This is a genomic window from Mesorhizobium sp. M2E.F.Ca.ET.209.01.1.1 (assembly GCF_004010375.2).
Taxonomy (GTDB): domain Bacteria; phylum Pseudomonadota; class Alphaproteobacteria; order Rhizobiales; family Rhizobiaceae; genus Mesorhizobium.
Genome location: NZ_SADP02000006.1, coordinates 229,230 through 286,900, shown reverse-complemented (window position 1 = coordinate 286,900; position 57,671 = coordinate 229,230). Strand labels below are relative to the sequence as shown.

General features: G+C 60.0%; 49 protein-coding genes (2 of these 49 cut by a window edge). 25 read left to right on the top strand and 24 right to left on the bottom strand.

The genetic code is table 11. From position 1 onward, the window contains the following. From EN852_RS14550 to EN852_RS14530, 5 genes are all read right to left on the bottom strand, one after another. Positions 1-779 carry the 5' end (the start) of a M81 family metallopeptidase gene (locus EN852_RS14550; protein WP_189545946.1) on the bottom strand. Its footprint begins 796 nt before the window's first position, so only the first 779 of its 1,575 coding nucleotides appear in the window; it begins with the start codon at positions 777-779; its stop codon lies beyond the left edge, outside the window. A 47-nt stretch (positions 780-826) separates the two neighbouring features. Further along, positions 827-1,624: an ABC transporter permease gene (locus EN852_RS14545; RefSeq protein ID WP_246694295.1), complete on the bottom strand. Its 798-nt coding sequence runs from the start codon at positions 1,622-1,624 to the stop codon at positions 827-829. A gap of 46 nt (positions 1,625-1,670) precedes the next feature. Then, positions 1,671-2,558, bottom strand: a complete 888-nt coding sequence (locus EN852_RS14540; protein WP_127868226.1) for an ABC transporter permease — start codon at positions 2,556-2,558, stop codon at positions 1,671-1,673. 2 nt (positions 2,559-2,560) lie between these two features. After that, positions 2,561-3,664, bottom strand: coding sequence for an ABC transporter ATP-binding protein (locus EN852_RS14535; RefSeq protein ID WP_127868225.1), 1,104 nt, complete (start codon positions 3,662-3,664; stop codon positions 2,561-2,563). A 96-nt stretch (positions 3,665-3,760) separates the two neighbouring features. Next, positions 3,761-4,936: an ABC transporter substrate-binding protein gene (locus tag EN852_RS14530; RefSeq protein WP_127875698.1), complete on the bottom strand. Its 1,176-nt coding sequence runs from the start codon at positions 4,934-4,936 to the stop codon at positions 3,761-3,763. Between the two features lie 176 nt (positions 4,937-5,112). Here EN852_RS14530 and EN852_RS14525 point away from each other — a divergent pair, with 176 nt between their 5' ends. The 5 genes from EN852_RS14525 to EN852_RS14505 all read left to right on the top strand — a co-directional run bounded on the left by EN852_RS14525 (position 5,113) and on the right by EN852_RS14505 (position 11,283). After that, positions 5,113-5,841 (top strand): GntR family transcriptional regulator, encoded by a 729-nt coding sequence (locus EN852_RS14525; protein WP_127875851.1) that lies wholly within the window; start codon positions 5,113-5,115, stop codon positions 5,839-5,841. 94 nt (positions 5,842-5,935) lie between these two features. Then, entirely contained in the window at positions 5,936-7,303 is a 1,368-nt protein-coding gene (locus EN852_RS14520; protein WP_127875699.1) for an aspartate aminotransferase family protein, read from the top strand. After that, positions 7,303-9,042 carry an acetolactate synthase catalytic subunit gene (locus EN852_RS14515; protein ID WP_127875700.1) on the top strand — a complete coding sequence of 580 codons (1,740 nt, stop codon included), beginning with the start codon at positions 7,303-7,305 and terminating at the stop codon, positions 9,040-9,042. The genes EN852_RS14520 and EN852_RS14515 overlap by 1 nt, the downstream gene beginning before the upstream one ends. Beyond that, entirely contained in the window at positions 9,042-9,821 is a 780-nt protein-coding gene (gene fabG / locus EN852_RS14510) for a 3-oxoacyl-ACP reductase FabG (protein ID WP_127868221.1), read from the top strand. Before EN852_RS14515 ends, fabG begins: the two co-directional genes overlap by 1 nt. Before the next feature lie 46 nt (positions 9,822-9,867). Further along, on the top strand, positions 9,868-11,283 hold the full coding sequence (locus tag EN852_RS14505) for an amidohydrolase family protein (RefSeq protein ID WP_189545939.1): 1,416 nt from the start codon (positions 9,868-9,870) through the stop codon (positions 11,281-11,283). 309 nt (positions 11,284-11,592) lie between these two features. Here EN852_RS14505 and EN852_RS14500 read toward each other — a convergent pair whose 3' ends face one another. The 6 genes from EN852_RS14500 to EN852_RS14475 all read right to left on the bottom strand — a co-directional run bounded on the left by EN852_RS14500 (position 11,593) and on the right by EN852_RS14475 (position 21,588). Beyond that, complete coding sequence (locus tag EN852_RS14500; RefSeq protein ID WP_127868219.1) at positions 11,593-11,940, bottom strand: hypothetical protein; 348 nt, start codon at positions 11,938-11,940, stop codon at positions 11,593-11,595. 24 nt (positions 11,941-11,964) lie between these two features. Beyond that, positions 11,965-15,054 carry an efflux RND transporter permease subunit gene (locus EN852_RS14495; protein ID WP_127868218.1) on the bottom strand — a complete coding sequence of 1,030 codons (3,090 nt, stop codon included), beginning with the start codon at positions 15,052-15,054 and terminating at the stop codon, positions 11,965-11,967. Next, positions 15,051-16,124: an efflux RND transporter periplasmic adaptor subunit gene (locus tag EN852_RS14490; RefSeq protein ID WP_127868217.1), complete on the bottom strand. Its 1,074-nt coding sequence runs from the start codon at positions 16,122-16,124 to the stop codon at positions 15,051-15,053. The genes EN852_RS14495 and EN852_RS14490 overlap by 4 nt, the downstream gene beginning before the upstream one ends. Continuing rightward, positions 16,124-17,569, bottom strand: coding sequence for an efflux transporter outer membrane subunit (locus EN852_RS14485; protein ID WP_127868216.1), 1,446 nt, complete (start codon positions 17,567-17,569; stop codon positions 16,124-16,126). The genes EN852_RS14490 and EN852_RS14485 overlap by 1 nt, the downstream gene beginning before the upstream one ends. 321 nt (positions 17,570-17,890) lie before the next feature. Further along, positions 17,891-18,757 carry a MipA/OmpV family protein gene (locus EN852_RS14480; RefSeq protein WP_127875702.1) on the bottom strand — a complete coding sequence of 289 codons (867 nt, stop codon included), beginning with the start codon at positions 18,755-18,757 and terminating at the stop codon, positions 17,891-17,893. A gap of 167 nt (positions 18,758-18,924) precedes the next feature. Beyond that, positions 18,925-21,588: a glycosyltransferase family 39 protein gene (locus EN852_RS14475; protein WP_127875703.1), complete on the bottom strand. Its 2,664-nt coding sequence runs from the start codon at positions 21,586-21,588 to the stop codon at positions 18,925-18,927. A 222-nt stretch (positions 21,589-21,810) separates the two neighbouring features. Between EN852_RS14475 and EN852_RS14470 the strand changes: the two genes are divergently transcribed. The 5 genes from EN852_RS14470 (at position 21,811) to lpxD (ending at position 27,692) form a co-directional block, all read left to right on the top strand. Next, complete coding sequence (locus EN852_RS14470) at positions 21,811-22,554, top strand: response regulator transcription factor (protein WP_245519766.1); 744 nt, start codon at positions 21,811-21,813, stop codon at positions 22,552-22,554. After that, entirely contained in the window at positions 22,551-23,942 is a 1,392-nt protein-coding gene (locus EN852_RS14465) for a HAMP domain-containing sensor histidine kinase (RefSeq protein ID WP_127868212.1), read from the top strand. The genes EN852_RS14470 and EN852_RS14465 overlap by 4 nt, the downstream gene beginning before the upstream one ends. A gap of 148 nt (positions 23,943-24,090) precedes the next feature. After that, positions 24,091-25,323: a patatin-like phospholipase family protein gene (locus EN852_RS14460; protein WP_348632097.1), complete on the top strand. Its 1,233-nt coding sequence runs from the start codon at positions 24,091-24,093 to the stop codon at positions 25,321-25,323. A 171-nt stretch (positions 25,324-25,494) separates the two neighbouring features. After that, a complete protein-coding gene (locus EN852_RS14455) occupies positions 25,495-26,244 on the top strand; it encodes a DUF3313 domain-containing protein (RefSeq protein ID WP_245519765.1) in 750 nt (249 codons plus the stop codon). Positions 26,245-26,339: 95 nt separating this feature from the next. After that, positions 26,340-27,692 carry a UDP-3-O-(3-hydroxymyristoyl)glucosamine N-acyltransferase gene (gene lpxD, locus EN852_RS14450; protein WP_348643433.1) on the top strand — a complete coding sequence of 451 codons (1,353 nt, stop codon included), beginning with the start codon at positions 26,340-26,342 and terminating at the stop codon, positions 27,690-27,692. Here the strand turns inward: lpxD and EN852_RS14445 are convergent. Further along, the gene (locus EN852_RS14445; protein WP_127875704.1) at positions 27,689-28,834 is read right to left on the bottom strand and encodes a glycosyltransferase family 9 protein; all 1,146 of its coding nucleotides are present in this window, start codon (positions 28,832-28,834) and stop codon (positions 27,689-27,691) included. The two genes, lpxD and EN852_RS14445, sit on opposite strands and share 4 nt — an antisense overlap. A 570-nt stretch (positions 28,835-29,404) precedes the next feature. On the opposite strand from EN852_RS14445, the gene EN852_RS14440 reads away from it, so the two are divergent. The 4 genes from EN852_RS14440 (at position 29,405) to EN852_RS14425 (ending at position 33,639) form a co-directional block, all read left to right on the top strand. Further along, the gene (locus EN852_RS14440; protein WP_127868209.1) at positions 29,405-30,532 is read left to right on the top strand and encodes a porin; all 1,128 of its coding nucleotides are present in this window, start codon (positions 29,405-29,407) and stop codon (positions 30,530-30,532) included. Positions 30,533-30,870: 338 nt separating this feature from the next. Next, a complete protein-coding gene (locus EN852_RS14435; RefSeq protein WP_127875705.1) occupies positions 30,871-31,548 on the top strand; it encodes a hypothetical protein in 678 nt (225 codons plus the stop codon). Positions 31,549-31,884: 336 nt separating this feature from the next. Further along, positions 31,885-32,763 (top strand): SDR family oxidoreductase, encoded by an 879-nt coding sequence (locus EN852_RS14430; RefSeq protein WP_127875706.1) that lies wholly within the window; start codon positions 31,885-31,887, stop codon positions 32,761-32,763. 189 nt (positions 32,764-32,952) lie between these two features. Next, positions 32,953-33,639, top strand: coding sequence for an aspartyl/asparaginyl beta-hydroxylase domain-containing protein (locus EN852_RS14425; protein WP_127868206.1), 687 nt, complete (start codon positions 32,953-32,955; stop codon positions 33,637-33,639). A 149-nt stretch (positions 33,640-33,788) separates the two neighbouring features. On the opposite strand, the gene EN852_RS14420 is transcribed toward EN852_RS14425, so the two are convergent. The 6 genes from EN852_RS14420 to EN852_RS14395 form a co-directional block, all read right to left on the bottom strand. Beyond that, positions 33,789-35,198 (bottom strand): amidohydrolase family protein, encoded by a 1,410-nt coding sequence (locus EN852_RS14420; protein WP_127875707.1) that lies wholly within the window; start codon positions 35,196-35,198, stop codon positions 33,789-33,791. A 62-nt stretch (positions 35,199-35,260) separates the two neighbouring features. Continuing rightward, positions 35,261-35,749: a GNAT family N-acetyltransferase gene (locus EN852_RS14415; RefSeq protein ID WP_127875708.1), complete on the bottom strand. Its 489-nt coding sequence runs from the start codon at positions 35,747-35,749 to the stop codon at positions 35,261-35,263. Positions 35,750-35,805: 56 nt separating this feature from the next. Then, positions 35,806-36,723, bottom strand: a complete 918-nt coding sequence (locus EN852_RS14410) for a DMT family transporter (RefSeq protein ID WP_189401888.1) — start codon at positions 36,721-36,723, stop codon at positions 35,806-35,808. Positions 36,724-36,741: 18 nt separating this feature from the next. Beyond that, positions 36,742-38,079, bottom strand: a complete 1,338-nt coding sequence (locus EN852_RS14405) for an aspartate aminotransferase family protein (RefSeq protein ID WP_246694287.1) — start codon at positions 38,077-38,079, stop codon at positions 36,742-36,744. A gap of 103 nt (positions 38,080-38,182) precedes the next feature. Then, positions 38,183-39,442, bottom strand: a complete 1,260-nt coding sequence (locus EN852_RS14400; protein WP_127868202.1) for an aminotransferase class I/II-fold pyridoxal phosphate-dependent enzyme — start codon at positions 39,440-39,442, stop codon at positions 38,183-38,185. A 311-nt stretch (positions 39,443-39,753) separates the two neighbouring features. Then, positions 39,754-40,455: a response regulator transcription factor gene (locus tag EN852_RS14395; protein ID WP_127868201.1), complete on the bottom strand. Its 702-nt coding sequence runs from the start codon at positions 40,453-40,455 to the stop codon at positions 39,754-39,756. Positions 40,456-40,787: 332 nt separating this feature from the next. Between EN852_RS14395 and EN852_RS14390 the strand changes: the two genes are divergently transcribed. From EN852_RS14390 to nadC, 8 genes are all read left to right on the top strand, one after another. Then, positions 40,788-41,063, top strand: a complete 276-nt coding sequence (locus EN852_RS14390) for a hypothetical protein (protein ID WP_127868200.1) — start codon at positions 40,788-40,790, stop codon at positions 41,061-41,063. Positions 41,064-41,235: 172 nt separating this feature from the next. Then, positions 41,236-41,955 (top strand): LuxR family transcriptional regulator, encoded by a 720-nt coding sequence (locus EN852_RS14385; protein ID WP_127875709.1) that lies wholly within the window; start codon positions 41,236-41,238, stop codon positions 41,953-41,955. Between the two features lie 89 nt (positions 41,956-42,044). Beyond that, the gene (locus tag EN852_RS14380) at positions 42,045-42,617 is read left to right on the top strand and encodes an acyl-homoserine-lactone synthase (RefSeq protein WP_127868198.1); all 573 of its coding nucleotides are present in this window, start codon (positions 42,045-42,047) and stop codon (positions 42,615-42,617) included. A gap of 40 nt (positions 42,618-42,657) precedes the next feature. Beyond that, a complete protein-coding gene (locus tag EN852_RS14375) occupies positions 42,658-43,368 on the top strand; it encodes an autoinducer binding domain-containing protein (RefSeq protein ID WP_127868197.1) in 711 nt (236 codons plus the stop codon). A gap of 470 nt (positions 43,369-43,838) precedes the next feature. Continuing rightward, positions 43,839-44,810 (top strand): hypothetical protein, encoded by a 972-nt coding sequence (locus EN852_RS14370; RefSeq protein WP_127875710.1) that lies wholly within the window; start codon positions 43,839-43,841, stop codon positions 44,808-44,810. 66 nt (positions 44,811-44,876) lie between these two features. Beyond that, positions 44,877-45,851 carry a quinolinate synthase NadA gene (gene nadA, locus EN852_RS14365; protein ID WP_127875711.1) on the top strand — a complete coding sequence of 325 codons (975 nt, stop codon included), beginning with the start codon at positions 44,877-44,879 and terminating at the stop codon, positions 45,849-45,851. Continuing rightward, a complete protein-coding gene (locus EN852_RS14360) occupies positions 45,848-47,398 on the top strand; it encodes an L-aspartate oxidase (RefSeq protein ID WP_127875712.1) in 1,551 nt (516 codons plus the stop codon). The genes nadA and EN852_RS14360 overlap by 4 nt, the downstream gene beginning before the upstream one ends. Positions 47,399-47,400: 2 nt before the next feature. Then, positions 47,401-48,249 carry a carboxylating nicotinate-nucleotide diphosphorylase gene (gene nadC, locus EN852_RS14355; RefSeq protein ID WP_127875713.1) on the top strand — a complete coding sequence of 283 codons (849 nt, stop codon included), beginning with the start codon at positions 47,401-47,403 and terminating at the stop codon, positions 48,247-48,249. Positions 48,250-48,747: 498 nt separating this feature from the next. Here nadC and EN852_RS14350 read toward each other — a convergent pair whose 3' ends face one another. From EN852_RS14350 to EN852_RS14340, 3 genes are all read right to left on the bottom strand, one after another. Continuing rightward, entirely contained in the window at positions 48,748-49,458 is a 711-nt protein-coding gene (locus tag EN852_RS14350; protein ID WP_127405068.1) for an ABC transporter permease subunit, read from the bottom strand. Positions 49,459-49,535: 77 nt separating this feature from the next. After that, positions 49,536-50,432 carry an ABC transporter permease gene (locus tag EN852_RS14345; protein WP_127875714.1) on the bottom strand — a complete coding sequence of 299 codons (897 nt, stop codon included), beginning with the start codon at positions 50,430-50,432 and terminating at the stop codon, positions 49,536-49,538. Further along, positions 50,414-51,496: an ABC transporter ATP-binding protein gene (locus EN852_RS14340; protein WP_246694286.1), complete on the bottom strand. Its 1,083-nt coding sequence runs from the start codon at positions 51,494-51,496 to the stop codon at positions 50,414-50,416. The genes EN852_RS14345 and EN852_RS14340 overlap by 19 nt, the downstream gene beginning before the upstream one ends. A 588-nt stretch (positions 51,497-52,084) precedes the next feature. Between EN852_RS14340 and EN852_RS14335 the strand changes: the two genes are divergently transcribed. The 3 genes from EN852_RS14335 (at position 52,085) to EN852_RS14325 (ending at position 54,768) form a co-directional block, all read left to right on the top strand. Further along, positions 52,085-53,128 (top strand): extracellular solute-binding protein, encoded by a 1,044-nt coding sequence (locus EN852_RS14335; RefSeq protein ID WP_189545930.1) that lies wholly within the window; start codon positions 52,085-52,087, stop codon positions 53,126-53,128. A 40-nt stretch (positions 53,129-53,168) separates the two neighbouring features. Beyond that, positions 53,169-53,870, top strand: a complete 702-nt coding sequence (locus EN852_RS14330; protein WP_210238245.1) for an SGNH/GDSL hydrolase family protein — start codon at positions 53,169-53,171, stop codon at positions 53,868-53,870. A gap of 148 nt (positions 53,871-54,018) precedes the next feature. Continuing rightward, on the top strand, positions 54,019-54,768 hold the full coding sequence (locus EN852_RS14325) for a FadR/GntR family transcriptional regulator (RefSeq protein ID WP_127875717.1): 750 nt from the start codon (positions 54,019-54,021) through the stop codon (positions 54,766-54,768). A 9-nt stretch (positions 54,769-54,777) separates the two neighbouring features. Here EN852_RS14325 and EN852_RS14320 read toward each other — a convergent pair whose 3' ends face one another. The 3 genes from EN852_RS14320 to EN852_RS14310 form a co-directional block, all read right to left on the bottom strand. Then, positions 54,778-55,815 carry a pyridoxal-phosphate dependent enzyme gene (locus EN852_RS14320; protein WP_127875718.1) on the bottom strand — a complete coding sequence of 346 codons (1,038 nt, stop codon included), beginning with the start codon at positions 55,813-55,815 and terminating at the stop codon, positions 54,778-54,780. Between the two features lie 67 nt (positions 55,816-55,882). After that, the gene (locus EN852_RS14315; RefSeq protein WP_127875719.1) at positions 55,883-56,881 is read right to left on the bottom strand and encodes a Gfo/Idh/MocA family oxidoreductase; all 999 of its coding nucleotides are present in this window, start codon (positions 56,879-56,881) and stop codon (positions 55,883-55,885) included. Between the two features lie 349 nt (positions 56,882-57,230). Then, positions 57,231-57,671: the 3' end of an ABC transporter ATP-binding protein gene (locus EN852_RS14310; protein ID WP_127868185.1), read on the bottom strand. Its footprint extends 651 nt past the window's final position; only the last 441 of its 1,092 coding nucleotides appear in the window; its start codon lies beyond the right edge, outside the window; the stop codon is at positions 57,231-57,233.

Below are 57,671 nucleotides of genomic sequence, written 5' to 3'. Positions count from 1 at the left end.
CGGTCATCAGCGTAGGGATAGACATTGAACAGGGAGACGTCCCAGATTTCCGGATGCGCCGCGGCGAGCACCCGCGCACGGGCATGAAGTTCGGCAAGAGGGCCGCTACCGGTCTCGGCGGCTCCGGGCAAAATCATGGGCACCTTGGCCATGGTGAGGACCGGGTCGAGCGTTCCGTCCAGCACTGCCGCCAGGCATTCAACTACCCGCTCGCCGCATAAAATCACGTCGGAATGCGGGTTCTCCTTGCATGCGATGCAGATATCGACCGAACGAAGCATGGCCGGCGTAACATGGGCATGCAGGTCGAGACCGATGCCAATCGGGACATCCGGTCCAACAGCCTCGCGCAAGCGTACAAGAAGATCGCCGTCCGCATCCGGGAGCTCAGTCGTGGCCATGGCACCGTGCAATTCGAGCGCGATGGCGTCGTATCGCTCATGGCGAGCCAGGGCGATCAGCGCGTCCCGCATCTGAACATAAAAATCATGGTCAACTAGGCCGCCAGGGGGAGCAACGGCCGAGACGGCCGGCACCACCTGATAGCCAAAAGCGGTCGCCCGATTGACCATGCCACCAAGGGTCGTCCCGGACTGTCGCGCGTTAGCGAGCAACTCCTCACCCCGCTTGATTTCGAACGCTTCGCCAGAGGTGATCTGCGGGCTGAAACTGTGCGATTCATGAAACAGGCGCCCAACGAGGATGCGTCTGCGGGACGACGGCTTTTCGTCAAGCCGGCGCCGAGGTTCGGCTCCGCCTGATGGCACTGCTCCATGCACAAGATTTCTCCCTTTGTTGGCGCGTGGCGCTAGCCAGGACCCAAGCTTCATTCCCGCCGGCCATGGTCGCTCCGCCGCCGCGCAATCTCGATCGTGCTCATGAGCATCAGCGAGACCAGCGTCAGGACAGTCGAAACGGCGGCGATCACCGGCGTAAGATTGAAATCAATGTCCTCGAACATCTTGCGCGTGATCGTCTTGCCCTCGATGCCGGAGATGAAGAAGGCGACTGTCGCCTCATCGAACGAGGCCAAGAACGCGAAGACCGCGCCGGCGGCAACGCCGGGCCGGATGTTCGGCAGCACGATGTGAAAAAACGCCTGCAGGCGCGTGGCGCCGCAATTGAGTGCCGCAAGCTCGAGGTTCGGATCAAAGCGCTGCAGAGCGGCACTTACTGTGATCACCACGTAGGGCACCGCCAGCATCGAGTGGGCAATGACGAACCCGTAGAAGTTGCCCACCAGGCCGAGGGGGGCAAAGAAAAGATAGAGCGAGACGGCGATGACGATATGGGGGACGATAAGCGGAGCCAGCGTCAGCGCCTGGAGGTACTCTTTGGCAGGCAGTCGGCCTCGGATCAATGCAACAGCGGCAAGCGTGCCGATGACCGTGGCCGTGAACGTCGTCGCAACAGCGATACGAAAGCTGAACCAGGTCGCGGCCATCCAATCCGGGTCGCTGAAATACGCCTCGTACCACTTGAATGTGAGCCCCCGGGGCGGGAACTCAATGTAGGGTGAGGTGCCGACAGACATCGGGATGACGATGAGCGTCGGCAGCAGAAGGAAAAACAGGATCAACCCGATCGGCACCGCGGCAAGAAGTGCCGCCGTATTTCTGGCGATATGGCCTTTTTCTCGAACGGCTCGTTCAGCAAGAACCAGGTCAGCGTTAGCCAAGTTTGAACCCCTTGTTAAGCGCGAGCGCGCGCCGGAAAACAATGACGAGCAAAAGCGTGGCGGCGAGCAGAACCGCGGCAAGCGCTCCTGCGAATGGCCAGTCAAGGAGTTCCGTCGTCTGCTGACCGATCAGGGTCGACATCATGAGAGTGCCTGGTCCGCCGACGAGCGCCGGCGTGATGTAGAACCCAAGCGACAGAATGAAGGTGATGAGCACCCCTGCCGTCACGCCGGGAAGGCTGAGCGGCAACGTGACGCGAAAGAAAGCCTGGAGGCTGCCGGCGCCAAGATTGCGCGCCGCTCTCACAAAGTCATCGGGAATGTTGCGGACAACCGAATAGATCGGCAAAATCATGAAGGGTAGCAGGACCTGCGTCATCGCCGCGATCACGGCGCCCTGTGTATAGAGGAGCCGCAACGGCGTCCCTGTCAGCCCTGTCTCGATCAGCGCGTTGTTGACAACACCGTTTCGCTGGAGGAGCACTATCCAGGCGTAGGAGCGAACGAGGACGCTCGTCCACAAGGGGATGAGCACGCAGGCGGCAATCAGCATTGCTGTGCGCCCAGAGACGCGGGCCATCGCCATAGCCACCGGGTAGCCAAGCAGCAAGGCGAGAGCGGTAACGACGAAGGCGATCTCGAACGTGCGGCACAGAACAAGCAAGAATAGCGGCTCCTGCAGGATGCGCGCGTAGTTCGCAAACGTCGCTTCCGGTACGAAGACACTGCCCCAAAAGAGCTTTCCGACCGGGTAGAGGAAGCCCCCAACGAGAAGCAGGACAAGCGGGGTTACGAGAAGCAGCGACAGACCCGGCCCATATTCCTGCGCCGAAGTTGGGCGGCCCCCAAAAGGACTCCCCGCCAAGGGTTTGGCGCGCATCGTCACGGCCTCCGCTCCGGAAAGACCTGCACTGCCTGGCTTGGTATGGTCAGGCCGACGCGATCGCCTTCTTGCGGGTGCGCAATGCCATGATCCGTACTGGCCTGAACATGGACGAGCTCGCCTCCGGCAAGGCGTACCAGGAACGTCCGGAACGAGCCGACAAAGATCACGGCTTCAACGACGCCGTTGAGAGGCGGGCTATCGCTATCTTCTGGGCGCAAGATTCGTATCTGCTCCGGTCGCACGGCCACACGCATTTTGTCGCCAGGCCGGGGCGGCGAGGGCAGATTGGGTGGGCATTCTTTCAGGTGAATGAAGCCGCTTTGGCCAAGGCCGAATTCGAGACCGGTTCCGTTGCAGCTTTGACAGACAGCTTCCAGGAAGTTCGTCTTACCGACGAAATCGGCGACAAATGGCGTGGCGGGATTGTCATAGAGCTCGGTCGGTGAACCGATCTGCTCCAGCGAGCCGTTGCGCATGACCGCGATCCGGTCTGACATGGTGAGCGCCTCCTCCTGGTCGTGAGTCACATAAATGACGGTCACGCCCAACCGCTGCTGCAGGCGCTTTATCTCGATTTGCATCTGCTCACGCAGCTTCTTGTCGAGCGCGCCAAGTGGCTCGTCCATAAGGAGGACGGGCGGCTCGAACACCAAAGCGCGCGCCACCGCCACGCGCTGTTGTTGCCCGCCCGACAGCTCGGCCGGCAGACGTTTGCCAAAGTCTTGGAGTTGCACCAGCGCGAGGGCGTCGGTGACCCGACGCGCAATCTCGGCTTTCACAACTTTGCGCATACGCAGCGGAAAGGCGACGTTGTCCGCAACCGTCATGTGGGGAAACAGCGCGTATCGCTGAAACACCATACCGATATTGCGCCGGTTCGGCGCAACATAGGTCACGTCGCGATCGCCAATCCGGATCGCGCCTTCGCTTGGCATCTCGAAGCCGGCAATCATCATAAGGAGCGTCGTCTTGCCGGACCCTGACGGTCCCAGAAGCGAGAGGAACTCGCCGGAACGAACCTCGATGCCCACCTCCTTCACGGCGCGAACCGCGCCGTAACGCTTGCCTAGCCCCCGAACCGAAACGCTTGCTCCATCCACTGCTCGGCTACCTCCAAAAAAGTCGAAAGTTGAGGGACAACATTTCAGGATCGCCAAGCCTGATGGCTTTGGCAGCCCTGGCGTTCGGAAATCAGTTCAGCTCGCGATCCACATGCTCCAGCGCTGCAAAACCTTCTCGCGGTTTGCGGCAAGCCATTCGCGGTCGACACGAACGATGTTTGACCAGTTGGCGGGCTGCAGCACACTTGAGGCCTTGGCATCGGCCGGCAAGAAATCGAGGGCTCCGCGCTGAGCCGTCGAGCCGAAAGACTCCGCCGCGAATTCGGCATGCGCCTTCGGGCGCGTGTAGATGAAATCGAGCAGCGCAAGCGCGGCGTTTGGATGCTGAGCCGCTTTGGTCACAGCCCAAAATGCTGCATCCAGCGGCGCACCGTTCCAGCTGATGCCGAGCGGAATTCCCTCGCCGCGCAGCCGGAAGGCGCGGCCCGAAAACAGCATAGCCATCACCACTTCGCCCGTACGAAAGATCTGCTGGCTCTGGTCGCCGCTCTTCCACCATACCGTCACATGCGGCTTGATCTCGTCCAGCTTGCGAAAGGCGCGATCGATGTCCAGTGGGAACAGCGCATCTCGGCTGACGCCATCCGCCTCGAGCGCCGCAATTAATGCCCACCACGGATTGCCGATGTTGGGTAGCGCCCTCGGCCCAGGGAAGGCCTTCACGTTCCAAAAATCCGCCCAGCCGGCCGGCTGTGCCTGGCCTTCGGGAAAGCTGCGTTTGTCGAAGGCAAGAACGCCGCCTCCTATATCAAACATCACGCCCTCGCGCAGACATGAACCGTCGACACCCTGGCTGGCCACGTCCGGCAAGCCGGCGCAATCACCAAGATCACGAAGCAGGCTCGTGACGTCGGGGGTCAGCGAGTCGATCGAAAGGGTGATGACGTCCCATTCAACCTTTCCAACAGATGTCATGGCCTTCAGCTTGGCGAGCTTCTCGCCATAGCCACCGCCGGTCGGGACGACCTCTATGCCCGTGGCTTCGGTAAACGGGAGATAGAAGTGCTTCTTGACCAGGTCACCGTAGGCGCCGGTGCCGCCCGCGACCACGACTTGTCGCTCGCCCGCCTGGCGCGCGCGTTCGACGAGCCCTTCGAAGGGGGCCGCCATGACGAGCTCAGGCAAGGCCAGGCCAATGCCCGCCGCCGCCGCACCAGAGGCCAGGCCAAGCAGTTTGCGCCTGTTTATCAGCCCTTCCGCGACTCCCAATTTGTCCATCCGTTCATCCTCCCGGCTGCAGGTCGTCCGCACGCCTTTTTAAAATATGAAATTTGGTGTAACAAACGCTTCATATTTCTGTCAAGTCACCGAACACCATTTTGACCCTCTGGCGCGGGCCACAGGCCAAGACTAGGGTTCCAAACGTGTTTCACAGCGAGTCGGCGGGAGCATCTCCCGCGATCGCACGCAGGACAGGATGGTTGGCGATGTTTGCTGCGTCAAAAAAGGGCAAGGAAGCGCTTCCTGGCGATCTTGCCCCGATTGGGCGGCACAGCAGCCTCGGCGAGAGTGCCTACGCGGCTTTGAAGGACTCGCTTATTCGAGGGGCACTGCAGCCAGGCACCAAGCTTACGCTTCGTTCGGTCGCCCAAGTCCTCGAGGTCAGCACCACCCCGGCACGGGATGCCATCACACGGCTGATCGGGGAGGGAGGGCTGATCAATGCCGGCCCCAAAACGGTCATTGTGCCCTATCTCAGCCTTCCAGACCTCGATGAGATCACTGCAATTCGCCTGTCCCTGGAGGGCTTGGCGGCCGAGCAGTCGACCAACCACGTGACCGAGGCGGATATCCATGAACTGGAAGAGTTACAGCAGCGCATCAATCGTGGTCTGGACGAGGGCCGATACACGGATGTGCTCGATGCCAATAAGGATTTTCATTTCCTGATCTATCGCCGTTCCGGCATGCGCCGGCTTGTAACCATCATTGAATCATTGTGGCTTCGCATGGGCCCGGCGTTCAACGGCCTCTATCCGGAGTTCGCGCAGTCGCGCACTGGCGTTTCCAACCACTTGTGGGCTCTGCGTGGATTGCAGGACCGGGATCCCGCAGCGGTGCGAGCGGCAATCGAAAACGACATTCGCAGCGGCTACCGCCGCCTGTCGTCGCAACTCGGTGCCGCTGGCGATCAACAAGGAGAGCTGGTCACTTAAACTTTTTTGTTGCATCAAATATCAAAATCTGCTTCTCCTCCGCCGTGTCCTGAGGACGCGCCCTTTGATGTGGCGACCATGGAGGTGAGGTGTGATGCCTGTTTCGGCCAGTTTACAGACGTCTAAAGCAGCGGCCTTTCCGCCTGGGCCGCATTCGAGCGCTTTGTTTGAGCGCGCGCATGCCGTCTTCCCGGACGGAACGACGCGCGTCACGGTCGAACGCGACCCGGTTCCTCGCTACATTGCCCGCGCAGAGGGAGCGTATTTGACCGACGTCGACGGTAGGCGCTTCCTCGACCTCAACCTGAATTTCACCACGCTCATTCACGGGCACGCTTTCGAACCGGTGCGCGCGGCCGTCGAAAGCCAGATGAGGAGCGGCACCTGCTTTGCCAACCCAACGGAGGCGGAAGTCGAGCTCGCTTCCGTCCTATGCGCCCGCGTGCCTCGGCTGGAGCGGATCCGCTTCGTCAATACAGGCACTGAAGCCGTCATGTTCGCGATCAAGGCGGCCCGCGCGTTCACCGGACGATCACGCATCGCCAAGATCGAAGGCGCCTATCATGGAGCTTATGATTGGGTGGAAGTGGCTCAGGCAAGCGTCCCCGAAGACTGGGGCCTCCCGGACAGCCCGGCGGCGACGCCCTATTACCGCGGCATGCCGGCTGCGGTGCTGGATGATGTGGTGGTGCTGCGGTTCAACGATGCGGCTGGAACGCGCGAATTACTGAACCGGCGCGGTAGCGAAATCGCGGCCGTGGTTATCGATCCGATGCCGAGCCGGGCCGGGCTCATCGCCCCCGAACCGGAATTCGTTGCCGCTCTCCAGGAAACGGCCCGCGAGCATGGGATTCTCGTCATCAGCGACGAGGTCCTCAATTTTCGTCAGGACTATCACGGCGCCTCGGCACGCTATGGCCTCCAGCCGGACCTGTTTGCTTTGGGCAAGATTATTGGAGGCGGTTTTCCGATTGGAGCGGTCGGAGGTCTGGGCGAAATCATGAGCGTGTTCGACGGCAGCCGCGGCCGGCCATTGCTTCCGCAAGGCGGGACGTTTTCGGCGAATCCGATCTCCATGGTGGCAGGCCAGGCCGCGATGAAGGCCCTCGATGAAATCGCCTTTGCCCGGCTTGAACGGCTGGGTAACCAACTGCGGAACCGCTTGGAGGACATTATCGCACGTGCAAATGCGCCGCTTAGCATTACCGGGGCGGCTTCGCTCTTCCGCATCCACCCGAAGCCAACGCGTCCACGCGAGTTCCGGGAAGCGCATTGGAACCCGGCCGAAACCAAAGTCATGAAAGAGATGTCCCGCTTTTTCGCGGGAAACGGCATCGTTCTTCCACTTGGCGCAGCGGCCTGTCTTTCGACGACCATGGGGGAGGCGGAAATCGAGACGATCTCCGGCGTCTTTGAAGCATTCCTTTCTGAAAATTCCGCCCTCCTCGAGGAGATTGCGTGATGTCGGCATCTCGCGAAACCGTCGCCGAGCGTATCGCCCTTGCATTAAAGCGCCACGGCGTCGAGCTCATTTTTGCACAAAGCCTTCCCTCAGCCGTCGTTCTCGCATGCGAGGCGATCGGCATTCGACAGATCGCCTATCGCCAGGAAAATATGGGCGGCGCCATGGCTGACGGATATGCGCGGCGGTCGGGCCGTATCTCGGTCGTTGCCGCCCAAAATGGCCCGGCTGCAACATTGCTGGTCGCCCCGCTCGCCGAAGCGCTGAAGGCCAGTGTGCCGATCGTGGCGCTTGTCCAGGAAGTGGAGCGGCCCAATTTCGATCGCAATGCCTTCCAGGAGCTTGACCATATCGCCCTGTTCCAGCCTTGCGCCAAGTGGGTCAGGCGTCTCATCACCGCGGACCGCGTGGATGATTACGTCGACGCGGCCTTTACCGCGGCTGGAAGCGGCAGACCTGGCCCCGCGGTGCTGTTGCTGCCGGCGGATCTGTTGCGGGAGGTGGCCGTCGAATCCGGACATCCACGCACCGCGACGCTCGGCGCTTGGCCGATTGACAGATCGCGACCGAGCGACGAGGCGATTTCTGCTGCCGCCCTATTGCTGGCACAGGCACGCCAGCCGGTCGTCATGGCCGGCGGCGGGGCTCTGACAACCGGCGCGCCGCAGGCGCTTGCTCGCTTGCAGGAAGTCGCGCACTTGCCGGTGATGACGACTCCCATGGGCAAGGGCGCGGTGAACGAAACGCACCCGCTTTCCCTTGGCGTCCTCGGTCCACTTACTGGTCCGGGATCGATCGGGCGGCACTCGAGGGGCCTTCTCCAACAGGCTGATGTTATCCTCCTTATCGGGACGCGGACAAATCAAAACGGGACTGACAGCTGGCGCTCCATTCCGAAGTCAGCGCGCCTCATTCATGTCGATGTCGATCCTGCGGAAATTGGTCGCAACTATGAGGCGCTCCGCCTTGTCGGTGATGCAGCCGAAACGCTCACCGCTCTCACCGACACGCTCAGCCTTTGTGACCTGTCGCGGCGCTTGGCGGGACGCAATCAATTGGAGCGAAAGATTGCCGGGATGCAGGCAGCGTTCGAGTCGGAGCGCGGGCGGATTTTGGCGCGCCATCCGAGCTCGCTTCGACCCGAGCGAGTGATGATGGATCTGCAGCACTGCCTCACGCCGACCATGACGGTGGTTGCCGATGCCAGCTACTCCTCCATGTGGGTGGCCGGTCAACTAAGGGCCCTTGCCGTCGGCCAGCGTTTCCTCACGCCGCGCGGTCTCGCTGGTCTTGGCTGGGGGCTACCTATGGCCATTGGCGCCAAATTGGCCAATCCTGATGCTCCTGTTGTCGCCCTCGTCGGCGATGGCGGTTTTGCCCACTCCTGGGCCGAACTCGAAACAATGATGCGCCTGGGCATCGCCGTTAAGGTGATCGTCCTGAAGAACGGCGTGCTCGGCTACCAAAAAGATGCTGAGACGGTGAAGTTTGGCCGCTACACCAGTGCTTGCCATTTTGCGCCCGTCGACCATTCGGGGCTTGCCAGGGCTTGCGGCTGCAGCGCCGTCCGGGTCGAGAACCAGGAAGAGGTCCTGCCAGCGCTGCAGACGGCCCTTGCTGCCGACGAACCGTGCTTGATCGAGATCATTACCGATCCCGATGCCCATCCGCCTCTATCTTTGTATGACGGGACGCTTGATGCGGCTGAGCCGTCTCCTGCTTTTGCGGAGGCTGTCTGATGGCGGAACTTGGCGAAGAGATACCGGTTGCGGTGATCACTGGCGCCTCGAGCGGTATCGGCCTTGCAACTGCCGACGCGCTCTTGCGGGCAGGTTATCGTGTCGCCTTCTTCAGTCATCAGCCGGAACGGGTTCAGGCTGCCGCTCGCGCGCTGTCCGCCTCCTACGGGATAGAGCGAATAAGGTCGGCGGTGGTCGACCTGCGAGACCCAGAGGCAGTGCGACGGTTCTTCGGCGACCTCGCCGCCCATTGGCCGACTCCATCCGTCCTTGTCTGCAATGCCGGCTACTCGCCCAAACGCAATGGCGGCCGAATCCCGATTGCTGAAATCGACCTTGCCGACTGGAATGAAGTGTTGGGGATCAATCTGACCGGTGCGCTGGTTTGCTGCCAATGCGTTCTGCCGGCGATGGCCGAGCGCCGATACGGACGCATCGTCTTCATCGGTTCGCTCGCTGGTCGTACGATGCCAAGGATAGCTGGTGCTGCCTATACCGCATCCAAGAGCGGGCTTGCCGGTCTCGCGCGATCAATCGTCAGCGAATATTCCCCGTTCGGCATCACCGCCAACACGATCACCCCCGGTCGCATCGTGACGGACATGACGGGTCCCACGGATTCGCTCGTCAACAAGGAGGCCCTTACACGCATTCCCATCGGCAGGCTCGGTCGAGCAGAGGACATCGCCCGTGCAGTTGCTTTCCTGGTCGCGCCGGACGCCGACTTCCTGAACGGCGCGGTACTCGACATCAATGGAGGCGAATTCACGCCCCCATGAATCCTTCAGCGCTTGTCGAGCCAGCCACAAAATTGGGATGATTACCATGCCCTTTGCAACGAACGCCTCAGGGGTGCCAGGCGGCTCGAATGAGCCGCAACGCTGTGATCTCATCGTCCACAATGCAACAATCCTCACGGTGGACGCTAATGATCGCGTTGTTCGGACCGGCGCGCTTGCCGTCCGAGACGGACGCATCGTCGCGCTTGACCGGCAAGAGAAGATTTTCGCCAGCTATGCCTCGGACCAGTTGTTCGATGCGGCAGGAGGCGCGGTCCATCCGGGGTTCATCGACGCCCACGTTCATGTCTCCCAGTACACGGCGCGCAGCGTTTTGCCCCTGATGGAAGGGACCTCCGTTACCATGGGGCACTGGAAAGGCGAGCTGACCCCAGAAGATGAGTATGCAAGCGCCCGTTTGGCTGCTCTCGATTACTTGCAATGTGGCTATACCGGCTTTGTCGATCCTGGAACTGTCTTTGACCCTGATGCAGTCGCGGCCGTTGCTGATGAAGCCTGTGTCCGCATCTGGCTCACTGACCCTTACGTCGCCGATGGTGGCGAGGCGCTGGCCGCTGATTTGCCTGAACTGGTCAGCGAGAACTTTCTCGCCCGCTGGCCGCGAAACACTGATGAAGCGCTGAAGAGACTGGGGGGCCAGCTGTTTCGCAATCGCAACCCGAACAGCCTGGTGAAAGCCTTCGTCGGACTCTACGGCGAGGCGACCGATTCACCCGAACTCTACCAAGCCGCCCTGAGCCTAGCCCGCGATCGCGATGTGAGATTTCAAGAGCATCTTGGATATCTTCCGGCCTTTCAGCTGAAACGAGAGAAGGCGCTTGGGCAGCCACTGCTGAGGTGGTTCGAGGAACGTGGGTTCCTGGATTCTCATGTCACGTTCACTCACATGAACCTGGTGCGCGAAGACGAGATTTCGCTTTTTGGCAAATATGGGCTGCGAGTCGTCTGGTGCCCTTGGGGCCAGTTGCAGATGCTCGGCAAAGACGGGGCGCAGCCGCGCATGGTGGAGCTGCACCGGGCCGGCGTAAAGGTTGGAATTGCAAGCGACATTCCTCGTGTTGCCGACTTCGATGTCCTTGGAAGCCTGGCCGCCTCGGCTGCCGCCGCCTCGGGACGGTCGGCAATGCCGCGTGAGATTCTGCGCATGCGCACGCTTGGCGCCGCGGCGACGATCGGTGCCGACGGAGAGCTAGGCAGTCTCGAGGTCGGCAAGCGCGCCGACTTCGTGGTGCGGTGTCCGAACGCTTCTGTGAATTTCGGCTTCGATCCGGGCCTAGAGCTGGGAGTGATCGGCGGCCGTCACACCGTGAAAGCGGTGTACGTGGGCGGTCGTCAGGTCGTCGATGGCGGGAAGGTCGTCACGCTGGATGAAGACGCGGTCATTGCCGCAGCGCATCGCTCGGCGCGCGCGCTTGCATCCAGGACAGGCCTTCGCGCCTGAGGCCGATCAGGCAAGGTGACGGCGGGCCGCAAGGCCTCGCACTGACTGGCGGGCGCGAGCTATCACGGCGGGCCTGACGGGCGTTGAGAGTTCTCGCCAATCGCCGTAGTCCGTTGTTGCTCGTCTGATTAATCTCCATGTGCCATTAAACGCGCTCAGGCCACTTGCCTGCGGCACACAATGATCGCCCTGCACTCCAATTCCGTTGTCGCAAGTAAGCGGGCAGACACGGCCTCCGACCGCCCTCAGCCTTTCCAGAATTTCCGCCGTTGGTTCCAGCGATGCCAGGCTGACACCTTGCCGATCCGCCTAGGCTTTGCGGCTGCTGGCCGCCCACTCTCCGTTAGCCCGGCTCCAAAGGCATCCTATGCGCAAGAGTTCCCCTTGGGTGGCGCGCACAAGTTCGCTTGCGTCTGGCGTGGGAGCCGATGACTGGACGAGCCGGTCGCGACATTCAAGGCTTGCTAGTTCGGTCCCTTTGGCGCCGTCGTTTGCGTTAGTGGCGCGCTCCGCCTCTGGCAGCTGCGCGTGCCGTTCGGTTTCCATGCGCTTCTTGATTGCGTCGATCTTCAACCTCGCAAGGGCGGCAAAGACGCCGTCCGGAAATTGCTGCAGATATGCCTCGAAGAAGCTTTTGTCGGTCGCGGCACCAGTCATCGGTACAATCAGGATGGCTGGTGACTAGTTATCAGCTGCGACCAGGTCCATTTTCCGTGATCCAGTTCGCCGCCGCACAAGACGCTTGAGGATCTCCAATAGATCATCGGTGAAAGTAAATACCACGGGAATAACGACAAGGCTGAGGACGGTCGAAGTTATCAGGCCGCCGATCACCACGATCGCCATGGGTTGGCGGAAGCTCGAGTCGCCGCCGCTCAGACTGAGCGCGACAGGAAGCATTCCGCACCCCATGGCGACAGTGGTCATCACGATCGGACGGGCGCGCTTGTGACAAGCGTCGATGAGCGCGTCCAAACGCGTGAGCCCCGTGCGCCGCAACATGATGGCATACTCGACGAGAAGAATGGAGTTCTTGGTCACAACGCCCATCAGCATCAGCAGGCCGATAACCACAGGCATTGAGAAGCTGGTGCCAGTCAGCACAATTGGCAACAGCGCTCCCCCAAGCGACAAAGGCAGGGCCATGAGTATGGTGATCGGCTGCAGAAAGTCGTGAAACAGCAAGACGAGCACGGCGTAGATACAAAAGACCCCAATAGCCATTGCGATCGCGAAGTTGTCGAAGAGCTCTGAGCTGCGCTCCAATTCGCCCTGCTCGACGAGCTTGACGCCTTCGGGCAGGTTCTGGAGCGCAGGCAGCGATTTCGCCTCGCTATACACATCGCCAAGGATCCGGCCGTTGAGCTCGACGGAAAGCGTGATGTTGCGTGAGCGGTCGATACGGCTGATCTCAGAAGGGCTGCCGCCGACACGAATCTCGGCGACTGAACCTAAGTCGACATTACCGCGGACACCGGCAACACGCAGACTTGCGATATCGCCGAGTGTCTTGCGGCTTTCGGGGTCGAAGCGAACACGAATGGGGATCTGACGCTGTGGCAGATTGAGTTTTGCGAGCGACGAGGAATAATCGCCGCTCGTCGCCACGCGTACAGCCTCGGAGATCGCCTCGGCCGTGACGCCAAATGCGGCGGCGTGATCAAAATCCGGGATGATCTGGATTTCGGGTGCCTGCAGAGAGGCGCTCGAGGTGACTGCGCCGATCCCCTTGAGCGTGCGTAACTGCTCTTCCAATGCCCAGGCAGCCTGCTCGAGAGCGTCGGAGTTGTCGCTGGCGAGAGCGATCGTCAATGTCGTGCCGTTGCCGCCTGATCCCACTGCTGTCCTGACGCCGGGCAGGACGGCGAGCGCTTGTCGAATGTCGTTTTCGATTTCGGTCTGTGTCTTGCTGCGCTCGCCGATCTTTTTGAGGTCGACGACAAGGGAAGAGGTGGACGTGTCGAGAGTGGTCGAAGATTCCAGCAGGTCACTCGAAGAGGCAGTGCCCACGGCGGAAAATATCTGCCGCACTTCAGGCAGGCCGGAAACGATATGCGCTGCCTGCCGAGTTAGAGCGTTGGTCTGTTCGATTGTACTGCCCGGCTGCAGGGTCAGGGTCACCTGCGCCTGGGCGTCGTCCGAGGGAGGCATGAAGCCGGCGCTGAGGAAAGGGATCGTCGAAAGCGAGAGGCCCAGAAACAGGCACACGCCAAGTACAGTGAGTGCACGGTGACGAAGGCTGGTCTTCACGAAAGCCAAGTATGCCCGCATGGTCCAGCCATCTCTTTGCCTGGCAGGATGCGCCTTCATCATGTAAGCGGCCATCATCGGTGTCAGCAGGCGCGCCACAAGCAGCGAGGCGAGAACCGCTACGGCCGCGGTGACACCGAATTGGCGGAAAACCAGGCCTGGAATTCCGCTCATGAAGGCAGTCGGCAGGAAAACCGCAACGAGCGTAAAAGTCGTGGCGATAACGGCAAGTCCGATTTCGTCTGCGGCCTCGAGGGCGGCCTCCATTGGTGGTTTTCCCATTTGCATGTGACGCGCAATGTTTTCGATCTCGACGATTGCATCGTCGACGAGGATGCCAACGACAAGCGAGAGCGCCAGCAGCGTCACCGTGTTCAGGCTGAAATCAGAAAGGTAGAGCACCAGGAAGGTCGGAATGACCGACAGCGGCAGCGCAACCGCTGAAAGGAAGGTCGCGCGCCAGTCGCGCAGGAAGAGCCAGACGACGATGACCGCCAGGATGGCGCCTTCGTAGAGCATGTGCATCGAGCCGTCATAGTTTTCGATGATCGGCCCAATCGTGTTGTATGCCTCGGCGATTTCGACATCCGGGTTGGCGGCGGCAAAGTTTTCAACCGCCGCCTGGATGGCGGACGCGACGCCCGTGTCCGAGAAACCATTCGATCGTTTGACTTGAACAGCAATCCCTGGTTTGCCATCGAGGTAGGCCATTGAGGACCGCTCGGCGAAGCCGTCCATCACGGTGCCGATTTCATCGAGCCGTACCAATGATCCGCTTGGGAGCGGGATTGCGAGCGCCTTCAGTTCTTCGATGGAAGAGACGGCGCCAAGCGTGCGGATTGACTGTTTGCTGCCGCCGACCTCGGCCCGGCCGCCCGACGCGTCCGACTGCATGGCCTTGAGCTGTGAAGAGACGGTCGCGGCGCTGAGGCCAAGCGAAGTCATGAGCTGCGGATTGAGATCGATATGAACTTCACGGTTGACGCCGCCGATCCGGCTGACTTCACCGACGCCGGCCACGGACAAAAGAGCCTTCGTCATTTCGTTGTCGATGAACCAAGACAGTTCCGTCTCGTTGAGACGGGCGGAGCGGACCAAATAAGTGCGCAAAGGCGTACCCTGCACGCTCACCTTCGTCACGCTCGGCGTCTGCATTCCGGCAGGCAGGTCACCTGCTGCACCGTCCACGGCGTTGCGCACCTCATTGAGGGCGGCCTCACTATCCTTTCCCAGGTGGAATGAGACGTTGATGCTAACTGAGCCATCCGTGATCGTCGTCGAGACGTGGTCAAGGAGTGTCAGCGACGCGAGCTTGTCCTCGATTTTGCGCGCAACTTCCGTTTCAAGTTGTGCCGGCGCGGCGCCCTCGAGGCTGGCGCTGACATGGATCGTAGGCAAATCCATGTCGGGAAAATTCTGAACCGGCAGTCGATTGAAAGCGAGCAGACCGCAGGCGGCAAGCAGGACGAACAGCAGGATCGAGGGAACTGGATTGCGGATTGACCAGGTGGAAAAGTTCATCGCGCCTCTCCCTCCACCCTGACGAGCGCCTTGTCTGACAAGAAGGCGCCGCCGGTCGCCACCACGTCTGCGGAGGGGTCGACGCCTGACAGGATTTCGACTTCGCTGCCTCGGCGGCGGCCGATGTCGACACCGACCCGGGTCGCTCGTTTGCCGGCATCAACTGTGAAGACGTAAGCGTTGCCGTCTCGCATCACGAGCGCTGTTTCCGGCACTGTGAGCGCCGAAGTTGTCTCAAGCTCGACCTGGCCGGTGACATAAAGCCCAATTGGCGGATGAGCCTGGGGCGGCAGCGCAACATAGGCCAGAGCCCGACCAGTGTCCGTGCTTACCGTCGGTCCGACCAGGCGAACAGTCCCTTTAAACTGACGGCCGCTCGGACTGACGATGCTAGCCATTTGACCTTGCTTGATGCGGGACAGATAACGTGCAGAAACTTCGGCCTGCCATTCGATACGTTGCTGACGCACGAGGCGATACAGCTCTGTTCCAGGCGAGACAACGGCACCGAGCTGTGCCGAGCGGGACGTGATCAGCCCGTCATCCGGCGCGGAGATCACTGTCTGGTCGAGCTTGATTTTCTGGCTTTCCAACGAGGCTTCGGCCGACTCGACAGCCGCTTGCGCCGTCTGCTCGGCAATAAGATAGTCGGATATCTTCTCATCAGATAGCGCGCCACTTCCCTGCACCTTGCGAGCGCGTTCTGCATTTGCGTCCGCTTTGGCAAGGTCGACCTTGGCGGTTGCCAGCGCAGCTTGGGCCTTGCGCAGCTCCGCGCGCGCACTTTCATCAGCAAGCCTGACAAGCGGCTGACCTTTCGACACAATCGACCCGACATCGACAAGGACGTCGGTGACGCGCAGATCTCCGATTTCCGCCGATATGACCGCCTCATGCCATGGCTTCAACCAGCCGCTGGCCGGGACTGTTTCTGGCCATTGCCGCTCTGCGGGCTTCACGACAGCAACGGTAAGTGCCGGCGCTTCGGTTTGCTGGGCAAAGGCGAGCTTCACGCTCGAAAACGAGGTGCCTCCCAGGAGGAGGGCAAGGAGAATGAATGTCGGTCGCATCAGTGCGGCTTTTCTTCGGGAGTTGCTTCAACGGACCTCGGGTCGTTCCAACCGCCGCCGAGCGCTTTGTAAAGGGCGATCCAGTAGCGTGCCGCGTCACGGCGAGTCTCGATGAGTGAAACTTCTGCAGCCTGGGCCGAACGGCGCGCTTCCTCGCGATCGAGCAGGCTGACACCGCCTGCCCGCCAGTTAGCATCAACGGCTTTGAAATACGCACGATAGCTGCGGGCAGCAGTGGCGGCGTCGCCGATCTGGCGCCGTGTACTTTCGATCCGCACGAGCACAGTCTCCACCTCGGCTATGGCACTCAAGACGCCCGATTTGTAAGTAGCCACCGCTGCATTGTGGGCTGCTGCGGCACTGCCAACCGCGGCGCGGCGTGTCCCGCCATCGAAGAGCGGAATGGAAAGCGCCGGACCAAAGGACCAGGGAACCGCGGCCCCGGTGAGTGACGAAGATCCGATCGTTAGCGAGCCGCCAAGGCTGAGGCTTGGATAGAGGTCGGCTTTGGCAGCACCGATTTCTGCCAGCGATGCGGCGACCTCAAGTTCCAGCGCGTTGATATCGGGACGCTGACGCAAGGCCTCTGCCGGGACCGCAGCTATTCGGAAGGCCTTGGGCGTCGGAATGCCTGGCTTCCCCATCGCCAAAAGGCTGCGGGCGCGCGGCTCGTCACCCCCGGCCAGGCGTGCGATCGACTTGATGAGAACTTCACATTCGGCCCGCTGAGCAGTCAACGTGGCGGCCGATGTGGCGGCCCCAGCCCCGGCGAGCGCTAGATCGGCGCTCGATGCAAAACCGGAACTTTCTGCCGTTTGCATTGCTCGGATGGTCTCGCGTTGTGAGACGAGCTCTGCGGCATACGTCCGCTCCAATTCACGGCAGGCCCGATACTGGATGTAATAGTCAGCTACTTCGGCCGCGAGCGAAACGCGTGCACCATGCCAGTCGGCCACTCGCTGCTCAACGCGTAGGCGCGCAGCCTCGCTCTTCTGCCGGGCCTTGCCAAACAGATCGATCTCCCACGATGCATCCAGGCTTGCGCTGGCTGTTGTGGCCGGCGGGACTTTGTTGGCTTCTGAGCCGCCGGTCGCCGAGCGTGTGATTGCCCCCGCGCCAGTCAGAGCCGGAGACAGACTTGCCTGAGCGGTGACCAAAGTGGCGCGCGCGCTCTCGATCTCTGCCAAGGCAGACTCAAGACTGGGACTGGAGCTTTGCGATGCAGCGAGAAGTCCCCTCAGGGATCTGTCGGAAAATGTCGACCACCACGACAGCAAGTCGCCGGTCCGACCGCCGTGAGGGACGGTGGCATGCCAGACCTTGGCGACTTTTACCCCAGGCGGTTGCAGCGCGAAGTTGGTCGTGCAGCCTGTCACGAGCAGGCAGGATGCCGCTGCGACATTGAGGCTGACGATTTTAAAACAGGATAAGCTTAGTCGGGACATGTTGTGTGATTTTCCGCGTACGGCGAAGGACTTTCTGCGACCGGGGCGGGCGTCACGTCGGAAAGCTTTGCAGCTCGGAGAATGGTTGGCGGCTTGTATCGTCGCGGCGACGCGGCCGAAGATACCGGCGCCCGTTTTTCGTTCTGATCCGCTACTGTGCCCTCGGCCATTTCCAGGCTACCGTGTTCCAGAACACGATGATCCCCTTCGCCTGCATACAGACTGCGGAAAACACGGTGCCGATGGGTGGCCGCCTATGTGAGTCTCAGCGGCCTGATCATGTCGCAAGCGTGGGCGTCGCAGGGGCTGGGCCTTGAGTTCCTAGAACCTATAACCGACAAGGAGCATCCCGGACGGTTGCGTGTCTTTTCGTGTGATCGGGCTGTTCTTTGCATCTCCGGTGAGGAAGCCTACCCCGACCTGACCGCGAACAAGCCAGTTTTCGGTCGCCATGTAAGTTACCGACGCTTCGATGTCGAACCGCTTGAGCCCCGCGCCGGCCTCATACCGACTAAGGCCTGATCGAGCGGATTGAAGAGCGGTGACGCCGAAGTAGGTCTGCATGTACTTGTCGTCCGCAAATGTCGCTGAAGCGCCCGCGGCGAAGAGGAAGTTGTTATAGTTGTGTGAGATGTTTGCTCCCACAACAGCTTGCAGCCCGTCGCTGCCGCCAAACGTCTTGTCGACAGAAGCATAGAATTCCAAAGGCCCCGTCTCATACGAAATCTGGGCTCCGAGGAGTGCTCCGCCTTTAATGTCGCCGAGACCCTTGAGGTGAATTGAATCCTTCTCCTTGCGGCCTCCGCCGAGATCGTAGCCGCCCTTCACGGTGACCTTAAAGCCGCTCGATTCCCATACATCGACGTCTATCCCGCCGGGAGAGATCGTGAACCGGCCGATCGTTGCCGAGACCATCGGAATCGGGACGACTTCGAATTCATCCGAGCCTTCGTACTTCGGCGCATACATCGCTCCGCCGGCGACCATGACGTTCCAATCCGCAAGCTTCTGACGGATAGGGCCATACCGGCGCTGATCCACATTCGCCTCCTGCGGTGAAGCAGCGCCCGGTTCATTGTCGAAGGGCTCAGCCGCGCCTGCTTTCGAAGGGAGCAAGGCAAGCGCCGAAAGGCTCGTGACGACGGCGGCGTGCCGCGAGCGCGCTGAGAAAGACTTCGTCGATGGCATTCGGTCGGCTCCTGGGTGTTGATGGCCTCGGGAAGCCCGACGCAGTCGCACCTCCAGCGGCTGCACTCTCTGAGAGGACGCGGTTGATTTGGATTTTGTGATGTTAAGAAATGTTGCTGCGCGCTCGTGAATGCTGCCCGACGCTCAAAGCGCGGATCGCTTGGATATCACTGTGGAGCGACGTCCGTCGGGCGCCGGTAATTGTATCCGACCCTATAGAAGAAGCGCCCAACCACGGCATGGTTTTTCCACACGGTCTCGGTCCTGACGGACCCGATATGCTCAAACCACCTTGCGAGACGATTGGAGGAGACGCTGTCCTCCTTCACACCGAACAAGATGACCGCGCCACGCCGCGACAGAGAGGGGGCATTCCACACGCCGAACATCAACCCCTCTTCGCCGAAGACGTTTTGACTGGTGATGTTTTCCAGACCGGTTCGCCCCCTGCCGTAGAAAGCAAGTTCGCTGGCGATGTTGTATTTGTCCATCCCGACCAGGAGGGGCGAGTAGCCGGTATCTGCCTTGACGGCGGCCCCGATCTGCTCCGCCCGGAGGGAGAATTCTTCCCAGGCAACGGGCAGACCGCGCAAGCTTCCGGAGTAGCCAACGAAGGGCAGGCCGAGCGCGACGTAGTGGAGCAACACCGCAAAAACAAGCACGCTCGCTACCGTGCCCATTTTCAAAAAGATGATCATGCGCGGCATGCTTCCGCTGCGGACAGCCGTCGCAACAACGTTAGCCATAGCTGGCAACAATGCGAGCCAGATGGGGCCCGTCCAGTTCATTTTCACCGCATGCAGGATACTAAACGCAGCGAAAACCGAGAGCGGCACCAGCGTAAAGATGAGGACGAAAGTGGTGGCCGCTCTGGCGTGGAAACGGTCGGGACGCCAGACAAGCTTGGAAGCTGCCGCAATGCCGAGCCAGATCCCAATCGGACCCAACAAGACCGCAATATAGCCGATGAGGCTGTGGACGGAGAATTGCATTTCCTCTCCCGACCACCGTCTGCTGCCCTGAAATTCGAATGAGGCCCAGCCATTCAGGCCATTCCAGGCGATCACCGGCGAAAAAACGGCCAGCGCGAGGATGGCTGCGAGATAAGGCCATCTGGTTGAAAACCAGAGCCGGGTCTGAGGGTGGATCAGCAGGAACACAAGCGTCGCGGGCCCCAGCAGCGCAATTGTATATTTCGACAGCATGCCCAGTCCAACGCAAAGCCCCGCTCCGAGCCAGGCCGTGGGGCGTAATCCGATTGTTGCACGTTCCAGGAAATAGAGCGCCCCGGCCCATGCTGCCGTGAGGGGTGCATCCGGCGTGGCTAGTAGTCCGACGCCTATGAAAAAGGGCAAAACCGACAGAAGCATCAGGGCGATGAAGGCTTCGTCCCTGCGCCCAAAGAGGTTGTGGGCGAGCCGAAAGCTGAAGAACGCGGTCACAAGCCAGCATCCCGTCGCCATTATTCGAACGCCGAATTCGGAGTCGCCGAAAATCGCGCTCCCGAGCCGAATGAGCCAAGCCACCATGGGTGGATGGTCGAGATAGCCCCAGGCTGGATGCTGTGCGTAGTTCCAGTAATAGGCTTCCTGCGGAATGAGGTCCATGTCGCCTTGATAAACGAGCCTCAGGACGACCACATAGGCCGTGATGGCCAAGGCGGCCATATTCCAACGAGCCGGGGCGGACAGCGACGCATTGGGCCGAAAGACATAGAATTCATTGCCGAGATAGCTCACCACGCCGCCGCCGACGATACCGCCCAGCAGTGCCCAATAGAGCGGCAGGCCGAGTGCGCCGGATCCCGCCGCGATCAATCCGCCACGTATCGCCAGGGCCAGGATGGAGATAACCAGGAAACGTGTGCTTCCAGCGCGACCGCTCGCCCGTCCCTCAAACGACCATCGCGCATGGCCGATGTAGTTGAATGCAGCGGCAAAGCAAAAACCGCAGATGTGAGCCACAGCTAGACCGGCCCCGGCGGCCAACAGGATCGAGACGGCACACAAGTCGAGAAGAAAGCCGACCATGCCCACCGCCAGAAAACGCTGCACGGCGTCCGAAGAGGTTGTTCCGCGGGAAAACCTGACCAACTGCGCGAGATAGGCGATGAACTGCCGGGCGCCAATTTTGGATTTCCCCGCATGCCGATCGCAGAAGGTGATGGGCTTTTCAGCGACCCTGAGGTCGCCGCCACCAGCGTGCAACGCCTCCAGACCGATCTTGAAGCCTTCCGCCTGATCGGCGCCCCTGAGCAAGCATTCGCGGCGGATCGCGAAGAAGCCCGACAACGGGTCCTCGACATCGGTGAAGGGTGCAGCAAATGACGCGCCGATACGTGACAGGATGCGCCGATGCAGCGGCCAGCCGACGCTCGCCCCACCCTCGCAATAGCGACTGCCGATGACCATGTCGAAGTGGCCCGCCGCGATGGGCCGGACCAGATCCATGATCGATGTTGCCGGATGGCTGCCATCTGCGTCCAGCACCACAAGGATCGAAAACCTGGCGTTCGAAGCAGCCCATAAGACGTCGGCCGCCAATCCGCGCCCGCTTCCATTCCTCAAGAGGCGAACCGGATGACTTTCTTGCCAATCGGTGACTTTCGCGCATGTGCCGTCGGCCGAGCCACCATCGGTAACGATGATCTCGAACTCGCAATGCCGGGAAACCTGGGCGAGGATCGCACGCAGGGTACGGTCGACATTGCCGACTTCGTTGAGGGTGGGCACGATAATGGACACAGATGGATGAACGGCGCCAACTGTCGCGTCGCCAGGCCTCGACTTCGAGCTCGCCTCTGCCAGGTTCGATCCGACACGTGAATGCATGAAGCTCTCCGGGCAATGGCCGTCAGCGTCTGTTGTCCGGACTGCTGGTAGCGTCCCGGCTCATCGGAGAGGTTTAAGTGTTGTTAAGCTGTGCTCGGATTTGTTTCGCCTTGGTCGACAGGCGAGCTGCGCGGCAGCAACAAAAATAAACACAATTATTGCTGACAGCTCCGGAGCAGGGGGGGTATTGCCTAGTCTAGAGACGATCCGATGGCTGGACCTATGGACAATTTCGCATACACCGTACCCTCGCAGGGATCGCCGCGCATCCTTGTCGTTGAGGACGATCGGGATATCGCGGGCATGCTGATCGAGTTGATGAAAGATGCGGGCTACCTGGCCGAGGCCGTCGGTTCAGGCACCGAAATGGATCGGCTGCTGCGGAAAAAGGACTTCAACCTCATTGTGCTCGACGGGATGCTGCCGGGGGAAGATGGGTTCAGCATTTGCCGCAGAATCCGATCGGCCGACACCACGCCTATCCTCATGCTGACCGCGCTGACGAAGGAGGTCGACAGGGTGGTGGGGCTTGAGTTGGGGGCAGACGACTATGTGACGAAGCCCTTCAGTTCCCGGGAATTGCTGGCGCGGGTGAAGGCGCTTCTGCGCCGATCGGCCTATGCCAGCCAGTCCAAACCGAGCCAGGAACCGCTGACCTTCGCGGGCTGGAAGATAGATCCGGTCGCGCGTGAGCTAACCGATAGCGAGGGTGTCCATGTGCCACTCACCACGGCCGAGTTTGACGTGCTCCTGGTGTTTTGTCAGAACCCGCGGCAGGTGATGAACCGGCAAGAAATCCTCTCTTGCACCCATGCGGGGTCGGCGGGACCGGTGGACCGCAGCATCGATGTGCATGTCAGTCGGATCCGCCAGAAGATTGAGCCGAATTACAAGGAACCCACCTTCATCAAGACGGTGCGACTGGGGGGCTATATCTTCACGCCGGAGGTTACGGTCGCCGCATGATCGGCTGGTTCAGACAGGCCCCGATCCGCCTGCAGTTCATCGTGCTTGCCGCGATCCCCATCCCGGCGGTGCTGCTGAGCGTCATTGCACTTCTGCCGGAACCATACATCTTCAAGAACGGCCCCGCTCAGACGTTGGTGACCGTCAGAAGCACACAAATCGAGTTGATCGTAGAACAGGTCAGAAACAGCTCCAGCGAGGCCGACGTTGAGAAGCTGCTGCGCGCGACAGCTCCGATTGGGCTCGATATGCAGCTCCTGCCTTGGGCGGATTTCAGCTTAGTCAGCAGCCAAAGAGAGCATTTGCAGTTCGTCGCCGACGAGCTGCGCGACGTGCTCCCGAAGGACTTCGAGGCCGTGGTTGTGCCCCAGGACGAGGAGCACAATGCTCTGGTGGTGCGCGTCGACGCCAAGCGTGGTCTTCTGGTGCGCTTCTCCGACGCGGACACCTATCCGGCATTCTTGAGCGCGATTGTCGAACTCATCGCAAAGATCCTTATCTTGATCCTCCCAATGTTGCTTTTGGTGCTTTACATCGGCGGCCTGATCACGTCGCCGCTTGTCCGCTTTGCCGAGGCGGCAAAGAGCCTGCGGCTTGACAGCAAAGAGGACGAACTTTTCACGGTCGCTGGCGCCAAAGAGCTCCGCACCCTTGCGACGGCGCTTAACGACATGCGGCGTCGCATCCATAAGATGCTTGATGACCGTACACGCATGTTGACCGCCGTGAGCCATGACCTCAGGACACCCCTGACACGGCTACGCATGCGCGTGGAGCGGTCGAAGGACATCCCCGCCAAGCAGTTGATGCTTGATGACATCACCACCTTGACTGCGATGATCGAGGACAGCCTGCAATATCTGAGCAGCACCGCCCGGGACGAGCCGCTGCGCAAGGTAGACATCGCGGCCTTGCTGAAGACCATCGTCGCCGGATTCTGCGACCTGGGCCACACGGTTATCTATGTCGGTCCCGAGCGCTTCGGGTACTCCTGCAAACAGAAAGGCCTGACACGCGCCATAACCAACATTGTGGAAAACGCCGTCAGGTTCGGCACCATCGTCCATGTCCAATTATCCAACTCTTCACGGGGCGAACTGTCCATTGTGGTCAGGGACAATGGTCCCGGTCTTGCTCAGGGCCTGCACGAAAAGGCCTTGGAGCCATTTTTCAAGGCGGATGAGGCCCGCACCTCGACGACCAACAGCGGTTTTGGCCTTGGTCTATCGATAGCGGACGAGATTGTGAAAGGCCATGGCGGCTCGCTGACCTTGGAGAACATCGTTCCCCACGGCCTGCGCGTGAAAGTCTCGCTGCCGCAGGCCCAGATTGTCGCGAGCCCGACGGTCAAATTGGCGGACGCACAGGCAAGCGCTTTGGCGGGTTGACGAGGTCCTTACAAGGCGAAGCGCCGCCTGCAGGCGCCTCACCAATTTCGTTCTGGGTTGTTCAACAATTCTTAACAACTCAAAACCCAAGACAATCGTGAATCGGCGCTAGTGCCGCGCAAGGCGGCTCGTGAGGGGCTCGCCAATTGTGCTGAAGGACTGGAGCGACTCCCAGCGCTTCACCGGCAGCCCGGCGCAGGCGGTAAACGTGCATCGATTGATGGTCATTTTATTGCTGGCGTTCCTGACCGGCTGTCTGGCGCCAGATCGGATCGACTACGGCGCCAAGGTCGCAAGCGTTGCCACCATTGACGGCTTCGAGGATATCCGCACCTACGCGGATCTGGCCAAGGGGCAGGCCGATCAACGGGCTTGGCTGCCGATCGCGAAGAACAAGGAAATCAATTACCTTGTATTGTCGAGCGGCGGGGGCGCAGGCGCTTTCAGCGTCGGTGCCCTGAAGGCGTGGTCAGAAATCGGTACCCGCCCTCAATTCGATATCGTCAGCGGCGTCAGCACCGGTGCGTTGATCGCACCCTACGCTTTCCTCGGTGCCAACTATGACCAGGCCCTCGTCGACCTTTACACGAGCGGCATCGCAGAAACCCTGGTCGACGCCGATTTTCTGCCCAAGGGGCTATTTGGGCCGAGTCTGCTCAAGCAGCAGCCACTACGCCGGATGGTCGAAAAATACCTCACCGCCAAAGTGTTAGCCAAGATCGCCGCTGAACACCGCAAAGGCCGGCGACTGCTCGTGCTGACCTCGAATCTCGATTCCCAGCGGGCGGTCATCTGGAACATGGGGGCGATCGCTGACAGCGGCCGACCCGACGCGCTCAAACTCTTCCAGGACGTCATCATCGCCTCCGCCAGCATACCGGGCATGTATCCCGCGGTGCTGATCAAAGCGAAGTCCGGGGCTCAGTCCTTCGAAGAGATGCATTCCGATGGCGGTTCGGTGTCGCAGATTTTGACCATCCCTGAAGGCTGGATGGCCGGGCGCGATAAGGATGCGTGGCGCAAGGGCCGCCGCTTCAACATGTTCATTCTGATCAACAACGCGCTGATGCCCGAGTTCTCCACCACGACCAACAACACCTTTGTCGTCATGGCCAGGGCAAACGCCACGCTCATCAAGTCGCAAACACGCGGTGCTTTGCTGGCGACATATCTCTACGCCCAGAAGAAGGGCATCCGGTTCCATGTCGGCGTCATCGACATGCAGGTCCCGTACAAGATGACCGATCCGTTCAACACCCACTACATGCGCGCGCTCTACAGCCTCGGCTACGCCAAGATGGCCAGCGGACATCTCTGGCAAGATACGCCGTTGTTCGCTGAAAAGCGCGTCGCAGCAATGCCAGATGAACAAAATCCATAGCGTCCGGCAACCACGTTCACGTCAGCAAGGAGAAATGAATTGCCAAATTCTCGATCAGGTAGAGCTCGGAACTGGCCAAATCCGCGCCGGCTTGGCCAAGCGCTGGTTCCCGCCCTCGCCGTATCGGCAATTGCCGGCTGCACATCGGTGCCCCTACAGCCCGGCGGCTCCTTGGCCTCTTATGACGATATGGCCAAGGTCGACGGACGGATCAAGAAAGCCGAATACAAAGCCGTTCCGCAAGATCTAAACCAGACCAAGACGGTATACATCGAACCCACCATGGTCTCTGCCTATGCGGAGCAATCGGTTAAGAAGCCCTCGGACAGCGCGTTAGTCGCCAACGCCATCAACCGTGCACTCTGTGTCGGCGTCAGTGATCGTTTCCAAGTGGTCGACAGCATGAAGGATGCCGACCTCATAGTACACGCCACCGTGACGCGCATTGTGCCGACCAACGCCACGATGGCCGGCGTGTCGACCGCAACGTCGCTCGGAGCATCCTTCGTCTCGCCCGTGCCCGTTCCCAGATTGCCTTTGGGCCTTGGCGGCCTTGGCGTTGAAGCCGAGGCAACCACGAGGGATGGGGAACAGGCCGCCGCGATGGTGTGGTCCAAGGGGGCGAATTTCATTACCACCAGCGCGAGAATGTCACAAGTCGGAGATGCCTATTCCCTGGCTTCCAGCTTCGGCAATGACTTCTCAAAGATGCTCGTCACAGGCAAGACGCCGTTCAAGGGTCTGCCAAAACTTCCATCCTTTCAGAAGCTGAAGTCCAATCTCGGCGGCAAACCGAAATACCACGCCTGCGAAAGGTTCGGCCGGGATCCCGGTCTGAAGGATTTTGCCGGCTCCCAAATTGGTCTCCCGCCGTCCTGGACGGATAAGCCGCCGCGCGCGGTGAACAGCGGAAGTTTGTAAGAGCCGAGCCAGGGGGCGTTCAAATGGCACGACCCGGTGGCAAGCTGCGACCGACGGCCAAACATGCCGGCCGTCGATCTTTTGCCGCTCGGGCCTTGGCCCTGCTCCAGAGACTCACAGATCGCCTGATCGACTTCGGCATCGACGGCCTGGTGACGACGGTGATGGCCGTCCTCGTGCTGTTCCATCTGACGAAATGGGCCTCACGCCGCCTGCGCGACAGCCTGGTACCTGGGTCGGCCGATACGCAGCCTCATCAACTCTTTCCGCTCCTCCACACCGAGGGCCTGCCTCCCGAAACCGCGTCGCTCGCCGGCGGGCCCGCGGTCAGTCGGTCGGCCTGCAATCCCCGCCCCCCTGGCAGGCCGACCGACCCTGATCAACCGGCTCACAACAACGATTTGCGCACGGCCCAGACCGACACCAGCCGGGGCATAGCCTTGGCGGAAATTGCTCAGGACGCCGGGGCTCAGCTGCCAAACGATGCCGATCCAACGATGCGCCTGCACAGCGGCGCCAATCTCGATACCGCGCGGCCATGGCACATAGCCTATTTTGACGATGCCCGTCATGTGGAGGCGCTACGTGCCACCTGCGCCGGCGCTTGCCTGGTCGCTGAGCGTTTTGCCCATCTGGTGCCCGAGGGCACAATTCCCATTATCGTCCAGCATCCGCGACTGGCCTATGCGAGAATTCTGGCGCGAATGCATCCCGAGGCCGTCCGGGCCCCCTCACTCTTTGGCAGCGCCGGCGTGATTTCTGGGTGTTTCGTGCATCCGACAGCTCGCATTGGAGCCGGTGTGGTGCTCGACCCGGGGATCGTCATCGGGGAAGGGGTTGTCATCGGTAATGCGACCTCCATCGGCGCCCACGCTATATTGGGTCCTGACGTCGTGATCGGCGCGGATTGTTCCATAGGGGCCAATGTGACTATCGCCCACTGCAGCATCGGGGAACGGGCGGTGATAAAGCCGGGGGCATGTCTGGGGCAGGATGGCTTCGGGTTTGCGACGAGCCGTTCGGGACATTTCAAGCTCGTTCATCTCGGTCGGGTCGTACTTGGCAACGATGTGGAGATCGGCGCCAACACCACGGTCGATAGGGGCAGCGGCCGTGACACCGTTATCGGTGACGGGACCAAGGTCGATAATCTGGTGCAGATCGCTCACAATGTCAGAATCGGGCAGCGCTGCGTCCTGGCGGCTCAGGTCGGGATCGCGGGATCGACGACGGTGGAGGATGAGGTCGGCATAGGCGGCCAGAGCGCTATTGCTGGCCATTTGCTTGTCGGTCGCGGCGCTCAACTCGCGGCAGCCTCCAGGTTGATGCGAGACATTCCAGCGGGTGAACGGTGGGGCGGGATGCCGGCGAAACCGTTGCGGGAATGGTTCCGCGAAGTCACCACAGTCAAAAATCTGGCGAAACGCCGGAGCGGGAATTCGCCCTAAGGGCGCGTCGCCTCCGCTCTTAGCCCTCTATTTTGCGCAACGTCGATCAAATCGAGCGTCGCTGCTACCACGTCGTCGACGCGCAAGCGATGAACGCAATAGACCCGGCCGGGATTGTTTGGCATGCACATGCCGGCGGCAACACACTGGCAGGGCAGGGGCGGCGCCAAGGTTCGATGCGGCACCCCCACTGGGGACCAGACGTCGGGGGGCGTGAGGCCGTACAAGCCAACAACCGGCGTTCCGGTGGACGCCGCCAGATGCATCGGACCGCTTTCGTTCCCCAAGAAAATCAACGCGTTCGAAAGCAGCGCGACCAGTGTCTCAAGCGACACTCTCCCCACCAGGCTCACAGCCGGTGACACAGTTGATGCGAGTATGGTTTTCTCTGACTCTGTCTCATCGGGACCGCCAATCAGGAGGGCGCGAAGACCTCTGGCGGCAAAGATCTCGTCGATCACCGTGGCGAAATGTTGCGGCTGCCAGCACCGCCCTTCAAATCTGGCGCCGGCATGCACGGCAATGTATGCGTTTCCGATCAGCTCATTCACCGCCAAGAGTTCCTTGGCCTCTTCTCGAGCTCCAGCTGTCGGCTCAAGCCTGGGCGTGGCATCCGTCACATTGATATTGAGAGCGCGCAGAGGCGACAGATATCGGTGCAGATAATGGGGTCCTTCTGGGCCAGAGGGCTCAGCAAAGATGTTGGCTGGCTGCCTTTCCCAGAAGCGCAAAGGGTTTTCGGGGGGCTCGAATCCGACCCGCAGGGGGGCGCCGACCAATCCATGCAGGAGCCGGGACGTTCTGGAGTCGCTCAGATCGATTGTGAGGTCAAACCTTCGCCGGCGCAGCTCCCCGATCAAATCGTAGTATTCGCTCAATCGCGCGAGCAGGCCCTTACCCTTGCCTCGCCTGTCGAACCCCAGTGCATCATCGGCGATTTTTTGCGCAACCACGAAGCTGCAGAGTCCAGGCGTACAAAGTATTGTTATTCTAGCGCCTGGAAAGCTGAGGCGAAGATTCCGCACCACCGCGGACGTCAGCACCATATCGCCAATATATTTGGTCTGGATGACTAGGATGGATGCCACGATCGGCCGAGCATGCCGTTCCTTGCCCAACACAACTGAAAAGCCGTCAGCCATGATTTTCGATCCGGCTGTGGCCAGGTGGCGCGTAAGCGCCATGCATGCTGCTGAGCCGCAAAACTAAGCTTCCAACCCGGGGCATTATCTCAGCGGACCTCCGCGCTCGCGCACGGATGGCACTGAAACCTCGTCCTGCTGTTGCCGTGGATTTTGTGTTGTTAAGATTTGCTAAGCACCGGGAAGCAAAGGCCCCTTCCGCGCAATCTCGACGGAACAACCATACTCGTTTAGGCGACCGCTTGGCTTGCGAGCCGGCTGCGTCGGAAAATCTGCTCTCGCAGATTGCGCCCCAGATAATGTCGCGTTGCCACCAATTATTGTCTTGTTCGTATCATCTGTGCCAAAGGTTTCATTACGTTTCATAAGTATCATGCGTATCATATTTCGTGATATTTCAGCAACATCGCCATTTATAGCGATATTGAACCAAGTGATTTTATCATATTACCATTGAAGAATCGAAGTCGACCGATAATCCATTGCGAGGAGGCGGCGATATCTGCCGTTTCGATACGGGGACCGAGGCTAAAGTCTTAGCCGCCCCTCAACGTCACTGGAGGTCAGACAATGAACATCAAGAGCCTGCTTCTCGGCTCAACTGCGGCGCTGATTGCAGTTTCGGCAGCGCGTGCCGCCGACGCGATCACCGTCGCCGAACCGGAACCCGCGCAATACGTCAAGATCTGCGACGTCTATGGTGCCGGCTACTTCTATATCCCCGGCACTCAGACCTGCCTGCGCATTGGCGGCTTTGTCCGCTACGACATCGGCATGGGCGATCGTGAGGGGGTGCAGAACGTCCCGGACCATCTCAAGAGCGGCAAGAGGAACGACACCTATTTCAAGCAAGCCCGCTTCACTTTGAAAACATGGACTGGCGAAGAAACCGAACTCGGCACGCTGAAGACCTACACCGAAGTCCGCTTCAATTACGGCAACAACGCCGGGGATTACACCGATCAAAGCGGGAGCAACACAAAGCGGAATCACTGGCAGGCCGGCAACAAGGATGTGTCGTTGAACTTCGCCTGGATCCAACTGGGCGGTCTTCGCGTCGGTAAAGACGAATCGGCCTTCGACACCTTCATCGGCTACGCCGGTAATGTCATTGACGATACGATCGTCCCTTATGGCGAGTTCGACACCAACGTTATCCAGTACTACTTCGACGCCGGCAACGGCTTCTCGGCAGTTGTCTCGCTGGAAGAAGGGTCGGGCGTCAACACCATCGACAGCTACGTCCCGCATGTGGTCGGCGGCGTGAAGTACACACAGGGCTGGGGTGCCGTTACCGGCGTACTCGCTTATGACAGCAATTACGAAGCGATCTCCGGGAAGGTTCGCTTGGACGTCAACGCGACCAACGAGTTGTCCCTGTTCGCCATGGTTGGCTACGGCAACAAGGATGAGGTGACGGAGCCGAACACCGGACACAACTTCTACAAGCTTTGGGACGGCAGCTGGGCAATTTGGGGCGGCGGCACCTACAAGTTCAACGACAAGACTTCGTTCAACGTCCAGGTTTCCTATGACGAAGGCAAAACCCTCGGTCTGGCCGCGAACGTCGCTTATGATGTCGTCCCCGGTTTCACGGTCACGGCAGAGGTCGACTACTACAACAGGGCAAAGAGTGACTTCCGCCTCGTCAAGGACGATGGCGTCGGCGGCATCCTCCGCTTCCAGCGGTCATTCTAGCATCAGTAGCTTTTGCCATCCTGGTCCGCGGCCCCCAGCCGCGGACCATTTTCCTTTGTAGGAGATGCCCCGGTTAGCTCTGACGGGCAGCCGGGGGTTGGTATGAAATAATTTGTTCATCGCATATGTTTGTACATATTTCTAAATATTAAAACACGCCTTCAAACAATAATGTCATCGATAAACCGAAAATCACCAGTAAGAAGCGATTAATAAGTGTTTCTTCATTTTGTATGGGGGCCGGTGGCTTGTCACATCACCGTAAAATGATGATAGTGATTAGAGGATCCAGCGAGGCAGAAGCTATTCGGCGCGCCGAGGTCTGGCGTGACAGCGTAATGAAGGTCGCCGGCGTTCTCGGCGCGGACGGTTTCCGTTACTTTAACAGCCAGCAGGCATCGGGCCCTTACGGGTGGGGATATCTGGTCACGTATGACAACGCGGCCACAGACGTCGGCCTGATCGTCGCGGGGGTGACAACCCGGCTGAACGAGGTAGGATGGCTTGGCGCTCACGAAATGGACAGCGTTGCGTGCTTCGAACCAGTTGAGCCGCAGCCCCAGGATGCCATCAACGGTAATTCGGCACTGGCAGGCACGAAGGCCCGGCTGACACCTGGCAACTCCAAGCGGGTGGCTGAACCAAATTTGACGCGTTGGCGGCCAGCCGATGTGACCTCGATGCGACTTGAAGATTGGGCGGGCGCCGTTGCCGGACCCACCTATCTGGAATTGAACTTTCAGATTCCCCGGTCGACGTTGCACCGCTGGCAAAAGCGCAATCAGGTCATTGCATTGCGCAAAGGCCTTGGCAGGCACGTTTTCCCACTGGCGCAATTCGTGGACGGAAGGCCTGTTCCAGGAATTCCGGACGTTTTTGCCCTGGCAAAGAACCCACGGCTTGCATGGTCGTGGTTGGTCCACCCTTCGCCGCATCTGGGCGGCGATCTTCCTATTGACCTCCTGAGGCGAGATCTGGTCACTGAGGTGATGGCCGCGGCTCGGCGGGCTTTTTAGGTTGGCAATATCTGAGTTAAACGCCGGCCTGTTTCGCCTGCAGCAAATAATATGCTGGTTCGTATTCTGCTATCTGAATGATCCATAGCGAATGTATATTTTGTTATATTTCAGATTGGTTGTTGAATTGACTTAAATAGCTTTTCCAATCAAGTAAGATCGGGCCTTTGGTCGATCCAATTCTACCCGGTGTAGCCATTTGCCTGCCCGTCGCCACTACCACCCCCCGGGGCGACGGGCTCCACGGGGAGGCGACGGCGGAAGGGACAGAGCCATCCTGCTGCGAGCCGGCGTGCAGTGGGATAGTCCGGGATTTCTCCTCAAAAAGGATTTTTTATGGGAACTCCATTGCGTGGGAAATTTCTGGTGACGGGTGCCACTGGGCAGTTGGGAGAGCTTGTCATAGATGCTCTCCTGGGGCGACTTTCTGCTGACAGGATCGTTGCGGCTACACGCTCCCCTTTGAGCATTGAGGCGCAGCGCTTGCGGTCAAAGGGCGTCGATGTACGGGTGGTCGACTACAGGGAACCTGAGCTCGTCGCGGCTGCCTTTGAGGGGATGGAGCGATTGCTCCTTATATCTGGGACAGATGCTCATGCACGGGTTCAGCAGCACCGGAACGCGATCACCGCAGCCGAACAGGCGGGCATCGAACTGATCGTCTACACAAGCGTTCTTCGCGCGCCGGAGTCAGCTCTCGCGGTAGCGCAAGACCATAGGCAAACGGAAGCGGACCTCGTCGCATCCAGGGTTCCTCATGCAATACTTCGAAATGGCTGGTATACTGAAAACTACCTAGCGTCGTTGCGGTCAGCCCTCGATCGAGGGGTACTGTTCGGATGTGCGCGAGACGGCCGGATTTGCTCGGCAGCTCGTGCTGACTATGCTGAAGCTGCTGCGATCGTCTTGAGTACAGACGATCACGTAGGTCGTGTCTACGAACTGGCCGGCGACGAGGCATTCACTCTCGACGAATTGGCGTCGCAGGCTGCCTCGATTAGCGGGCAGCCCATTGTTTATCGAGACCTTTCCCCGTCAGAGTACCGGGACAAGCTGCGTGCCGCAGGATTGCGCGATGAGCTGGCAGACCTTTTGGTCGACTCTGACGCTTGCGCTGCAAAAGGCGCTCTCGAGGATTGCAGCCGCCAACTGAGCGTGCTCATCGGACGGCCGACCCGCCCGCTTGGCGAGGTGCTGGCCGACGGGCTGCGATGAGTTGTCCTCATCGCCATTGGACCACCTGGTGTGCTTCGCCGCGTCGCCTCGTACATAATTCTCAACAGAAATAAACAGAAGAAAACCGGAAGCCGGAATAGCTAAGTGGAAATGCCGATGCGCGGCTAGCGTGACCCAAGGGCCGCTGGACCTCAATCGCAGGCATCAGGTAACCCTATTGAGGAATGAATGTCACGCATCTATGATTTCGCAACCAATTTCGTGCGCCGGATTTATGAAAGGCGCATACGAGCTCCGGCGATCCTGGAGGCCGAAACTCAATTCCCCAACGCTGCGAAGTTTGTCGGCGCATGGAAGGATATCCGTGACGAGGCGCTCGCGGTTCGGTTGACCAAGGTTCCCCGGTTTCATGACATCATGCCCGAGCAGGCAGAAATCTCGGCCAATGACGGCCTTGATTGGCGGATGTTCGTGCTCAAAGCCTATGACATGACGATACCGGAAAACCTGTCGCGGATGCCGGTCCTCAGCCGGCTGCTAAATGAGAGCCCGGAAGTCAAATCAGCGGCAATCTCGTTCCTGGCGCCGCACAAGCACATTCCAGCTCATCGCGGGCCATTCCGCGGTGTTATGCGGTTTCATCTTGGCTTGGTGATCCCACGCCAGCCGGACGGTCGCCCGGCGACAATCATGATGATCAATCATCAGGAAAGGCGCATTGCAGATGGCGAATGCATGCTCTGGGACGATACCTTCGAGCACGAAGTGATGAATAAGTCCGATCAGCCTCGCGTCGCGCTTCTTCTTGATGTCTGGCGTCCAAACATGCCGGTCGACATGGAGATGCTGTCAAGGCTGATCGTGCGAGTGGTCCAGATAGGCATGCGTTATCGAGGTGTGTCCTTCGCCGGTTGAAGCCACAAGGGAACCGAATGAGCAAGAAGCAGGAGGCTATCGGCAGGGCGGTGGCTCCGTTCGGCGCATTCGAAGATGTGGTGCCGGCCCATAGAAGGCTTCGTGCGCACCTACAATCACACTGCGCAGGGCAAGAAACCTAAGGCCGATCAGGCAAGGTGAAGGCGGGCCGCAAGGCCGCGCACTGAACGGCGGGCGCGAGCGATCACGGCGGGCCTGTCGGCCTTCAGCACCTCTCCATGCTTTAGAACGCACTTGCCGTCGACGAACACGGAGTCGATTGTGCCAGCGTCGGCAATTACCGCGAATTCCAGCGCCGGATCAAGCCCAAGGTTTTCGGATACATCCGGCCTACGCACTACGAAGTCGGCCCGCTTGCCGACCTCGAGACTGCCAAGCTCCGAAGCCGCGCCTACCGTGGCAGCTGATCCGATTGTGCGCATGCGCAGGATTTCGGGGCCCGACGCGGCCAGCCCCGTTGCCGCCGCCGTTACCGTTGCCAATGTACCGAGCCCGCCAAAATGCACAGCGCGAGGAATGTCGCTTGCGATCCCGACCTTTACGCTGGCCCGGTGCAGCTCCACCATCCGGCCTTCGGCGCCGCCCCGGCCAAGCATCTGCAACTGCCCGTAGGGACACCATACTATGCCGACGTCCCGCGCCTTGAGGATCTGGACGTCCCCAGGATGAACGGCATTCATGTGCACAAAGGTGACGTGGCTGCCGAGGAGACCCTCTTCGCTCATGTGCTGCATCATGCTAGCCCCGAGCGCGTATTCCCGTTGACGGTAAAGGAGGGGCGCGTAGCCCAAATGTTCCTGCATCTGCACGCCATGCTCACGGGCCAGATCGAAGGCGGCGCGGAAAAGAGCTTGAGAGTCCGTGCCTTCGCCATAGAGGCCGACAAATGCTCTGACGAGACTGTTCCGGTCCTTGTTGCGGAATAATTGTGATCCCAGGCGGCGAAAGGCTTCGTCCCGATTTTTTGGCCAAAGGGCAAGAAAGGACTCGCTGACAAGTTCCGGGAAGTGTTTCTGGAGTTCGGTGCCGGCGTCGGCGACATACGGATCGGTAAGCCATATGCGAATGCCGAATTCATCCGCGACCGGGGCGACCGCGTCAGGCGAGAAGATGGTGCCCGGGTCGACGAAGCCAGTGTAGCCGCTTCTTAAATAGTCGACGGCCGCCAAGGCCGCGCTCGCATGCTCATCATCCGGCGTAAGCGCGGCTTTCCAGTCGCCCATGGTGACACTTGTCCCGTCCATGCAGGCAAGAACGCTGCGCGAGGTGTATTGGGAAATATGGACATGGGCGTCGATGAAGCCGGGATGGAGTATTCCTCCGCCTGCGTCGATCACCTCGCGGAAATCATGGCGAGAAAGGATGTCCCGACTGTATCCGACCGCAACAATCAGCCCGTCGTGGATTGCGATGGCGCCATTCGCGATCACATGGTCTTTTTCATCGACCGTCAGAAGCACCGCATTGTGAACGACAAGGTCATACATGGGCCTCTCATTCTTCGACGGACCCATCGTCTTCGCCGTCAAGACTTCCATGATTTCTCTCCCTGCTGAGGGGCTTGACGCGAGCCGTTAGCTCGCATTTCTTCTCGATCGCGTTACGGGCTCCGGCGCGCCTGGTAAAAACCCTTCACGCGATCGCCGTATGGTCTGTCTTCGATATGTTTGAATCCGATCTTTTCGGCCGCGCGAACAGCGCGTTCGTTCTCGGGCCGGATCAGCGCGACCACCCGCTCCAGGCCAAGTTCCTCGAAGGCATAGCGCAGGATCTCCCCGCCGAGTTCGGGACCGATCCCGCGGCCAGCAGCGTGCCCGAACAAGCAAAGGCCGTACTCGACATCCGCCGTATCCTCGAAGCGGCGCAGGCCCGCGCGGCCCGCGAATTCGCTTCCTGCCCGCGAATTTCCTTTGAGGAACACGCCGAAGAAGCCAAAGCCGTTCTGCCGCCAAGCCTGGACATACTGGTCCAGCTTTTCCTCGGTGTTCTGGCGGGACGGAGGCTCGCCTGAAAACAGCGATCGTACGACCAACGGATCGGTGTGCAGGCGATGAACGTCTTCGAGGTCGGACTTGGCCAGCGGGCGCATAAAAAGTCGCGGCGTCTGAAGAGTAAGCACGATCGTTCTCCTCCGAAAGGCGCGTTTCACAATTTTCGGGAGATCAGCCCGCGAACGATGAAAACGCTCGCGATTATCGGCATCACGAGCATCATTTGGATTGGAGTTGGCCTTTCGCCGAGAAACCCGGCGCCGAAGGCGATACTCAAAGCAGGGACCAAGTAGTGGTGCGTGCTGGCAAAGGCTGGCCCACTCAACCTGATCAAGCGATAGTAAACGACGTACATCACGGCTGTGGACACGACGCCGAGTAGCAGCAGTGCGACAAGAGCCTGCGCTGTCGGGGTGATCGCCCAAGGGCGTTCGAAGGCGAGGCTCAGCGGCAGCAACATTGGAATTGCGCAGATCATGACCGCCGTTCCAGTCACAAGCGCATTTTTGTCCTGTAGTCGGGCCACCGCGCGACCGGACAGCGCATAGCTTGCAGCTGCTCCCAAAAGGGCCGCAAGCGGTGCGGCACTTCTGCTTGAATACAACGTCGATACCGCGGAAGGGCTCAAGAACCCGGCCAGGCTGATAAAGCCCAGCAACAGACCGAAGATGGTTGCTCGCGATGGCTTCTCACGAAGGGCAAGACAGGCGAGAAGCACCGCGAAGAGAGGCGTCGTGGCGACCAGGATCGCCATTTCGCTCACCGGCACGGTCATGGAGGCCCACGCGATCAGATAGAGAGGCAGAGCGTGGCCGAACAACGCGATCTGCGCGTATCTGGCCCAGGCATCGAAGCTTGCGGGAAGGGATTCTGCATGGCCGAACCTCAACCACACAAGCAGCACAGTTGCAGCGATCAGCAGCCTCGCCGTCGCAAGGGTCGCCGGGGGCACATCAAGAACCGCGATCTTGATGAGAATATAAGAGCCCGCCCACCAAATTGAGACGGCGGCGAGCAGGAGGTAGGCGAGGAGCGATAGCCGATCGTTCGCGACTGCAAAGGCGCCTTTCATGACAGTCATTCTCCTGCCTCACGCAACAGCGGCGGACGGTGTCGTGGCGGCCAGCTTGGCCAATGCTCGACCGAACCGCACGGCGAGCGTGGCGATCTCGGCCGTTGCCATTGGGGTTGAAAGAGCCCCAAGACCGATGCGCGATAGGAGAATCCCTTCGTCGCGGCAGAGTGAGATCAACCGCGAAAGGCGCTGTCTTTGCTGCCACGAATGATAGGCGCTAGCGTAGTCCTTTACTTCTCCGTCGCCAATGAACACGCAAAATAGGGAGCCGGCGCCAGTGACATGCCCTCCTATATCTGAGGCAGCCAGTGTTGCGCCAAGTTCCGATCGAACTTGCGCTCCAAGGGCGGTGAGCCGCTCGATCTCCAGCTCGGTCAGGGCGCGCATGGCGGCAGCGCCTGCAACCATGCTCAGTGGATTGGCGGTGAAGGTCCCGGCCTGGGAGACGGGCGGTTTGCCGCGGCTTGGATCAAAGACACGCATGGTTTCGGCTCGACCGGCAACAGCCCCGATTGGCAGTCCGCCGCCGACGATCTTGCCGAAAGTGCACAGGTCCGGTTCAATCCCGTAGGTGGCAATCGCGCCGCGATAGCTCAGCCGGAAGCTCAGAACTTCATCCGAGATCAGCAGAATTCCATGGCGACCAGTGAACTCTCGCAGGAAACGGAGATACGAGGGATCGACGGGCACCAGCCCCGCGCGCGATGGAAGGGGGTCGATGACAACGCAGGCCAGCGTCCGCTTGCGCCGCTCCAGCACCCGCTCAGTCGCAGCGACGTTGTTGAAAGGAATGACGACCACCTCGGCCAGGACTGAGGCCGGGGTTCCGTGGTTATACGCCTGGGCCTCTGCGGTCCCCGTTTGCCAGTCGGCAGGAACGGGATCGAAACTTGCTTCCACATAGTCGTAGTTGCCGTGATAGGCGCCTTCGCACTTTGCTATTTGCGGGCGCCCGGTGATGGCACGCGCGGCCTTGATGGCCATCATCACCGCTTCCGATCCTGTATTTGTGAAGCGCACCTGCTCGAAAAAGGGCACCCTTTCGCAAAGAATCTCGGCGAGATCGATCTCACTCTCGGTGGGATTAGCAAAACTCAGTCCCCGGCCGATTTGTGTGACCAGCGCCGAGTTCACGTCAGGGTGGTCATAGCCATGGATCAGGGCCGTGAAATTATTCTGGAAATCCAGATAGGCGTTGTCGTCGACATCTGTCACATAGGCTCCCTTTCCGGATTTCAGATAAAGCGGAAAGGGCGCCTCGTAGACGCTGCTGCGAGTGTTGCCTCCAGGCATGACCTTTTTCGCACGCTCATGGGCCAGGCGAGAGATCCTCATTTGCTCGTGGCTGGTCATGTTCCGAAACTCCGATAAGCCGCTTTGTCCAGATGCGACTTGATTGAGTGGGCACCTGGGCCCTACAGGCCGCGACGAAGCCGACCTGATTGCCGCGTAGGCATCAGGCCGCCGTCAGTGCTTCTTGCTCATAGCAAGCGATCTTGGCGCAGAGCTGCCCGAGGTCCGAAAGCTCGTGACTTGCCGTCAGGCAGATGCGTATGCCTGACCGGCCCTGAGCAACCGTAGGAAAGAACGTCACGGATGTGTAAAAGCCTTCGTCGAGCAGGCGCTCCGCGAATTTGATGGCCGCGAATTCGTCACCCACCTTGATCATGCGGATCGGCAGCAGGGCGCCGCGCTGGTCAGTCTCGATGTGCTTGTCGAAAAAGGCAATCCGATCGGCCAAGCGTTCCTGGCGAAGCTTGAGCTCGGCTGTTTGGTGAATCTTCGCCGATGCGAGGGCGGCGCCAACGGCCGCGACATTCGGTGAAGCAGAGAATGCATGAGGAAGGGAGTAGTAGCGAAACAGCACTTCCTGATGCTTTGTTCCCAGCATGAGCATGCCGCCAGAAGCGCCGAAACCCTTGCCGAGCGAAGCCGCAACGATCGTGCGCTCGCCAAGGTCAGGGGGCAATTGCGAGCGCACAAAGCCTTCGCCGTTGTCACCAAAGATCGAAATGCCGTGCGCATCGTCGATGTAGAGAAAGAGACCATACTTGTCCTGCAACCTCAGAAGTTCTTTGATCGGCGCAAAGCCGCCCATCGAATAAACACCATCGCACACATAGGCGACGACCGGATGCTTCCGGCAAATCTGCTCCAAGGCATCGAGGTCGCTGTGAGGAATAGTCTCGACCTGGGTCTCTTGCGCCACGACCGGCCTGTGAAAGGCGAGCGAGGCATGGGCCAGACGGTCGAAAACCATCACTGGTTTCTGTCCTTCCGTCAGATGTCCAGAGGCAATGATCGGCAGTGCGCCCATGTTGGCAACCATAACCGTTGAATACGCAATGACGCGTGCGCCAAAGAGTTGGGAGAGGGTGCCCTCAAGATCGCCTATGAGCCCAAAATTCAACCGAGTGCGCGCACAGGACCAGTGAAGCGAGCCATATTCTTCGACTGCCGTGATGGCGCCGGCAACGATAGCCGGATGATTGTCGAGGCCAAGGTAGGAACAGCGCACATAGTCTGTGATCGTATTGCCTCGGCGGTCTCCTGCCGTGAGTGAGACGGTCCTTCCCAGTCCGCAGCGCCCGTAGACGGCCATCAGGCCGCGGCGGTGAGCCTCCTCGAAAAACGTTCGAGTCCGGTCGATGACCGAGGCAGTGTTGCGGAAGCGAGCAGCGCGGCCAGCCCTTGCTGGAGATTCTGCTGCCGACATCTGAACCTCCTTTCGCGAATAAAGGATCGAGCAGATGTGGCACATAAGCCCATCCTTCTTTCGCGGGTAAGCATCTTCCAAAAGAGAGGATGGATATAAAGAAGAACATTGTGCTTGCGGGTGAATTGTTGTTAATTTCTTTTGACAAGCAAGTTAATAATCAAACCAACCTTCACAGTTCTGTAACAAGATGGGGCGGAACTCGCATCCGGATCCGGCTGACCACGCCGGCGAGGGACAATCAGCTTTGTGGTAAGTTCACGGCATGCCGCAAGTGGTGGAGATGTTGGTGCAGGCAACAGTTCTGCCGATCAGGAATTGTCCGTATCATCAAGCATGTAGCCGGCGGATCGGACCGTTCGGATCGAGATTCCCGTCCGGAGCTTGTGCAGCGACTTGCGTAGACGACTGACATGTACGTCCACCGTGCGGTCGTCGACATGGATGTTTTTTGGCCAAGCGATCGCGATTAGGTCCTGGCGGCTGAAAACCTGGCGCGGATTTTCGAGCAGGTGCCGTAGCATGCGGAATTCAATCGCCCCTAGTTGGAATTCCCTATCGCCACTTCGCGCGCGCAAACTGTCGGGCCGCAGTTCTATGTTGCCGAAGCCAAGAACGTGGTGGCCGTGAATATTGCTGCGCGCGCCTGTCGTCCGCTTAGATCGCAAGGAAGCTAACAGCTTCGCTGGTACCAGAGGCCGGACGAGGCTATCGTCAACACCTGCCTTCAAAAGTTCGATATGCTGGTCTTCCGCGCCTGGTGCAATCAGCGCGACAAGCAGGGCAGCTCGAGTTGTCGGCTCCTGCTTCAGCTGGGCACACAGCGTGGCGATCGGGAGGCCGCCGGGACGACAGTCCAGGATGACTACGGCGGGAGATATTTCCCTCGCCCGTTCCACCGCATCCTCGACGTTGCCCGCGAGCAGGGCCTTGTATCCTTCCAAGCCAAGAATGTATTCGAGGATGATGTAGAGTTCTGCGTCTTGCGAGCAGATAATTGCCACTGGCTCCATCGGCAGCTCTGCTCCCGGTCGAAGGCGAGCCGAAATACGAGATCGCGCGCGGTCGTTCTCCTCTCGCCGCAATGCCAGCACCCGCTGGATTCCGACCTCGAAGGTGACACAATCAACGCTGACCGCTATCGCAATCGATCCTAGCGAAATAGGTAGTAGAATTACTACCTTGCCCAGAGCCGCTCAACGCGCACCTTGACCGCAAGACCAGGGACGGCACGAATGTGTCCGGGCAGATGCCCGAGACCGTGGCTCACTTCTGTGGGTGATCAACGTCCGGTCTAATGGCTTCGTCAGCCCCGCGCCGGACGCAACCCGCGGGAGATTTTGGCGTGGAACAACATGATAACGAAGACATACTGGCTGGCGGAAATCGCTTAACACTATGGCATTTTGCAAATCCTTCGGAGGCTGCTGACGCCGCAGTCGCCCTTTACGGTTCAGGGGCATCGCTCGCAGCTGCGTCCGCAGCCTTCACTGCCCGCTATGCCGGCCGCGAAGATGATTTTCGGTTTTGGTTCACTGTGTTTTCGCAACTGAGGCGCAGTGATAGAAAAGAACCGCCAGCACGGAAAACCTTGCCGGACGAACAGAAGCCGTCCGGCTGATAGCACATTTGAAGGTCAAGCGAGAGCGCTGCTAGGCTGAATTTGCGGCAGTGCTAATATCTCTGCCTGGGCTTGTTTTGTAGCTTCCGATGATTGAAAACGGTTTCAATAGCCTCAATGCATCATTAAACTCTGACCGTGTCCGTGGCATTCACGCGAAAGGAAGCGCCGGATGAATACCATGCACATACTTCAGGACGCCTTACAGTTGGCAAATGCCCCAACCGTCGGGGCGCTCATCGGACTCTATCGCGCCGCTATCCGCCAGTTCGGGTTTAGCCACTTCATCGTCACGGGATTGCCAAGCCACGGCCAGCGCTTCGAAAATCTGGTCCTTGAACGGTTCTGGCCCGAAGACTGGATGTCCCACTATCTATCGCGCGACTACATCAAGCGCAATCCGGTTGCGATGGCCTCCCTTGTCCTTAGGACGCCCTTCACCTGGAAAGAGGCCAGTATGCGCGCCAGCGCGTTGGGATCCGCTGGCGATCGCATCATGAGGGAAGGGGCCGATGCCGGCCTGAAGGACGGCGTATGTATTCCCATTCCCGTCCGCAACGCGCTCGCCGGCTGCATTTCGCTTGCCGGCGAGACGCCTATCACGCGCAAGGAGGCCCTAGAATCCGTGAATGTCCTGTCGCTTACTTTCGCGAGCAGGCTTCAATTGCTCGTCGACCGTAGCCGTCCCAAAGGCCTGACGCTCTCTGATCGGGAACGCGAGGTGCTAACCTGGGTGGCGGAGGGCAAAACAGCGTGGGAGATCTCGCAGATACTCGGCATATCCGACTCCACGGTGAACAAGCATATTGCTGGGGCTATGCGGAAGACTGGCTCCGTCACGCGCACGCAGGCCGTCGCAAAAGCTATGAGCTCGATGGAGATCGCCGGCTGAAGGATGCCGCGCGTCAATGGCTAAAGATGGCAATAGCCGGCGCGAGTTCCTCCTAAGAATGTCGCTCCAAAGAGGAGTGGCCGCATTTCATGATTCGTCTCATCACCGGTAGCGCTGACCCTCGCCACCAAGATCTTCTGGAGGAACACTACAGGTTGCGTCACGACATTTTTGTCGGCGAGCGCGGGTGGGCGGCGCTTGCCCGACCCGACGGGCGCGAGGTGGACGGCTATGATACACCCGAGGCAGTTTATGTGCTCGCCCTCGAGGATGACCATGTGGTCGGAGGGTACAGGTTTCTGCCGACGAGTGCCCCTCATCTTCTCCAAGATCGTTATTCGCACCTGGTCGATGGACCGGTACCGCATGGGCGTGAGATCCATGAATGGTCCCGATTTTTCATAAGAAGGGATCGTCGCGGAGGGAAGCTCTTCCGGCAGTTGATGAGCTCAGTTCCCAGCGTGTGCAGGCTTCTGGGCATATCGAGACTAACAAGCGTGATAGAGCCTGATTGGCTGACGCGGTTCGATGCCGCGAGTTTTCGCTATGGACTGCTCGGGTCGTTTGTCCAGGTGGCCGGCATGCAACTCGCCGCGGTGCAGATTGACATCGAACAAGCTCCCGAGCCGGGCCACGCAATCGGCTGGAATACGACGATTTAGGTAGGGACAAGATAGAGTCAGGCTAAACAGGGGTGCCTCGTTGGACGAACAAGTTCACGCTTTGATCGACGCCATCGATCTTGCTCGCGACGAACGCGCGGTGCGAAACGCTCTGAAGAAGTTTGTAGTGGATTGTGGCTTTGAGCGGTACGCATATCTCCATTCCGGTCTGACTGGCGCCGGGGTATCGAGCGATTATCCACCCGAATGGCGAGAGACCTATTTTCGCAAACGGTACTCCAGCATCGATCCCGTGGTGACGAAAGCGAAACGACTCAATGCACCTTTCTCTTGGTCGACCGAGGATCTACATCCAAGGCGACGATCGCCGGAAGAGCGGCGTTTCGTTTCAGAGGCGACCGACTTTGGTATTCGGTCAGGACTGACAATTCCCCTGCAAGTGAGTTTTGGAACCGTGGCGATGCTCACCTTGGCGTCCTCCCGTCAGTCCACTGAAATCTCGCCCCTACAAGACAGTCACCGGACAGCGACGGCGGTGGCTTTCGTCCACATCAAGCTGAGCATACTAAGCGCGGCTGAGTGTGAGAGGACGGAAACGCGGCTAACAACGCAGGAGGCTGCATGCCTCACGTGGTCGTCTCTGGGAAAATATATGCCGGAGATTGCTGCCATTCTCGGAATAGAGCACAGAACCGTGCAATATCATCTCGACAATGTGCGAGAAAAGCTCGGGGCGATAAACCTGCCACACGCTGTCCGTATTGCAATGGTTCGCAAGCTCCTCAATTGAATGACCAGTGCAAATGGTAACGCTAACTGTCAATCGAATAACGCACAAGTGTACCGGACCGGTCACCGCAAGTTCCATAATGTTTGTTATGCAATTTCCGCTCGTAGCAACTATATAGAGATGTGACACTTGAGCAATTTATAGATGCGACAGTCCGCGACTTCACATCTCAGACGGCTTGCCAACACGAAACTGAAAGGGAGGCTGACGACCTCGCAACGCCGGCGTGGACCGAGCGTATTGCACCCGTCGGATCTGGTGCGCGATCGCTACCGGTACTTCGGCCCCACGCTTGCCCGCGAGAAGCTGCTTGAATGGCACCAGTCGCGGTCAGCACCGAGACGTTGCTAGGCACCGGCTGCGGCCGATGAAGACCGATCCAGGGCCGTTGACCGCGCCCCGGTCGCAGTCCACCTTCGTGTCGAACCGATTCAACTTCTCGACCAGTGCTGACTGACGCGCGGGAGATCATGCAGGACCAGGCAGCGACAGGCAGCAAGGCTAAGCGTTCGAGCAAGGCCCACAATGCTAGCGTGGACTTGATCGCTGTCGTTGTGGCGATGACCGAGCATCGCCCAAGCGTCCTTGCCGTTGGGGCTGGCGATGCCTTGCCGTCGGGTCCCTTCGAGCATGGCCATCGCTCGCTGCAGTCCGGGTTGCGAGGATGGGTGGAACATCAGACCGGCCACCAGCTCGGCTACATCGAGCAACTCTACACGTTTGCCGACCGTGACCGGATCGGTGAAGAGCGCCAACAGCGAGTGATCTCGATCAGCTATCTCGCCCTAACGCGCGCAGAGCACGCCGCCGGCCCGGGCAAGCGCGCCTGGCGGAGCTGGTACGATTATTTCCCCTGGGAAGACCACCGTTCCGACATCCCCTCGATGGTCGCCGATATTCTGCAGCCACGGCTGCTGGCTTGGGCGGACGGCGTTGGCCAAGACCATATCAGGCGCGAGCGTCGGCAGCGGGCCGCAATCGCCTTTGGCTTTGACGGCCGTCACTGGAACGAGGAACTCGTCCTGCAACGCTACGAACTTCTCTACGAGGCAGGTCTGATCGAGGAGGCGACGCGCGGGTCGGAGCGAAGGGCACCGCCGCCACCGGTACCCGGCGCGACGATGATAGCCGACCATCGTCGCATCCTGGCAACGGCGATCGCGCGGCTGCGCTCCAAGATCAAATACCGGCCGGTGGTGTTCGAATTGATGCCGCCGGTCTTCACCCTCCTCCAGTTGCAGCGCACCGTGGAAGCGCTCTCCGGAAGGCTGGTCCACAAGCCGAACTTCCGGCGCCTCATCGAGCAGCAGGAACTGGTCGAGGAGACAGGCGAGACGACTGCCGACACTGTCGGGCGGCCGGCGAAGCTCTTTCGCTTCCGCCACGCCGTTCTCGACGAACGGGTTGCCGCAGGGACGAAACTGCCACTATCGCGCGCTTGACAGTTCTTATTCTCATAATAAGAATATGTGCCGATTATACTCACTTAGAGAATAAGTGGAGCGCCGATGCCTACTTCGCCTTCGACCGCCGCATCCCTCTACGATCGCGTTCGGCGAGTGATCCCGCCGATCGAATGGCCGGCCTTCACCGACGACATCGACGCCATCCTGGCGCTCAAGCGCGAGCGCAACGCCGTCATCCTGGCGCACAACTACCAGACGCCCGAGATCTTCCATTGCGTGGCCGACATCGTTGGCGACAGCCTGGCGCTCGCCCGCAAGGCGATGTCGGTCGATGCGGACGTCATCGTGCTGGCGGGTGTGCATTTCATGGCCGAGACGGCGAAGCTCCTCAATCCCGGCAAGACCGTGCTCATTCCGGATCTTGCCGCTGGTTGCTCCCTTGCCGACTCGATCACGGCTGCGGATGTGCGGCTGATGCGGCAGCGCTATCCCGCCGTTCCGGTCGTGACCTACGTCAACACCTCAGCCGCCGTGAAGGCCGAGTCCGACATCTGCTGCACCTCGGGCAATGCGCTTCAAGTGGTGGAATCGCTCGGCGCGCCGCGGGTGATCATGCTGCCGGACGAGTACCTGGCGAAGAACATCGCGGCGCAGACGAAGGTCGAGATCATCGCCTGGAAGGGGCATTGCGAAGTGCATGAGCGCTTCAGCCCCGCCGATATACGCGAGCTGCGCGAGGCGCATCCCGGCGTCACCGTGCTTGCCCATCCCGAGTGCCCGCCGGAGGTTGTCGCGGAGGCGGATTTCGCCGGCTCGACCGCGGCGATGTCGGACTATGTCGGCCGGCACAAGCCGGCGCGGGTCGTGCTGATGACCGAATGCTCAATGAGCGACAACGTCGCCGTCGAGCATCCTGAGGTCGACTTCGTGCGCCCCTGCAATCTCTGCCCGCACATGAAGCGCATCACGCTCGCCAACATCCGCGCGGCACTCGAGGAGAACCGCCACATCGTGACCATCGATCCTGATGTCGCCGAGCGAGCGCGCCACACGGTGGAGCGGATGCTCGCCGTATGACCATGCAAAACCTCCACGGCCGGCCGGTCATCACCGGCGGCGGCATCGCGGGGCTGATGACAGCGCTGCATCTCGCTCCGGAGCCGGTCGTTCTCATCTCCAAATCCTCGTTTGGACAAGAAGCCTCCAGCATGCTAGCCCAGGGTGGGGTTGCGGCGAGCCTCGGCAGCGATGACAGTCCGGACCTGCACCTGGCCGACACGCTCGCGGCCGGCGACGGGCTTTGCGATGAGAAGGCAGTGCGGCGCGTCGTCGAGTCGGCGCCGCATGCGATCGAGCATCTCGCGCGCCTGGGCGTTGCTTTCGACCGTGCTTCCGACGGCACGTTGCTGCTCGGACTCGAAGCCGCGCACTCACGCCGGCGGATCGTTCATGCCGGCGGCGATGCCACCGGCCGTGAACTGGTCCGCGCGCTCGCCGACGCCGTGTGGCGGACGCCTTCGATCACCGTCCTCGAGGGCGTCGAGGTGCGGCGCCTGATCGTCGAGGACGGTGAAATCGCCGGCGTGCTTGCCGTCGGAAACGGCGACGCAATGACGCTCTCTACACGAAGCGTGGTGCTTGCGACCGGCGGCATAGGCGGCCTGTTCGACCATACGACGAACCCGCTCGGCTCGTTCGGGCAGGGCCTGGCGCTTGCCGCACGTGCCGGCGCGAAGCTTGCCGATCTCGAATTCGTGCAGTTCCACCCGACCGCGCTCGTTGGTCCGCGGCGCCCGATGCCGTTGATAAGCGAAGCGGTGCGCGGCGAAGGCGCGGTTCTTGTCGACGAGCGCGGCAGGCGCTTCCTCGCCGATACACCAGGGGGAGAACTCGCGCCGCGCGACGTGGCGGCGCGCGGCGTGTGGCGTGAGCTTCGCGCCGGGCATCGCGTGTTTCTCGACGCACGGCGGTGTCTCGGGCCGAGGTTCGCCCAGCGCTTCCCCGCGATCGCATCGCTCTGCCGCGAGGCCGGCATCGACCCCGCAGTGGACCCGATCCCCGTGTGTCCCGCGGCTCACTACCATATGGGCGGGGTGGCCGTGGACGCGGAAGGCCGCAGCTCGCTGCGCGGCCTGTGGGCCTGTGGCGAGGTCGCCCGGACCGGGCTGCACGGCGCTAACCGTCTCGCAAGCAACTCGCTCGTTGAAGCAGTGGTGTGCGCTGCCTCGGTCGCAGCAAGCGTCGCCGCCTCGCCTACCGCGAACAGACGGCTGAAGCCGCCTATCGTGCCGCGGCGACCGGACGGCTCGCGCATCCGACCGATCGTTTCGCACGCGCTCGGCATTGAGCGCGACGGACAAATGCTGCGCGAAGCTGCAAAGGCCTTGGCGCCGATTGTCGCCGGTCGCGATGCCGCTTCGGATCCTGCGCTGGTCGCGCTGATGATCACGATCGCCGCCCTTCGCCGCGAGGAGAGCCGGGGCTCGCACTTCCGGATCGATTTTCCCTGGCGCGATGCTCGGTCACGATCGCTGCGGTTGACCATGGACGAGACGCTCGAAGCAGCGGCGATCCTTTCCGACACAATACCCGACACCGCAACGCTGCTCGACAGGAGGGCTTGACCATGGCGCTGACGCCTTTGCCGCACGTGATGGTCGAGCCGCTGGTGCGAGCCGCCCTGCTCGAGGATCTTGGCCGCGCCGGCGACCTCACCACCGAAGCGATCGTTCCTCCGGACGCCACTGCGATGATGGTGCTTGCCGCAAGACAGCCAGGCGTGATTGCCGGCCTCACTGTCGCCGCCCTCGCCTTCGAGCTGATCGATCCACGAACCGAAGTCACCATAATCCACGCCGACGGCAGCGGCGTCTCCGCGGGAGACATCATAGCGTCGGTGCGCGGACCTGCCCGCGCGCTGCTCACGGCCGAGCGGACGGCGCTCAACCTGCTCTGTCATCTGAGCGGCGTCTCGACACAAACCGCGGCGATCGTCGATGCTGTGCGCGGCCACAAGGCCAAGATCGTGTGCACGCGAAAGACCACACCCGGTCTGCGTGCCCTGGAGAAATACGCCGTGCGCGCCGGTGGCGGCGGCAATCACCGCTTCGGCCTCGATGACGCCGCTCTCATTAAGGACAACCACATAGCGATCGCCGGCGACATCCGCACCGCCATCGAGCGCGCCCGGGCGGCCGCAGGCCACATGGTCAAGATCGAGGTCGAGGTCGACACGCTTGCACAGCTCGATGTCGCGCTGACGGTGGGCGTCGACGCCGTGCTGCTGGACAACATGTCCATCGAGCAGCTGACCGAGGCCGTGGCGATGGTTGACGGCCGCGCGATCACCGAGGCGTCCGGCCGGGTGACCGTGCAGACGGCACCTGCGATCGCCGCGACCGGCGTCGATCTGATCTCGGTCGGCTGGATCACTCACAGCGCGCCGATCCTGGATATCGGGCTGGATTGCCGGTAGCGAAAGGCAGTCAGTCGGGCAGATCGACATTGATCAGTGGCCATCGCGTACCGGCGCCCGCGGCTTCACCCTGTCGGCAAAGTCAGAGCCGCGGTCGTGCGCAAGGCAAGGTATTCGTCGCGATTGCCCGCCATATCGTCGCCCTAGCGGCGGTATTGCTCGGGATAAGCCGTGCACAGCTGGAATCTGTGGTGCCGGCACCGCGCCGTTGGCGAACACCTCGTCGGGTAACGTCCCGCGTATTTCAGGTTCAAATAGATCCGGCGCCACCTTCACTATGGTGACGTGGGACCAGGAGCACGGCTCCACAAGGTCCCTGACGTTCCAGACGGCTGCTCGCCGGTTCTGCCGCATCCTGCCTTGCTAATCTGCCCGCGTTTGAAAGCTCTGGACCAATTGGAACTGGTTTAATGAGCGAACGTGAGCTGGACCGCATCGACGTCCTGTCGAGGTCATTGAGCGGAGAATGACCAGCGTCGCAGTGGCAACCCTTCGTTTCTACGCGACTGCCTTGGAGCGCGCGGGGACAAAAAGCCTAATGAGGAAGAGGCTCAATACCGTGCTGACGGCGAGGATGTAGACGACCAGCGCGCTGATCGAGGGCGAGAAGCCAAGGCGCATCATGCCCCAAAGCCGAACTGGGAAAGTGCTTTGGCCACCGGTCAGAAGCAGAGTGACCATGGTCTCGTCGAACGATAACGCAAAGCATAGGACGAATGACGCCATCAGAGCCGGTCTGAGATTGGGTAGCACAACCCACCAGAAAGTCTGAAGCCGGCTGGCACCCAGATCGAGCGACGCCTCGACCAGAGAGGCGCCCATTTCACGCAGCCGCGTCACGATGGTCCGATAGGCGATCGCCAGCAAGATCGTGACATGGCCAACCAAGACAGTCAAAAGCGACCTCGGCACGTCGGCCTCTCGAAAAGAGATCAGGAGCGCGAGCCCTGTAATGATAGGAGGCATTACAAACGGGAGGAAGATCAGGAACTCAATGAACTTTCTGCCCAAGCCAGTTCCTGGTGCGCAGTAAAGAGCAATTCCGGTGCTGATCGCCAACGCGATCGTGGAAGCGACAAACCCGACGATCAGTGTCAACTTCAGGGCATCGACAATGTCGCCATTGATGCTCTCGAACGCCACGATCGAGACCTGATCCCATTGGAACACGCCGCCTCGGATCGGCACGAAGGCGGTAACGATGGCCATGAGAATCGGCCCGTAAAGGACAGCCAAGATCAGCGCTGTCACTGCGCAAAGGACGACAACCGTGGAGCTTGCGGACTTCAAAATGTCACCTTTCCAGGTGGACGGATGCGAGTAGCCAATGCCAGAGCAACTGTGACAATCATCATCATGAAAATTGAGAGAGCGGCACCGAACGGCCAGTTGAAGCCGAGACCGAACTGACTGAAGATGATGCGGCCAAGTGTGAATCCGTTGGGCCCCCCAACCAGTTCCGGGGTGATGAAATCACCGATCGCCAGCACAAACGTGAATGTCAGCGAAACTGCCACCCCCGACAGGCTCAATGGAAATATCACCGTCCAGAAAATGCGCGTGCGACTGGCACCCAGGTCGGCGGCCGCTTCGACCAAGCTTGCCGGAATGCGATCAAGGGACAGGAAAATCGGAAAAACGGCAAACGGCAGCAACACCGAGGTCAATGTCAAGAAGACCCCGTAGTAGCTTAGCGTGAAGAATTCGAGCGGTTGGGAGACAAGGCCCGAGGCCATCAGGAAATGGTTGATGACGCCATTTGTGCCAAGCAGATTGCGAACTGTATAGATCTTGATGACGTAGCTCATCAACAAAGGCACAGCAACCGCCACCATTAAAAGAGAGCGCCGCGTCGGGCCAAGAATCTTCATCAAATAGGCGGCCGGAAAACCGACCAGAGTGCATACAAGGGCTGTCGCAATGCCTATTACGAGGGTCCTTCCAATGACCATGCGGACGGTAGAGTCCGCCAAAATCCGAACGTAGTTCGACAGGTTGAAGTCGATAACGACGGCGGAGGCCTCAACGCGTCCGAAGCTGACGACGAAGAAAATACAAAATGGCCCCAGGATCAAAGCGATCGGCAAGACATAGGCGATGACAACGAGGCTATTGATTAGCCGCGCCTCTCGGGCGGATCCCAGCTCTGGAGTTTTCCTGGAGTTCACTTGCGGATGACCCACGTCTCTTTGCCCTTCCACGAGACTGTCACGCCGGCGCCTATTTTAAACGGCGCAGCCAATTGGCTGCTGAGTTGTTTAACGTGCAGGGTCGCACCGGGCGACTTGGTCGATTCAACTTCTACAAGCGACAACGGCCCGACGAAGGAAACTGATTTGACGTGCCCGGCCGGTGCGGATCCGTTTGCTCCGAGAAGCTCAACGTTCTCGGGTCTCACCGCAAGCGTCACCGTCTCGCCGGCGTTGAAATGCATCCCTTGATCGCCCCGAGCCACTGCCATCCCAAAAGGCGTCTCCACAGCGACGCCATCGCCGTTGACTGTCTTCACCTGCGCGTCAACGAGATTGTTGTCACCGAAGAAATCCGCGACATAGCGATTGCAAGGTCTATAGTAGACCTCTTCCGGCCGGCCGACCTGCACAACCTCCCCGTGATCCATGACGCAAATGCGATCGGCCAGACTGATGGCCTCTTCCTGGTCGTGGGTGATGAACAGGAATGAGGTTTGGATTTCGCGCTGAATGGATTTCAGGAACGTCTGCATCTGGTGGCGAAGGCCGGCGTCCAACGCGGCGAGCGGCTCGTCCAGCAGGACCAATCGCGGCTTGCAAATAAGGGCGCGCGCCAAGGCCACTCGTTGCCGCTGTCCGCCAGACATCTGCGCAGGATAGCGCGACCCGAGCTGGCCCAGCCCTACCAGGTCTAGCGTCTGCGCAACCAGCTTCTTGATCTCGTCGGCGGCCAGCCCTTTGACCCGGAGCCCATAGCCGACATTGGCAGCAACCGTCATGTGCGGGAAAAGGGCATAGTCCTGGAAGACAGTGTTGAACGGCCTGCGATTGACCGGGATGCCGTTAATCCGCGATCCGTTGAGAAGGATGTCCCCGCTTGTTGGTTCGACAAATCCGCCAATCATGCGAAGGATTGTCGTTTTGCCGGAGCCCGAGGGTCCCACTACCACAAGAAACTCGTTTTGGCCGATGTCAAGGTTGACATTGCGCAAGACCGTGTGGCTGCCATAGATCTTGCCGATATCTCTCATTTCGATAAGAGGCTGGTCGCTCATAAGCATTTCCCAATTAGCCGGTTAGGCTCCGCAACCCGTTATCCTGGCGGATCGCGTCGGCGATGCCACCGCCGCCAATCATGAGCCGCACCTATACTAAATTGCATGCAGAACGCAATACTGCAAATTCGCTTTGCGCACCCCGGGATCGTGCCGTTAAAACGCTATCGCGCCGGCACCGCCAAGCCCCGAAAGAAGCTTGCTCATCGCAATTGACAGAGGCTTCGCGACCACCAGGTTTCCGCCGCTGAGCTGGCCTTTTCTGGCGCTTGCCAAATTTTGGATTGCGTGGTTGCCGACGGGGGCTGTTCACGAAAAATTGCGAGATCCGCAAATGAAGGCCTAGCTCAAAAAACCACCGCCACCCCTTGACTCTTCGGATTGCAGACTGAATGCTGCATGCACTACGAAGCCGACCCGTTCGCAAGACGTGGGGAGCTAGATTGCCGAGCAAAAGCAAAGCCGCTCGGCGGGAGAACCTTTGACAACGAACATCCTTCGCCGAGAAGAACCAGAACCGCGCTCGGACAAAAATGCGGCAGCCTCAAGTGATCAACGATGTGGGAACACCTTCCAGAGGAGATGAGAATGTACAAAAAGTTGTTTGGCGAAATCGGGAAGCTGCTGGCGGTATCGTCCGTCCTTGCACTTGCCATTGCCGGACCGGCAAACGCCGGGGGCAAGCTACGCATCCTGACGTGGGACGGTTACGCCGACAAGGAATGGGTCGCGCAGTTCGAGAAGGACAACAACGCGATCGTTGAAGTGGTTTTTGCAGGGTCCAACGACGAGATGTGGGCCAAGATCCAGGGTAGCCAAGGCAAGGACTTTGACATCTTTGCGACAGCTGCAGCTGGCATGCAGAGATACTACGAAGCGGGACTGCTCCAGCCGATCGATCTGTCCAAGATCCCGAATCATGCCGGTCAATTGCCCCAGTTCCAGGATCTTTCCAAGATCGCCGGCGCGGTTCACGACGGCAAGACCTATCTTATTCCCTATGCCTTCAGCCCGATGACGCTGATCTATGACCCCGCAAAGGTGAATCCGGCGCCCACCTCGTGGTCGGTGATGTGGGATCCTCAGTACAAAGGCAAGGTGCTGCTCTATGACGACGGCGAAAGTGCGTTCGCCACAGCGGCAATCATGAACGGCGTGCAGACGCCTTTTCATCTGACTGATCAGCAGTTTAAGGATGCCATGCCGAAGCTGGTAGACCTGAAGCATAACTCCGCGAGCTTCTACACGTTCGTGCAGGATTCGGTTCAGTTGGCGCAGAACAATGATGCGCCGATCATTTTCGGTGCTTATGCGGATCAGCAGATTAAGGCCCTCGCAGCCGGCGGCCTGAACTATAAGCAAGCTTATCCAAAGGAAGGCGTCATCGCCTGGGTGGATACATGGGCGGTTACGAGCGGGGCCAAGGGCGACTCCTATGATCTGGCTTTGAAGTGGATCAACTTCGTAATCAGCAAGAAGATCGCCGCAGAGCTAACGGAGAAATCCGGCTACGCGAATTCGGTCACGTCCACTGATACCATACCGGCGGGCACCAAGATCTTCTGGATGCAGCCGGACGAAGATCCCACCAAGCGCACTGACCTTTGGAACCAAGTCAAGGCGACGCCATGACATCGGCTGGTCGCATCGCGTGATGCGACGGGCTCGTCATGTGAAAACTGCCGCCGCAGCAAATGGTCCGACATCGATGACAAAATTGAGGCGCATTCTGTGCTACGGCGACAGCAACACCCATGGCTCTGCCCCAGCCAAGAGTTGGTTCGACAGTCAGCGATTTGATGAGACGGCACGCTGGACAGGCGTTCTGGCGGAAGCCTTGGGAAAGGGCTTCCGCATAATCGAGGAGGGCCTTCCCGGTCGAACGACAACTCTTGATGATCCTATCGAAGGCGCCTCGCGCAACGGACTTACCTACCTCAAGCCATGCATCGATACCCACCGTCCGTTGGACGCAATCGTGTTGATGCTCGGCACCAACGATCTGAAGACACGCTTCAGCCTTACTTCGGAAGACATCGCTCGGGGTTTGGTCGCGTTGATCGAGCTGATCTTGTCCGGCAAATCGGGTCCCGGAGGATCCGATCCACACATCTTGGTCATCGCTCCGGCCCCAATCGAGGAAGTCGGATTCCTCGGCGAGATTTTTTCTGGCGGAGGCATCAAATCGGGCCAACTGGCTGGAAAATACAAGGATGTCGCATCCCATTTCGGCGCCGACTATCTGAACGCCGCGCAGTTCATTAGCGTCAGTCCGGTGGATGGTATCCACCTGGAGGTCCAACAACATGCTGTTCTCGGAAAAGCGGTAGCCGACAAACTGCTGACAATGTTTGGCGCGGGGACGGTGCTCTAGTTTCGATTGCGGAAGATGGCGGCCGTCGATCGCCAGCATCCGCTGATTTGCCGCGGACGACGTCCGGCCCGATGCTCACGTTATGGATTTTCCGTGTTTGCTTGAGTAGATTTGTAAGACAACTGCGAGAATCACGCGGATTTTGCGAATGGGTGCTCCAAATGATGAGCGCATCAAGCTCTCGAAGCGCGTCTATGACGGTTTGCGTCGTCAGATCGACGAGGGTGAGTGGCGCGAAGGCACACGCATGCCTACGGAGACCGAACTGGCGGCAAGCTTCGGTGTTTCACGCCCCGTCGTGCGCGAGGCCCTGGTGCAGCTGCGCAGCGAGGGGATCATCGACTCCCGTCGCGGTTCAGGCAGCGTGGTCATTGCCGCCAACGGGGCACCTAGGCGAAGTTACAGCCCTATCGAGAATGTTGCCGACCTTATCAGCGCGTTCGAGTTCCGATTGACGATTGAGTGCGATGCTGCGGCATTCACCGCGTTGCGGGGCAAACCGCAGGATCTGGCTGAAATTATCTCCGCGCATGAGAAGTTCAAAAGCGATCTGAGCGAGAGTGATTTCGGTGATCTTGACCTGGCATTCCACATCGCGATTGCCAAGGGCACTGGGAACAAGCTCTTCGAAGCGACGCTGTCGATGCTCAATCCCCAGATACTTTTGGGTATGCGCCTGGTGGGCGAATTCTCGCTGATCGGCAGCACCACAAGAGCTCAGACCGTTTATCGCGAACACGCCTTGATCGTCGATGCAATCAAGTCGGGTGACGCGCAAGCGGCTTTTGACGCGATGCGGAACCATCTGCTTCAGTCGCGCCATCGTATCCTGGGATTTGATGTCCCACCGAATTGGCAAAGGCTGGGGCCGGCCAACACCAGCTCGTCAGCTTCGTGACGGTCATATCTAGGTACAAGCCAGAATGGCGTCGGCGTAGGAAAAAATGGCTGGCAGTCCGCCTGTATGGATGAACACCACGCGGTCCTTCGCCGTCAGAAGGCCAGACCTTATATCGCCAAGCAAGCCGGAGAGCCCTTTTCCTGAGTACACCGGGTCGACAAGGATACCCTCGGTTCGGGCCAGCAAGGCAGACGCCTCTTGGCCATCCGCCGAGGGGAGGCCGTAGCCGGCACCCACCCAATCGGTGGAGTTGCTGATTTCTTCCACTGGGACCGACAAATCGAACCCGAGGATACGCGCCGCCGCTTCGCACTGACCGGCAATCGCGGAAGGAAACTCATAGGCCTCGTTGCGGCTGTCCATCGGGTTGATGCCGCGGATTTGAGTGGAATGCCCAAGCAGCATTGCCGCCGCCTGCAAGCCGGCCTGCGTGCTTCCCTGAGAGGTCGCATAGATGTGAGTGGGCTGCGCTTCGTCCAGTGCTTCGAACTGAGAAGATATCTCCAGATACGCATTGACATAGGCGACCGCCGCCAAGCTCAGCGCGGATTGCGATCCCATACCGAGGATAGCCGGGTTTCGGCCTTCGCGTTTCAGTCTTGCCGCCATATCTTCCTTGGCCTGCTTCAGCGAAGCCGTTGCGTCCACGGGCACGATCTTGGCACCGAAAAGTCTGGCGATAAGCTGATTGCCTTGAACATGATCGTAGTGGGCGTCCTTGCGAGGCATCAGGATACAGTCTAGGCCAAGCCGCGCAGCAGCTGCGGCGAGTTGGCGCGATTGATTTGATTGAGACGCGGCGCCCTGGATCACCACGTCGACCCCGCGACTAACCGCGTCACCGAGTATGAATTCATGTTGCCGGACCTTGTTGCCGCCGAAGGCGACACCGGTGCAGTCATCCCTTTTGATCCAGATCTTCGGTCCTTCGAGCCGCTTTGTCAGCGTGGGGCAGTAGTCGATGGGCGTCGGAAGATGCGCCAGCCGCACACGCGGGAGCGCTGCGAGCGCAGAGCTCAGTTCGGCCTTTGAAACAATCGTCATTCGGATTGTATCCTTTGGATGATGCTCCCGGCGCGATCCGGTGGCGCGATCCGCATACGTGACGCGGTCAGATTTCGATTACTCGACCTGTTGTGGACGCGGTCCGCGCGGCAAGTGCAAATCGAAGCGATGCGAGACCGTCCTCGCCGGAGACAAGCGGGCGGCCGACGCCCCTGACGGCATCGGCAAAGGCGGCTATGACACGGGGGTAGGCGTTTTCATGCTCGATCGGAATTTCTTGGCGGTTGCCTTGCACGCTTAGCTCCAGCCTGCCGCCGGGCCGCTGCAACAGCACGTCATCGGCAAAGACAGAAGCCTTGGTGCCGTGCAATTCGAGGGTTGTTCGCGCATGCTCGATCGCGAAGCTCTCCGTGATCTGAACTGTGAGGCCAGACGCCGTTTGGGCTATCGTGGCTACGCCATCTTCAATCCCTTTGGCAGAGATGCCGTTGTTGGAAGTAAAAGCAGCAACACGCACAAATTTCTCACCCAGTATGAAGTGCAGGGTATCCGCGTCATGAACGGTCAGGTCAAAGAAAACGCCTGCTCCGGCCGAAGCGCTATCGGTGCGCCATCCGCGATTGTGCTGGGGCAGCAGAACGCCGAACATGGCGCGAACCGCGACAAGGTCGCCGAGCACGCCACTTTCGACAAGTTCACGTAGCTTGCGGTGGCTATTCATGCCGCGCAAATGATGGTTGATCGCCAAGACAAGATTTTTGTGTTTTGCCAACGAAACCATTTCCCGGGCGTCTTGTTCGGTCATGGCCATCGGCTTCTCACCCAACACATGCTTGCCAGCATTGAGCGCCGCTATGGCGGCGCGCGCGTGCTTTTCGTTGGTGTTGGAGATGTAGACCGCATCGACACCGGCCGAGAGCAGCTCCTCAAGCGACTCGCAGGTAAGCGGGATGTCATTGGTCCGGGCATATTCGCTCACACGTGCCGCGTTGCTGCCCTGGACGGCAACCACTTCGTTTCCTGGTGTCGCCCTGATCGCCGGGATGATCCACTCAGCGGCTATGCGGCTTGCGCCGACAAGTCCCCATCGAAGTTGCTTTGTCATTGCACGGTTCCTGATGAACGAGGATGGATGTCAGCCGATCGCCTACGCGCACGGCTTGGGCTGCTAATCGTCAATGCGGGATCGACAGCAGCTGAAGGCGAAAAGAAGGATCCGCCAGCAGCATGGAGGCTTTGGAAGTGGTGCGCTTTGCGCATGCTCAATACGGGCACAAAACCTTCGGGCTGGCTGGCCGGCACAGTTGCGCCTTGGCGCCAGACACCTGTAACGCCGATCGCGTGGGCAGGTGCCGATGGGCACCCGGTGCCGCGCATGATTTGCCGCCATGGTGACAGGGCGACGGATGCGTCTCCAAGCCAGGAAGCTGCCATGCAGATATCGGCATCCAGGCTCATTGAAGGCGCTCGCCGGACCCGCTGTCGAAGACGCTGATCCGTGACGTATCGACACGCAGCCGCGCCCTGCCGCTCTGGCTCACATGCCCTGCCCGCAGCAGGGCCAACTGTTCCACGCCGGAATGCTGAAACAAAATGACATCGTCTGATCCCGTCGGCTCAATGAGATTGACGTCGGCCTCGATGTCGACGGTCTTCTCGCTCGCGGCGTTACCCTCTGCCAGGCCATAGTGCTCCGGACGAATTCCGACCGTGACCCTGCGACCATCCTGGCGCAAGGCCGAGGCGAATTCCTGCGGGACCGGCAGGATTGTTCCTGACCCCTCCAGCACCACCCTCCCCCCCTTGCTGACCGCGGGCAAAAGGTTGATGCGCGGGCTGCCGATGAAAGTTGCAACAAAGAGATTGGCAGGTCGATTGTAGACCTCGCCTGGGGT

What these genes read in the sequence shown, in the direction of transcription:
- EN852_RS14515 (WP_127875700.1), top strand. Translation starts at nt 7,303, where the DNA reads ATGTCGGCATCTCGCGAAACCGTCGCCGAGCGTATCGCCCTTGCATTA.
- EN852_RS14470 (WP_245519766.1), top strand. Translation starts at nt 21,811, where the DNA reads ATGGACAATTTCGCATACACCGTACCCTCGCAGGGATCGCCGCGCATC.
- EN852_RS14400 (WP_127868202.1), bottom strand. Translation starts at nt 39,442, where the DNA reads ATGTCGGCAGCAGAATCTCCAGCAAGGGCTGGCCGCGCTGCTCGCTTC.
- EN852_RS14405 (WP_246694287.1), bottom strand. Translation starts at nt 38,079, where the DNA reads ATGACCAGCCACGAGCAAATGAGGATCTCTCGCCTGGCCCATGAGCGT.
- EN852_RS14385 (WP_127875709.1), top strand. Translation starts at nt 41,236, where the DNA reads ATGAATACCATGCACATACTTCAGGACGCCTTACAGTTGGCAAATGCC.
- EN852_RS14500 (WP_127868219.1), bottom strand. Translation starts at nt 11,940, where the DNA reads ATGACTGGTGCCGCGACCGACAAAAGCTTCTTCGAGGCATATCTGCAG.
- EN852_RS14480 (WP_127875702.1), bottom strand. Translation starts at nt 18,757, where the DNA reads ATGCCATCGACGAAGTCTTTCTCAGCGCGCTCGCGGCACGCCGCCGTC.
- fabG (WP_127868221.1), top strand. Translation starts at nt 9,042, where the DNA reads ATGGCGGAACTTGGCGAAGAGATACCGGTTGCGGTGATCACTGGCGCC.
- EN852_RS14340 (WP_246694286.1), bottom strand. Translation starts at nt 51,496, where the DNA reads ATGAGCGACCAGCCTCTTATCGAAATGAGAGATATCGGCAAGATCTAT.
- EN852_RS14440 (WP_127868209.1), top strand. Translation starts at nt 29,405, where the DNA reads ATGAACATCAAGAGCCTGCTTCTCGGCTCAACTGCGGCGCTGATTGCA.
- nadC (WP_127875713.1), top strand. Translation starts at nt 47,401, where the DNA reads ATGGCGCTGACGCCTTTGCCGCACGTGATGGTCGAGCCGCTGGTGCGA.
- EN852_RS14540 (WP_127868226.1), bottom strand. Translation starts at nt 2,558, where the DNA reads ATGCGCGCCAAACCCTTGGCGGGGAGTCCTTTTGGGGGCCGCCCAACT.
- EN852_RS14495 (WP_127868218.1), bottom strand. Translation starts at nt 15,054, where the DNA reads ATGAACTTTTCCACCTGGTCAATCCGCAATCCAGTTCCCTCGATCCTG.
- EN852_RS14445 (WP_127875704.1), bottom strand. Translation starts at nt 28,834, where the DNA reads ATGGCTGACGGCTTTTCAGTTGTGTTGGGCAAGGAACGGCATGCTCGG.
- EN852_RS14320 (WP_127875718.1), bottom strand. Translation starts at nt 55,815, where the DNA reads ATGACGATTGTTTCAAAGGCCGAACTGAGCTCTGCGCTCGCAGCGCTC.
- EN852_RS14410 (WP_189401888.1), bottom strand. Translation starts at nt 36,723, where the DNA reads ATGAAAGGCGCCTTTGCAGTCGCGAACGATCGGCTATCGCTCCTCGCC.
- EN852_RS14415 (WP_127875708.1), bottom strand. Translation starts at nt 35,749, where the DNA reads ATGCGCCCGCTGGCCAAGTCCGACCTCGAAGACGTTCATCGCCTGCAC.
- EN852_RS14475 (WP_127875703.1), bottom strand. Translation starts at nt 21,588, where the DNA reads ATGCATTCACGTGTCGGATCGAACCTGGCAGAGGCGAGCTCGAAGTCG.
- EN852_RS14325 (WP_127875717.1), top strand. Translation starts at nt 54,019, where the DNA reads ATGGGTGCTCCAAATGATGAGCGCATCAAGCTCTCGAAGCGCGTCTAT.
- EN852_RS14465 (WP_127868212.1), top strand. Translation starts at nt 22,551, where the DNA reads ATGATCGGCTGGTTCAGACAGGCCCCGATCCGCCTGCAGTTCATCGTG.
- EN852_RS14430 (WP_127875706.1), top strand. Translation starts at nt 31,885, where the DNA reads ATGGGAACTCCATTGCGTGGGAAATTTCTGGTGACGGGTGCCACTGGG.
- EN852_RS14370 (WP_127875710.1), top strand. Translation starts at nt 43,839, where the DNA reads ATGCAGGACCAGGCAGCGACAGGCAGCAAGGCTAAGCGTTCGAGCAAG.
- nadA (WP_127875711.1), top strand. Translation starts at nt 44,877, where the DNA reads ATGCCTACTTCGCCTTCGACCGCCGCATCCCTCTACGATCGCGTTCGG.
- EN852_RS14350 (WP_127405068.1), bottom strand. Translation starts at nt 49,458, where the DNA reads ATGGCCATCGTTACCGCCTTCGTGCCGATCCGAGGCGGCGTGTTCCAA.
- EN852_RS14505 (WP_189545939.1), top strand. Translation starts at nt 9,868, where the DNA reads ATGCCCTTTGCAACGAACGCCTCAGGGGTGCCAGGCGGCTCGAATGAG.
- EN852_RS14425 (WP_127868206.1), top strand. Translation starts at nt 32,953, where the DNA reads ATGTCACGCATCTATGATTTCGCAACCAATTTCGTGCGCCGGATTTAT.
- EN852_RS14335 (WP_189545930.1), top strand. Translation starts at nt 52,085, where the DNA reads ATGTACAAAAAGTTGTTTGGCGAAATCGGGAAGCTGCTGGCGGTATCG.
- EN852_RS14360 (WP_127875712.1), top strand. Translation starts at nt 45,848, where the DNA reads ATGACCATGCAAAACCTCCACGGCCGGCCGGTCATCACCGGCGGCGGC.
- EN852_RS14435 (WP_127875705.1), top strand. Translation starts at nt 30,871, where the DNA reads ATGAAGGTCGCCGGCGTTCTCGGCGCGGACGGTTTCCGTTACTTTAAC.
- EN852_RS14525 (WP_127875851.1), top strand. Translation starts at nt 5,113, where the DNA reads ATGTTTGCTGCGTCAAAAAAGGGCAAGGAAGCGCTTCCTGGCGATCTT.
- EN852_RS14420 (WP_127875707.1), bottom strand. Translation starts at nt 35,198, where the DNA reads ATGGAAGTCTTGACGGCGAAGACGATGGGTCCGTCGAAGAATGAGAGG.
- EN852_RS14485 (WP_127868216.1), bottom strand. Translation starts at nt 17,569, where the DNA reads ATGTCCCGACTAAGCTTATCCTGTTTTAAAATCGTCAGCCTCAATGTC.
- EN852_RS14520 (WP_127875699.1), top strand. Translation starts at nt 5,936, where the DNA reads ATGCCTGTTTCGGCCAGTTTACAGACGTCTAAAGCAGCGGCCTTTCCG.
- EN852_RS14490 (WP_127868217.1), bottom strand. Translation starts at nt 16,124, where the DNA reads ATGCGACCGACATTCATTCTCCTTGCCCTCCTCCTGGGAGGCACCTCG.
- EN852_RS14315 (WP_127875719.1), bottom strand. Translation starts at nt 56,881, where the DNA reads ATGACAAAGCAACTTCGATGGGGACTTGTCGGCGCAAGCCGCATAGCC.
- EN852_RS14380 (WP_127868198.1), top strand. Translation starts at nt 42,045, where the DNA reads ATGATTCGTCTCATCACCGGTAGCGCTGACCCTCGCCACCAAGATCTT.
- EN852_RS14395 (WP_127868201.1), bottom strand. Translation starts at nt 40,455, where the DNA reads ATGGAGCCAGTGGCAATTATCTGCTCGCAAGACGCAGAACTCTACATC.